The sequence below is a fragment of the Streptomyces sp. NPDC006235 genome (genome assembly GCF_040613735.1).
Classification (GTDB): domain Bacteria; phylum Actinomycetota; class Actinomycetes; order Streptomycetales; family Streptomycetaceae; genus Streptomyces.
Genome location: NZ_JBEXSR010000002.1, coordinates 1 through 57190 on the forward strand (window position 1 = coordinate 1; position 57190 = coordinate 57190).

51 protein-coding genes and 1 pseudogene (1 of these 52 cut by a window edge) are annotated in these 57190 nt (G+C 71.7%); 21 read left to right on the top strand and 31 right to left on the bottom strand.

Annotated elements, in window-relative coordinates; all coding sequences use genetic code 11:
• From opcA to tkt, 4 genes are all read right to left on the bottom strand, one after another.
• Positions 1-916 (bottom strand): glucose-6-phosphate dehydrogenase assembly protein OpcA (gene opcA / locus ABZ192_RS02185; protein ID WP_356922618.1); only part of this gene is annotated, 916 nt, incomplete at its 3' end.
• Positions 913-2580: a glucose-6-phosphate dehydrogenase gene (gene zwf / locus ABZ192_RS02190; protein ID WP_356922619.1), complete on the bottom strand. Its 1668-nt coding sequence runs from the start codon at positions 2578-2580 to the stop codon at positions 913-915. The genes zwf and opcA, both read right to left, overlap by 4 nt.
• Entirely contained in the window at positions 2577-3722 is a 1146-nt protein-coding gene (gene tal, locus ABZ192_RS02195; RefSeq protein WP_356922620.1) for a transaldolase, read from the bottom strand. Before tal ends, zwf begins: the two co-directional genes overlap by 4 nt.
• A 19-nt stretch (positions 3723-3741) precedes the next feature.
• Positions 3742-5817 (bottom strand): transketolase, encoded by a 2076-nt coding sequence (gene tkt / locus ABZ192_RS02200; RefSeq protein ID WP_356922621.1) that lies wholly within the window; start codon positions 5815-5817, stop codon positions 3742-3744.
• Positions 5818-5992: 175 nt separating this feature from the next.
• On the opposite strand from tkt, the gene ABZ192_RS02205 reads away from it, so the two are divergent.
• A complete protein-coding gene (locus ABZ192_RS02205; protein WP_356922622.1) occupies positions 5993-6880 on the top strand; it encodes an AraC family transcriptional regulator in 888 nt (295 codons plus the stop codon).
• Positions 6881-6958: 78 nt separating this feature from the next.
• On the opposite strand, the gene ABZ192_RS02210 is transcribed toward ABZ192_RS02205, so the two are convergent.
• Entirely contained in the window at positions 6959-8353 is a 1395-nt protein-coding gene (locus ABZ192_RS02210) for a glycoside hydrolase family 16 protein (RefSeq protein ID WP_356922623.1), read from the bottom strand.
• A gap of 198 nt (positions 8354-8551) precedes the next feature.
• Between ABZ192_RS02210 and ABZ192_RS02215 the strand changes: the two genes are divergently transcribed.
• A complete protein-coding gene (locus ABZ192_RS02215; RefSeq protein ID WP_356922624.1) occupies positions 8552-9007 on the top strand; it encodes a VOC family protein in 456 nt (151 codons plus the stop codon).
• Positions 9008-9037: 30 nt separating this feature from the next.
• Here the strand turns inward: ABZ192_RS02215 and ABZ192_RS02220 are convergent, their stop codons facing one another.
• The 4 genes from ABZ192_RS02220 to ABZ192_RS02235 form a co-directional block, all read right to left on the bottom strand.
• Complete coding sequence (locus ABZ192_RS02220; RefSeq protein WP_356922625.1) at positions 9038-9829, bottom strand: IclR family transcriptional regulator; 792 nt, start codon at positions 9827-9829, stop codon at positions 9038-9040.
• A complete protein-coding gene (locus ABZ192_RS02225; RefSeq protein WP_356922626.1) occupies positions 9826-11196 on the bottom strand; it encodes a DUF6351 family protein in 1371 nt (456 codons plus the stop codon). Before ABZ192_RS02225 ends, ABZ192_RS02220 begins: the two co-directional genes overlap by 4 nt.
• Positions 11193-12542 (bottom strand): MFS transporter, encoded by a 1350-nt coding sequence (locus ABZ192_RS02230; RefSeq protein WP_356922627.1) that lies wholly within the window; start codon positions 12540-12542, stop codon positions 11193-11195. Before ABZ192_RS02230 ends, ABZ192_RS02225 begins: the two co-directional genes overlap by 4 nt.
• A gap of 79 nt (positions 12543-12621) precedes the next feature.
• Positions 12622-13047 (bottom strand): MarR family transcriptional regulator, encoded by a 426-nt coding sequence (locus ABZ192_RS02235; protein WP_356922947.1) that lies wholly within the window; start codon positions 13045-13047, stop codon positions 12622-12624.
• Positions 13048-13260: 213 nt separating this feature from the next.
• On the opposite strand from ABZ192_RS02235, the gene ABZ192_RS02240 reads away from it, so the two are divergent.
• From ABZ192_RS02240 to ABZ192_RS02255, 4 genes are read left to right on the top strand one after another with little or no spacing between them, the layout of a single operon-like run.
• Complete coding sequence (locus tag ABZ192_RS02240) at positions 13261-14178, top strand: SDR family oxidoreductase (protein ID WP_356922628.1); 918 nt, start codon at positions 13261-13263, stop codon at positions 14176-14178.
• Positions 14178-15053 carry an amidohydrolase family protein gene (locus ABZ192_RS02245; protein ID WP_086601287.1) on the top strand — a complete coding sequence of 292 codons (876 nt, stop codon included), beginning with the start codon at positions 14178-14180 and terminating at the stop codon, positions 15051-15053. Before ABZ192_RS02240 ends, ABZ192_RS02245 begins: the two co-directional genes overlap by 1 nt.
• Before the next feature lie 10 nt (positions 15054-15063).
• Positions 15064-16572 (top strand): o-succinylbenzoate--CoA ligase, encoded by a 1509-nt coding sequence (gene menE / locus ABZ192_RS02250; RefSeq protein WP_356922629.1) that lies wholly within the window; start codon positions 15064-15066, stop codon positions 16570-16572.
• 11 nt (positions 16573-16583) lie between these two features.
• Positions 16584-17039 (top strand): MaoC family dehydratase, encoded by a 456-nt coding sequence (locus ABZ192_RS02255; protein WP_086854653.1) that lies wholly within the window; start codon positions 16584-16586, stop codon positions 17037-17039.
• 6 nt (positions 17040-17045) lie between these two features.
• Here ABZ192_RS02255 and ABZ192_RS02260 read toward each other — a convergent pair whose 3' ends face one another.
• The 10 genes from ABZ192_RS02260 to ABZ192_RS02305 form a co-directional block, all read right to left on the bottom strand.
• Positions 17046-17879: a PaaX family transcriptional regulator C-terminal domain-containing protein gene (locus ABZ192_RS02260; protein WP_356922630.1), complete on the bottom strand. Its 834-nt coding sequence runs from the start codon at positions 17877-17879 to the stop codon at positions 17046-17048.
• Positions 17880-17903: 24 nt separating this feature from the next.
• Positions 17904-18752, bottom strand: a complete 849-nt coding sequence (locus ABZ192_RS02265) for a hypothetical protein (RefSeq protein ID WP_356922631.1) — start codon at positions 18750-18752, stop codon at positions 17904-17906.
• A 4-nt stretch (positions 18753-18756) separates the two neighbouring features.
• Positions 18757-20433, bottom strand: coding sequence for a PHP domain-containing protein (locus ABZ192_RS02270; RefSeq protein WP_356922632.1), 1677 nt, complete (start codon positions 20431-20433; stop codon positions 18757-18759).
• Between the two features lie 17 nt (positions 20434-20450).
• Positions 20451-22286, bottom strand: coding sequence for a LamG-like jellyroll fold domain-containing protein (locus tag ABZ192_RS02275; RefSeq protein ID WP_356922633.1), 1836 nt, complete (start codon positions 22284-22286; stop codon positions 20451-20453).
• Between the two features lie 34 nt (positions 22287-22320).
• Positions 22321-25254 carry a glycoside hydrolase family 2 TIM barrel-domain containing protein gene (locus ABZ192_RS02280; protein ID WP_356922634.1) on the bottom strand — a complete coding sequence of 978 codons (2934 nt, stop codon included), beginning with the start codon at positions 25252-25254 and terminating at the stop codon, positions 22321-22323.
• The gene (locus ABZ192_RS02285) at positions 25251-26147 is read right to left on the bottom strand and encodes an ectonucleotide pyrophosphatase/phosphodiesterase (protein ID WP_356922635.1); all 897 of its coding nucleotides are present in this window, start codon (positions 26145-26147) and stop codon (positions 25251-25253) included. Before ABZ192_RS02285 ends, ABZ192_RS02280 begins: the two co-directional genes overlap by 4 nt.
• Positions 26148-26285: 138 nt before the next feature.
• Positions 26286-27155: a carbohydrate ABC transporter permease gene (locus tag ABZ192_RS02290; protein WP_356922636.1), complete on the bottom strand. Its 870-nt coding sequence runs from the start codon at positions 27153-27155 to the stop codon at positions 26286-26288.
• Positions 27152-28036, bottom strand: a complete 885-nt coding sequence (locus ABZ192_RS02295) for a sugar ABC transporter permease (RefSeq protein ID WP_356922948.1) — start codon at positions 28034-28036, stop codon at positions 27152-27154. The genes ABZ192_RS02290 and ABZ192_RS02295 overlap by 4 nt, the downstream gene beginning before the upstream one ends.
• A 124-nt stretch (positions 28037-28160) precedes the next feature.
• Positions 28161-29438 carry an extracellular solute-binding protein gene (locus ABZ192_RS02300; RefSeq protein ID WP_356922637.1) on the bottom strand — a complete coding sequence of 426 codons (1278 nt, stop codon included), beginning with the start codon at positions 29436-29438 and terminating at the stop codon, positions 28161-28163.
• 48 nt (positions 29439-29486) lie between these two features.
• A complete protein-coding gene (locus ABZ192_RS02305; RefSeq protein WP_356922638.1) occupies positions 29487-30506 on the bottom strand; it encodes a carbohydrate kinase family protein in 1020 nt (339 codons plus the stop codon).
• 163 nt (positions 30507-30669) lie between these two features.
• Between ABZ192_RS02305 and ABZ192_RS02310 the strand changes: the two genes are divergently transcribed.
• The 5 genes from ABZ192_RS02310 (at position 30670) to ABZ192_RS02330 (ending at position 38150) form a co-directional block, all read left to right on the top strand.
• Positions 30670-31434 carry a DeoR/GlpR family DNA-binding transcription regulator gene (locus tag ABZ192_RS02310; RefSeq protein WP_356922949.1) on the top strand — a complete coding sequence of 255 codons (765 nt, stop codon included), beginning with the start codon at positions 30670-30672 and terminating at the stop codon, positions 31432-31434.
• The gene (locus tag ABZ192_RS02315; protein WP_356922639.1) at positions 31431-32768 is read left to right on the top strand and encodes a 6-phospho-beta-glucosidase; all 1338 of its coding nucleotides are present in this window, start codon (positions 31431-31433) and stop codon (positions 32766-32768) included. Before ABZ192_RS02310 ends, ABZ192_RS02315 begins: the two co-directional genes overlap by 4 nt.
• 70 nt (positions 32769-32838) lie before the next feature.
• The gene (locus tag ABZ192_RS02320) at positions 32839-35883 is read left to right on the top strand and encodes a glycoside hydrolase family 38 C-terminal domain-containing protein (protein WP_356922640.1); all 3045 of its coding nucleotides are present in this window, start codon (positions 32839-32841) and stop codon (positions 35881-35883) included.
• A 3-nt stretch (positions 35884-35886) separates the two neighbouring features.
• Entirely contained in the window at positions 35887-37137 is a 1251-nt protein-coding gene (locus tag ABZ192_RS02325) for an alpha-L-fucosidase (RefSeq protein WP_356922641.1), read from the top strand.
• Positions 37138-37280: 143 nt separating this feature from the next.
• Positions 37281-38150, top strand: coding sequence for a sulfotransferase (locus tag ABZ192_RS02330; protein WP_356922642.1), 870 nt, complete (start codon positions 37281-37283; stop codon positions 38148-38150).
• Between the two features lie 13 nt (positions 38151-38163).
• On the opposite strand, the gene ABZ192_RS02335 is transcribed toward ABZ192_RS02330, so the two are convergent.
• Positions 38164-39300 (bottom strand): ATP-grasp domain-containing protein, encoded by a 1137-nt coding sequence (locus ABZ192_RS02335; protein ID WP_356922643.1) that lies wholly within the window; start codon positions 39298-39300, stop codon positions 38164-38166.
• A 261-nt stretch (positions 39301-39561) separates the two neighbouring features.
• On the opposite strand from ABZ192_RS02335, the gene ABZ192_RS02340 reads away from it, so the two are divergent.
• Together ABZ192_RS02340 and ABZ192_RS02345 are read left to right on the top strand one after the other, a co-directional pair.
• Positions 39562-40422: a metallophosphoesterase gene (locus tag ABZ192_RS02340; RefSeq protein WP_356922644.1), complete on the top strand. Its 861-nt coding sequence runs from the start codon at positions 39562-39564 to the stop codon at positions 40420-40422.
• The gene (locus ABZ192_RS02345; protein ID WP_356922645.1) at positions 40419-41096 is read left to right on the top strand and encodes a 4'-phosphopantetheinyl transferase superfamily protein; all 678 of its coding nucleotides are present in this window, start codon (positions 40419-40421) and stop codon (positions 41094-41096) included. The genes ABZ192_RS02340 and ABZ192_RS02345 overlap by 4 nt, the downstream gene beginning before the upstream one ends.
• Before the next feature lie 60 nt (positions 41097-41156).
• Here the strand turns inward: ABZ192_RS02345 and ABZ192_RS02350 are convergent, their stop codons facing one another.
• From ABZ192_RS02350 to ABZ192_RS02360, 3 genes are all read right to left on the bottom strand, one after another.
• A complete protein-coding gene (locus ABZ192_RS02350; RefSeq protein WP_356922646.1) occupies positions 41157-41399 on the bottom strand; it encodes a hypothetical protein in 243 nt (80 codons plus the stop codon).
• 136 nt (positions 41400-41535) lie between these two features.
• Positions 41536-42066, bottom strand: a complete 531-nt coding sequence (locus ABZ192_RS02355) for a toxin-antitoxin system, toxin component (protein WP_306970486.1) — start codon at positions 42064-42066, stop codon at positions 41536-41538.
• Between the two features lie 32 nt (positions 42067-42098).
• Positions 42099-42758 (bottom strand): helix-turn-helix transcriptional regulator, encoded by a 660-nt coding sequence (locus ABZ192_RS02360; RefSeq protein ID WP_356922647.1) that lies wholly within the window; start codon positions 42756-42758, stop codon positions 42099-42101.
• Positions 42759-42996: 238 nt separating this feature from the next.
• Between ABZ192_RS02360 and ABZ192_RS02365 the strand changes: the two genes are divergently transcribed.
• The 7 genes and pseudogenes from ABZ192_RS02365 to ABZ192_RS02395 all read left to right on the top strand — a co-directional run bounded on the left by ABZ192_RS02365 (position 42997) and on the right by ABZ192_RS02395 (position 49341).
• A complete protein-coding gene (locus ABZ192_RS02365) occupies positions 42997-43659 on the top strand; it encodes a hypothetical protein (protein ID WP_356922648.1) in 663 nt (220 codons plus the stop codon).
• 72 nt (positions 43660-43731) lie between these two features.
• On the top strand, positions 43732-44886 hold the full coding sequence (locus ABZ192_RS02370; protein WP_356922649.1) for an FAD-binding oxidoreductase: 1155 nt from the start codon (positions 43732-43734) through the stop codon (positions 44884-44886).
• Positions 44883-45179, top strand: a pseudogene (locus ABZ192_RS02375) ((2Fe-2S)-binding protein); the annotation flags it as partial. The gene ABZ192_RS02370 and the pseudogene ABZ192_RS02375, both read left to right, overlap by 4 nt.
• A gap of 157 nt (positions 45180-45336) precedes the next feature.
• Positions 45337-46701 (top strand): NAD(P)/FAD-dependent oxidoreductase, encoded by a 1365-nt coding sequence (locus ABZ192_RS02380; RefSeq protein ID WP_356922650.1) that lies wholly within the window; start codon positions 45337-45339, stop codon positions 46699-46701.
• Complete coding sequence (locus tag ABZ192_RS02385) at positions 46698-47588, top strand: dihydrodipicolinate synthase family protein (protein WP_356922651.1); 891 nt, start codon at positions 46698-46700, stop codon at positions 47586-47588. Before ABZ192_RS02380 ends, ABZ192_RS02385 begins: the two co-directional genes overlap by 4 nt.
• A 14-nt stretch (positions 47589-47602) precedes the next feature.
• Complete coding sequence (locus ABZ192_RS02390) at positions 47603-48604, top strand: proline racemase family protein (RefSeq protein WP_356922652.1); 1002 nt, start codon at positions 47603-47605, stop codon at positions 48602-48604.
• On the top strand, positions 48601-49341 hold the full coding sequence (locus ABZ192_RS02395) for a GntR family transcriptional regulator (protein WP_356922653.1): 741 nt from the start codon (positions 48601-48603) through the stop codon (positions 49339-49341). Before ABZ192_RS02390 ends, ABZ192_RS02395 begins: the two co-directional genes overlap by 4 nt.
• Here ABZ192_RS02395 and ABZ192_RS02400 read toward each other — a convergent pair.
• The 4 genes from ABZ192_RS02400 to ABZ192_RS02415 are packed head-to-tail and all read right to left on the bottom strand — an operon-like array spanning position 49338 to position 52692.
• A complete protein-coding gene (locus ABZ192_RS02400) occupies positions 49338-50117 on the bottom strand; it encodes an ABC transporter ATP-binding protein (RefSeq protein WP_356922654.1) in 780 nt (259 codons plus the stop codon). The genes ABZ192_RS02395 and ABZ192_RS02400 overlap by 4 nt on opposite strands.
• Before the next feature lie 20 nt (positions 50118-50137).
• The gene (locus ABZ192_RS02405; RefSeq protein ID WP_356922655.1) at positions 50138-50917 is read right to left on the bottom strand and encodes an ABC transporter permease subunit; all 780 of its coding nucleotides are present in this window, start codon (positions 50915-50917) and stop codon (positions 50138-50140) included.
• Positions 50914-51687 (bottom strand): ABC transporter permease, encoded by a 774-nt coding sequence (locus tag ABZ192_RS02410; protein WP_356922656.1) that lies wholly within the window; start codon positions 51685-51687, stop codon positions 50914-50916. Before ABZ192_RS02410 ends, ABZ192_RS02405 begins: the two co-directional genes overlap by 4 nt.
• 30 nt (positions 51688-51717) lie before the next feature.
• Positions 51718-52692: an ABC transporter substrate-binding protein gene (locus ABZ192_RS02415; RefSeq protein ID WP_356922657.1), complete on the bottom strand. Its 975-nt coding sequence runs from the start codon at positions 52690-52692 to the stop codon at positions 51718-51720.
• Positions 52693-52884: 192 nt separating this feature from the next.
• On the opposite strand from ABZ192_RS02415, the gene ABZ192_RS02420 reads away from it, so the two are divergent.
• Complete coding sequence (locus ABZ192_RS02420; RefSeq protein ID WP_356922658.1) at positions 52885-53736, top strand: IclR family transcriptional regulator C-terminal domain-containing protein; 852 nt, start codon at positions 52885-52887, stop codon at positions 53734-53736.
• Here the strand turns inward: ABZ192_RS02420 and ABZ192_RS02425 are convergent.
• The 4 genes from ABZ192_RS02425 to ABZ192_RS02440 form a co-directional block, all read right to left on the bottom strand.
• A complete protein-coding gene (locus ABZ192_RS02425) occupies positions 53651-54586 on the bottom strand; it encodes a PDR/VanB family oxidoreductase (protein WP_356922659.1) in 936 nt (311 codons plus the stop codon). The two genes, ABZ192_RS02420 and ABZ192_RS02425, sit on opposite strands and share 86 nt — an antisense overlap.
• Positions 54583-54762, bottom strand: a complete 180-nt coding sequence (locus ABZ192_RS02430) for a hypothetical protein (RefSeq protein ID WP_059416872.1) — start codon at positions 54760-54762, stop codon at positions 54583-54585. The genes ABZ192_RS02425 and ABZ192_RS02430 overlap by 4 nt, the downstream gene beginning before the upstream one ends.
• Positions 54759-55829 (bottom strand): aromatic ring-hydroxylating dioxygenase subunit alpha, encoded by a 1071-nt coding sequence (locus ABZ192_RS02435; RefSeq protein WP_356922660.1) that lies wholly within the window; start codon positions 55827-55829, stop codon positions 54759-54761. Before ABZ192_RS02435 ends, ABZ192_RS02430 begins: the two co-directional genes overlap by 4 nt.
• A 146-nt stretch (positions 55830-55975) precedes the next feature.
• A protein-coding gene (locus ABZ192_RS02440; RefSeq protein WP_356922661.1) for a glycoside hydrolase family 2 TIM barrel-domain containing protein crosses the window boundary here: on the bottom strand, positions 55976-57190 show its end. The gene runs 1707 nt beyond the window's last position; 1215 of the gene's 2922 nt are visible here — the last part of the coding sequence; the start codon falls outside the window, past its right edge — the gene reads right to left on this strand; the stop codon is at positions 55976-55978.

A 57190-nucleotide genomic window follows, 5' to 3' on the forward strand; every position in this document is an offset into this window, starting at 1 on the left:
CCTCGGTTGCCTCGCCGTTCAGGGCGATGGCGTACATCTCGTCCGCGTCGAGGCGCCGCAGCTCCTCGGCGATGAGCTCGGAGGTGGCACGGACCTTCAGGGCGAGGGTGCGCGACGGCTGGCCCGGCAGGGTCAGCGTGGCCAGCGGTCCCTCGGGGCGGTCGATGACGATCTCGCCGTTCTCCGTGCCCAGCCGTACCGCCGTCACGACCGGCCCGGCGGTGACCACCCGGTCGACCCGGACGTGCAGCCGCGCCTCCAGCCAGCGGGCCAGCAGCTCGGCGGCCGGGTTCTCGGCCTCGGCCTCCACGGCCGCCGAGATCACCTTCGCCCGGGCCTGGTCCAGCGCCGCCGCCAGCATCGAACGCCAGGGGGTCAGCCGGGTCCAGGCGAGGTCGGTGTCACCCGGCGCGTAGGAGCGGACCCGGGTCTCCAGCATCTCCAGGGGGTTCTCCACCGCGTACAGGTCGGTGATGCGCCGCTGGGCCAGCGCCCCGAGCGGGTCCTTCGAGGGCACCTCCGGCGCCTCCATCGGCCACCACACCACCACCGGGGCGTCCGGCAGCAGCAGCGGCAGCACCACCGAGTCGGCGTGGTCGGACACCTCGCCGTAGGTCCGCAGGATCACCGTCTCGCCGGTGCCGGCGTCGGCGCCGACCCGGACCTCGGCGTCCAGCCGGGACTGGGTGCGGTCGCGCGGGGTGCGGGCGTGCCGCTTGATGACGACCAGGGTGCGCGAGGGGTGCTCGTGCGAGGCCTCCTCGGCCGCCCTGATCGCGTCGTAGGCGTTCTCCTCGTCCGTGACGATCACCATCGTCAGGACCATGCCCACGGCGGGCGTGCCGATGGCGCGGCGGCCCTGCACCAGCGCCTTGTTGATCTTGCTTGCCGTGGTGTCGGTCAGGTCGATCTTCATGGCCTGCGCCAGCTCCGTCCGTCTCGTGCGAGCATCTCGTCGGCTTCCGCGGGTCCCCAACTGCCCGAGGTGTACTGCGCGGGCCGGCCGTGCGTGGCCCAGTACTGCTCGATCGGGTCGAGGATCTTCCAGGACTCTTCCACTTCCTGGTGACGGGGGAACAGGTTCGCGTCGCCCAGGAGGACGTCCAGGATCAGCCGTTCGTACGCCTCGGGGCTCGATTCGGTGAACGACTCGCCGTAGGCGAAGTCCATCGTCACGTCGCGGATCTCCATCGACGTACCCGGCACCTTGGAGCCGAACCGCACCGTCATGCCCTCGTCCGGCTGGACGCGGATGACGATCGCGTTCTGGCCCAGCTCCTCGGTCGCCGTGGAGTCGAAGGGGGAGTGCGGGGCCCGCTGGAACACCACCGCGATCTCCGTCACCCGGCGGCCCAGCCGCTTGCCGGTGCGCAGGTAGAACGGCACGCCCGCCCAGCGGCGGTTGTCCACCTGGAGCTTGATCGCGGCGTAGGTGTCGGTCGTGGAGGCCTGGTCGATGCCCTCCTCCTCCAGATAGCCGCGGACCTTCGTGCCGCCCTGCCAGGCCGCCGCGTACTGCCCGCGCACGGTGTGCCGGCCCAGGTCCTCCGGCAGCCGCACGGCCCGCAGCACCTTCAGCTTCTCGGTGAGCAGCGACGCCGCGTCGAAGGCGGCGGGCTCCTCCATCGCGGTGAGGGCCATCAGCTGCAGGAGGTGGTTCTGGATGACGTCACGTGCGGCGCCGATGCCGTCGTAGTACCCCGCGCGACCGCCGATGCCGATGTCCTCGGCCATGGTGATCTGCACGTGGTCGACGTACGACCGGTTCCAGATCGGTTCGAACATCTGGTTGGCGAAGCGCAGCGCCAGGATGTTCTGGACGGTCTCCTTGCCGAGGTAGTGGTCGATACGGAAGACCTGCTCCGGGTCGAACACGTCGTGCACGATCGCGTTCAGCTCGCAGGCGCTGTCGAGGTCGTGTCCGAACGGCTTTTCGATGACCGCGCGGCGCCAGGAGCCCTCCTGGGCGTCGGCCAGCTTGTGCTTCTTCAGCTGCTGGACGACCTTGGGGAAGAACTTCGGCGGCACGGAGAGGTAGAAGGCGTAGTTGCCGCTGGTGCCCCGGGAGGCGTCCAGCTCCTCGACGGCGGAGCGCAGCTGCTTGAACGCCGTGTCGTCGTCGAAGTCGCCCGGGATGAACCGCATGCCCTCGGCGAGCTGCTGCCAGACCTCCTCGCGGAACGGGGTCCGCGCGTGCTCCCGGACCGCGTCGTGCACGACCTGCGCGAAGTCCTGGTCCTCCCAGTCCCGGCGGGCGAAACCCACCAGCGAGAAGCCCGGCGGCAGCAGGCCGCGGTTGGCCAGGTCGTACACCGCCGGCATCAGCTTCTTGCGGGACAGGTCACCGGTCACACCGAAGATGACGAGCCCGGACGGGCCCGCGATCCTGGGCAGACGGCGGTCGCGCGGGTCGCGCAGGGGATTGTCGAAGTCGGTGCCGGTGTACTGCGGGCGCGATGTGGCCCGGCCGCTCACCCCGGTCTGCTCGACCCCGGCGGCCTCCTGCGCCGCCCGGGCCTCCTTGTCCTCCTTGGTTGCGATGGTCTCCTGCTCGGCCGTCTGGGGGATGCCCTCAGTCATTCCGCGTCAACTCCCTTGCTGTTCAAGGACTTGGTGACCGCGTCCAGCAGGTCCTGCCAGGCCACCTCGAACTTGGCGACGCCTTCGTCCTCCAGTTGCCGCACCACCTCGTCGTAGGAAATGCCGAGCCGCTCGACGGCCGCCAGGTCGGCACGCGCCTGGGCGTAACCGCCGGTGACGGTGTCGCCCTGGACGTCACCGTGGTCGGCGACGGCGTTCAGCGTGGCCTCCGGCATGGTGTTGACCGTGCCGGGGGCGACCAGTTCGTCCACGTACAGGGTGTCCTTGTAAGCGGGGTCCTTCACACCGGTGGAGGCCCAAAGGGGGCGCTGCCGGTTCGCCCGGGCACCGCCCAGGGCCTGCCAGCGCGGCCCGGCGAAGACCTGTTCGTACGCCTCGTAGGCCAGTCGCGCGTTGGCCAGGGCCGCCCTGCCCTTCAGGGCGAGGGCCTCGTCCGTGCCCAGCAGCGTCAGCCGCTTGTCGATCTCGGAGTCGACCCGGGAGACGAAGAAGGACGCGACCGAGTGGATGGCCGACAGGTCGAGACCGGCCGCCTGCGCCTGCTCCAGACCGGCGATGTAGGCGTCCATCACCTCGCGGTAGCGCTCCAGCGAGAAGATCAGCGTCACGTTCACGCTGATGCCCGCGCCGATCACCTCGGTGATCGCCGGCAGGCCGGCCTTCGTCGCCGGGATCTTGATCATCACGTTGGGGCGGTCCACCAGCCAGGCGAGCTGCCGGGCCTCGGCGACGGTCGCCGCCGTGTCGTGGGCCAGCCGCGGGTCGACCTCGATGGACACCCGGCCGTCCCGCCCGCCGGTGGCGTCGTACACCGGCCGCAGGACGTCGGCCGCGGCGCGGACGTCGGCCGTCGTCATCATCCGGACGGCCTCGTCGACGGTGACGCCCCGCACCGCCAGGTCGGCGAGCTGCTCCTCGTAGCCCTCGCCGGAGCCGATGGCGGCCTGGAAGATGGACGGGTTGGTGGTGACGCCGACGACGTTCCCCGTCGCCACGAGCCCGGCCAGGCCGCCGGACTCGATCCGCCGGCGGGACAGGTCGTCCAGCCAGATCGACACGCCCTCGTCGGACAGGCGCTTGAGTGCTCCCGCGCTCGCGGTCGCTTCGGTCACAGTGATCATCTTCTTTCGGGCGGTCGGATCAGCCACGAGCCGCGGTCAGGGACTCGCGGGCGGCGGCGACGACGTTCTCGGGGGTGAAGCCGTACTCGGCGAACAGGGTCTTGGCGTCGGCGGAGGCGCCGAAGTGCTCCAGGGACACGATGCGTCCCGCGTCCCCCACGAACCGGTGCCAGGTCAGGCCGATACCGGCCTCGACCGCGACCCGGGCCCTCACCGACGGCGGCAGGACGCTCTCGCGGTACGCCCGGGGCTGCTCCTCGAACCACTCCACGGACGGCATGGACACCACCCGCGTGGGCACGCCCGCCGCCTGGAGCTGCTCACGGGCCTCGACGGCGAGCTGCAGCTCGGAACCGGTGGCGATCAGGATCACCTGCGGCTCGCCGCCTTCCGCCTCGGCCCGCACATAACCGCCGCGGACCACGTCCGGGTCCGGCTCGTACGTGGGCACGCCCTGACGGGTGAGCGCGAGACCGTGCGGGGCCGGGTCGGTGGTGTGCCGCCGGAGGATCTCGGCCCAGGCGAGCGCGGTCTCGTTGGCGTCGGCCGGGCGTACGACGTTCAGGCCCGGGATGGCCCGCAGCGCGGCCAGGTGCTCCACCGGCTGGTGGGTCGGGCCGTCCTCGCCCAGGCCGATGGAGTCGTGCGTCCACACGTACGTCACGGGCAGCTGCATCAGGGCCGACATCCGGACGGCGTTGCGCATGTAGTCCGAGAACACAAGGAACGTGCCGCCGTAGATGCGCGTGTTGCCGTGCAGGGCGATGCCGTTCATCTCCGCGGCCATGGAGAACTCACGGATGCCGAAGTGGATCGTCCGCCCGTACGGGTCGGCCTCCGGCAGCGGGTTGCCCTTCGGCAGGAAGGACGACGTCTTGTCGATGGTGGTGTTGTTCGAACCGGCCAGGTCGGCCGACCCGCCCCACAGCTCGGGGACGACCGCGCCGAGGGCCTGGAGCACCTTGCCGGACGCGGCACGGGTGGCGACCGCCTTGCCCGGCTCGAACACCGGCAGGGCGTCCTCCCAGCCGACGGGCAGCTCGCCCTTGCTGACCCGGTCGAACGTGGCGGCCCGCTCCGGGTTCTCGCCGCGCCAGACGGCGATCCGCTTGTCCCAGGCGGCGTGCGCCTCGGCACCCCGGTCCAGGGCCCCGCGCGTGTGCGCCATCACCTCGTCGGCGACCTCGAAGGTCTTCTCCGGGTCGAAGCCGAGGAGGCGCTTGGTGGCGGCGACCTCGTCCTCCCCGAGCGCCGAGCCGTGGGAGGCCTCGGTGTTGCGCGCGTTCGGGGCCGGCCAGGCGATGATCGTGCGCATCGCGATGATCGAGGGGCGCCCGGTCTCGGCCTGAGCCTCCTTCAGCGCCGCGTACAGCGCGTGCACGTCGACGTCGCCGTCCTCTAGCGGCTCGATCCGCTGGACGTGCCAGCCGTACGCCTCGTACCGCTTCAGCACGTCCTCGGAGAACGCGGTCGCGGTGTCGCCCTCGATGGAGATGTGGTTGTCGTCGTAGAGGAAGACCAGGTTGCCGAGCTTTTGGTGGCCGGCCATCGAGGAGGCCTCGGCGGAGACGCCCTCCTGGAGGTCGCCGTCGGAGACGATGGCCCAGACGGTGTGGTCGAAGGGGGACTCGCCCTCGGGGGCCTCGGGGTCGAACAGGCCGCGCTCGTAGCGGGCGGCCATCGCCATGCCGACCGCGTTGGCGACGCCCTGGCCGAGCGGGCCGGTGGTGGTCTCCACACCGGCGGTGTGCCCGTACTCGGGGTGGCCGGGCGTTTTCGAGCCGTGCGTGCGGAACGCCTTCAGGTCGTCCAGCTCCAGCTCGTAGCCCGCGAGGTACAGCTGCGTGTAGAGGGTCAGCGACGTGTGACCGGGGGAGAGGACGAAGCGGTCACGGCCGGTCCATTCCGGATCGGCCGGGTCGTGCCGCATCACCTTCTGAAAGATCGTGTAGGCGGCCGGCGCCAGGCTCATCGCGGTGCCGGGATGGCCGTTTCCGACCCGCTGGACGGCATCGGCCGCCAGCAGGCGGGCGGTGTCGACGGCACGCCGGTCGAGTTCGGTCCATTCGAAGCGGTCCGCTGTCTGCGTGCTCATCTTCAAGAAGTCCTCGATAGGAACGAAGTGGCTGGTCTGACGTCTTCAAATCTAAAAGTCTGACTTTTTCGAGGGAAGGTCGCCGTGTGCCAGCCTGTGGTGAAAGTGGGACACCCGCGGGCGGCGCGGCGCGCGAACGGGGCGGCATGAGGTGGACATGGTGGATATGACAGATATGGCAGACAGAGGCATCCAAGGCGGCGACGGGATCAGAACGTTCCCCTTCCCGGTCGAGCTGAGCGTCGGCGGCGTCGGCATGCAGGTCGGCCCGATGGGCACCGGCCGGACCTGGCACGCCGACGCGCCCCTGGAGCGCGTGCACCGCATCGACTTCCACGTCGTGCTGCTGTTCGGCGAGGGCCCGGTCCGGCACATGGTCGACTTCACCGAGTACGAGGCCACGGCCGGGGACCTGCTGTGGATCCGCCCGGGGCAGGTCCACCGCTTCTCCCGCACGAGCGAGTACCGCGGAACCGTGCTGACCATGCAGCCGGGCTTCCTGCCCCGCGCGACCGTGGAGGCCACCGGCCTGTACCGCTACGACCTGCCGCCGCTGCTGCGCCCCGACGCGGCCCAACTCGCCGGTCTGCGCGACTCGCTCGGTCAGCTCCGCCGGGAGTACGAGGACACGGACACGCTGCCGCTGAGCCTGCACACCGCCGTCCTGCGCCACTCGCTGACGGCGTTCCTGCTGCGGCTCTCCCATCTCGCCGCCAGTACGGCGGAGTCGGTGCGGCAGACGTCCGACTCCACCTTCACGCTCTTCCGGGACGCCGTGGAGAAGGACTTCGCCTCCAACCACAGCGTCAGCGCCTACGCCGACGCGCTCGGGTACTCCCGCCGCACCCTGGTCCGCGCGGTCCGCGGCGCGACCGGGGACACGCCGAAGGCCTTCATCGACAAGCGCGTGGTCCTGGAGGCCAAACGCCTCCTCGCCCACACCGACCTGCCGATCGGCCGGGTCGGCGCGGCGGTCGGCTTCCCCGACGCCGCGAACTTCTCCAAGTTCTTCCACCAGCACACGGACCAGACGCCGGCGGCGTTCCGGGCGGAACTGCGCTGAGGCGACGGAAGCTGAGGCCACGGAATCCGGGCAGCGAAAAGGGGCTCCACGCGCGCGTGGAGCCCCGTGCCGGGATCGTCAGTGCCCGAAGGTGAACCAGTTGACGTTCACGAAGTCCGCCGGCTGCCCGCTGGTGAAGGTCAGATACACGTCGTGCGTACCGGTCACGGCGCTGATGTTCGCCGGGATCGTCCGCCACGACTGCCAGCCGCCGGTGCTGCCCACCGAGAAGCTCCCGACGGGTGCGTTGCTGCGGCTGTCCAGCCGCACCTCGACCAGTCCGCTGACGCCGCCCGCCGCGCCGCTCGCGACCCGGGCGCCGAACTGCCGGGCAGCGGTGGAGCCGAAGTTCACGCCCTTGAAGTGCAGCCAGTCACCGTTGGCCAGCGAGCCGACGTTCTGGCCGCCGCCGGAGTCCGACGTCGTCTCCGTCATCACGCCGGACTGGCCGTCATAGGACTCGGCCTGGATGGGGGAGTAGGCGTCCCGGTTGCCGGTCGGGGGAGGCGTGGTGCCGCCACCGGACGACAGCACCTGGACGTAGTCGACGACCATCGCGTGGCCGGGCTGCGTCCCGGCGTCCGGCCCGCCGCCGAACGCGTCCGGGAAGCCGCCGCCCATCGCGACGTTCAGGATGATGAAGAAACCGTGGTCCGTGGCGTTGCGCCAGGTCGTCGCGTCGACCTGGTTGGCGCGCACGGTGTGGAAGTTGACGCCGTCGAGGTAGAAGCGGATCTCCTCGACGCTCGTCGAGCGGTCCCACTCCATCCGGTAGGTGTGGAAGCCGGCCTGGCAGGTGGTGCCCTGGCAGGTGGTCGAACTGCCGATGCCGCTCGTCTCGTTGCAGGGGCCGCCCGGCGAGGTGCCGCAGTGCATCGTCGCGAACACCGTGTTCTGGCCCTGGGTGTTCTCCATGATGTCCAGCTCGCCGACCGCCGGCCAGTTCCAGTAATTGCCTCGGTAGGGGGCGCCGAGCATCCAGAAGGCGGGCCAGTACCCCTTGGCCGCGGCCCCGGTGACGTTCGGCACCTGGATGCGCGACTCCACGCGGAGCTTGCCGCCGGCGGGGGGTTGGAAGTCGGTGCGGTTGGTCTCGATGCGGCCGGAGGTCCAGTTGCCGGCGCCGTCCCGCCGTGGGGTGATGCGGAGGTTGCCGTTGCCGTCGAGCGAGACGTTGTCCGGGCTGCTCGTCATCGTCTCGATCTCGCCGGTGCCCCAGTTGGCGGGGCCGCCCGGGTAGCCCTTGCCGGTCGCGTACTGCCAGTTGGAGGTGTTGACGCCGCTGCCGGCCGGGCCGTTGAAGTCGTCGAGGAAGACCTGGTTCCAGCCCGACGGGGGCGGCGGCGCGGAGGCGCTCGCGGAGTCAGTCGCGGCGGTGGCGGCGACCGCGGCGAGGCCGAGTGTGCTGACGACGGCGACGAGCGCCCGCCACAAGGGCCGCCGTGCACGGGGTCTGCCGGAGGTTTCACTCATGTGGGGATGCCTCTCGGGTACGGGTGCGGGGAGGTTGAGAGCGCTCTCAGAGTGCCGTCAATGTGCTCCACGCCACGCGGGTCGTCAAGAGGTAAAGCCGGGAAAAGTACGGGGCGGTTGATGAGTCCATGTTCTGAACGGGCTCTGCTGACCGGGTCGTTGGAGCCCGTTGTCAGACCCTCCTGCGATGCTCAGGGCATGGACGTCACCTTGCAGCTGACCATCGACTGCGCCGACCCGGCGAGACTCGTGACCTTCTGGACCGAGGCCCTCGGATACGTGCCCGAACCGGCCCCCGGCGGGCACCCCACCTGGCGGGCCTACTGGGCTGACCTGGGGGTGCCCGAGGAGGAACTGACCGAGGGGGTGGGGGAGACCCCCGAGTCGATCGTCGACCCGGACGGGCAGGGGCCCCGCATCTGGTTCCAGCGGGTGCCGGAGGGCAAGACCGTCAAGAACCGGGTGCATCTCGACCTGAAGGTCGGCGGCGGGAGAGGTGTTCCCCTGCCGGAGCGCACCCGGAGAGTCAGGGCGAAGGTGGACCGGCTGACCGCGGCCGGCGCGACGGTGCTGCGGGTCATGGACGAGCCGGACATGGACTACTACGGCGTCGTGCTGCGGGACCCGGAGGGCAATGAGTTCTGCGTGGCCTAGGGGAACACTCCTCGCCCCGGATTCGCCGCCTCAGGGCCGTTCCGGCCGCCACCCCAGAGCCCGGGAGATGCCGCGTGCCGCCACCCGTACCGCCGGGACCAGTACCGGCACCTGGGCGTCGGCCTGTGGCACCACGATGGACACGGCGGCGGTCACCGAGCCGTCCGCCGTGCGTACCGGCGCGGCCACCGACAGGGCGTCCTCCGTGACCTGGCGGTCGCTCACCGCCACGCCGGTCCGGCGCACTCCGGCGAGCTCCCGCCGCAGCCGCGCCGGGTCGGTGATCGTGTACGGCGTGAAGGACGCGAGGGTGCCCGCGCAGTACTCCTCCTGGAACTCCGGATCGCCGTGGGCCAGCAGGGCGAGCCCGACCCCGGTGGCGTGCAGCGGCCACCGCGCGCCGACGCGGATGTGCACGCCGACCGCGGAGCGCCCCGACAGCCACTCGATGTAGACGACGTCCGAGCCGTCCCGCACCGCCAGTTGCACGTTCTCGTGCGTCGCCTCGTACAGGTCCTCCAGGTACGGCAGCGCGATCTGCCGCAGGGCGAGGCCGCGCGGCGCCAGTGCGGCGATCTCCCACAGCCGGAGCCCGACGTGGTAGACGCCGGACTCGTCCCGTTCCAGGGCGCCCCACTCGGTGAGCGCGCCCACCAGCCGGTGTGCGGTGGTCAGGCTCAGCCCGGCCCGCCGGCTGATGTCCGTCAGGCACAGCGCCGGATGCTGGTGGTCGAAGGCCGCGAGGACGGACAGCAGCCGGTCGGTCGCGGTGGGGGCACCCCCGGTGCGAGCGGGGTCGAGGTCTCGGGGCAGAGCGGTCATGGCCGGCTGTCTTCCGGGTGGGCGAGGTCGTAGGGGCGGGGGTAGGCGGCCGGGCGGTACGGGACGTAGCGGGGGTCCGCCGTCGGATCCGCCGCCGTGGCACGGGAGTTGAGGGCGGCGGGCGAGGTGTCCCAGCGGCCCGTGTCCAGGCGGTGCTCCAGGGTGTGCAGGGCGGCCAGGGTCTCGCCGGGGGTGAACGTGCAGTGGCCGGGGGCGTCGACGTAGGCCTGGCGGAACAGCGGTGCGGAGCCGGCCGCGGTCGCCGCCCGCCGGTAGGCGCTCTCCGCCTGCACCGGTATCAGCGCGTCACCGGTCGTGTGGATGTTCAGCTGGGGGTCGGCCAGCCGGCCGGAGAGCACGCTGGTGTTCCGCATCCACCGCACGGCCGGCGGATCGGCGGAGATCCGCGGTGCCCGGCCCAGGGCCGAGAGGTCGGTACGCAAGGACAGCCCCGCCTCCTTGTAGAGCTCCTTCACTTCTTTGTACAGCGGGGAGCGGCCGAGCATGGCGGTGTAGTCGACACCGGTGTTCCACGACGGGTTGCCGCCCGCCCGGGTCTCGGCCTCCTGCCGCCAGCTGAACGCGGGCATCTGGAGCAGGCCCCGGACGGCGGTGTACTGGTTGGCCTGCTGGGTTTCCCAGTCCGAGGGGCCCGGTTCGGTCTGTGAGGCGTCGTTGTAGCCGGGGATGTTGTGCAGGGCCGCGGCCAGGGCGATACGAGCCCGGCCCTCCGGAGTGCGCTGGGCGGCGTCGACCTTCGAGGTGAGCGCCTTCCCGGCGGCGACCGCCTCCGGCTGGCCGGCGAAGCCCGCGAGCCGGATCCCGGAGTCCGGCGCGAGGAGCGTGCGCAGCGCGAACACCGGGTCCAGGGTGCTGTTCCAGTTGGCGACGCCGCCCTGCACCAGCCCGCACATCGACAGCGAACCGTCGAACCGGCCGGCGTGCCGCTCGGCGAGCATCGTGGTGACGAAGCCGCCGTACGAGGTGCCCCAGGCGAGGGTCCGCCGGGCCGCCCCGAACTTCTCGGTGAACAGGTCCAGCGTGGCGAGCTGGTCGGGCACCGCCTCGGTGACGGCCCAGCCGTTCGTCGCGTACGAGGAGCCGATCAGGGCGTAGCCCTCGGCCAGCAGCCTGTCCCGGGCGGCCGCACTCGGGGTGTTCTCGGCCCGCTTGGGGGATCCGGCGGGGGCGTAGCCGTGGCTGTACAGCAGCACCGTGCCGTTCCAGGACACCGGGACGTCCATCACGTACGCGGCGCCGGAGGAAAGCTCGCCCTCCAGGTGGGTGCCGGTGGCGCCGGCGGCCTGCGCCGGCAGTGCGGTCGCCACGGACAGGCAGGCCGTCAGCAGAGCGAGGCGGATCCTCAACGCGGGGTCCCTTCCAGGGTGGGGGCGGTGGCGGCGGGGGAGTCCAGGGCGTCGGTGTGTGTCTCGCGCAGTCGCCACACGGTGACGGCGGTGATCGCCGCGCCCGCGCACAGCAGCAGCGAGACGGGCGTGCTCCCGCCCCCGTACGAGGCGAGGAGGCTGCCGGCGATGAGCGGGGAGAAGCCGGCGCCGATCAGGGTGGCCGCCTGGTAGCCGAGGGAGGCGCCGGTGTAGCGGACGCGGGTGCCGAACATCTCGGTGAGCAGGGCGCCGAGCGGCCCGTACATCGTGGACTGGGCGACGCCGTGACCGAGGGCGAGGGCGAGGATCAGCAGTCCGGGCGAGCCGGAGTCGACCAGCGCCAGCACGGGGAAGGCGAGCGCGGCGGAGGCGACCGCTCCGGCGAGCACGACGGGCCGGCGGCCGACCCGGTCCGACAGCGCGGACGCGGCGGGCAGGACGACGAGGGCCACGCAGGAGGCGAGGGTCACCGCGGTCAGCACCTGCGGGCGGGTGTACCCCTCGTCGACGGCGTAGGAGATCATGAAGCTGGTCAGCAGTGACTGCGTGGTGAACGCGCCGATGCCGACGCAGGCGGCCAGCAGCACGGGCTTCGGGCGGCGCAGCACCTCCAGGATCGGCGGCTTGTCCATCGGTTGCCGCTTGACCTGGGCGAACAGCGGGCTCTCGGCGACCTTGAGGCGCACGAACAGCCCGACGGCCAGCAGCACGATGCTCAGCAGGAACGGCACCCGCCAGCCCCAGGAGCGGAACTCGTCGTCGGGCAGACCGGCGACGAGGGTGACCACACCGGCCGACAGCACGGAACCGAGCGGGGCACCGAGCTGGGTGAAGCTGGACCACAGGCCGCGCCGGGAACCCTGCGTGTGCTCGGCGTGCTCGACGACCATGAGCATCGCGCCGCCCCACTCGCCGCCGATCGCGATGCCCTGCACCACGCGCAGGGCGACCAGCAGAATCGGGGCCCAGACGCCGATCGCGTCGTAGGTGGGCAGCAGGCCGATGAGGAAGCTGCCCGAGCCCATCAGGACCATGGTCAGCAGCATCATCGACTTGCGGCCGATCCGGTCGCCGAAGTGGCCGAAGACGATGCCGCCGAGCGGGCGGGCGAGATAGCCCGCGGCGAAGGTGCCGAACGCCGCGATGGTGCCGACCGCCGGGTCGGCCCGGGGGAAGAACAGCTCGCCGAAGACGAGCGCGGCGACCGTGCCGTAGACGAGGAAGTCGTAGAACTCGACGGCCGTGCCGAGCAGGCCGGAGACGGCCACGCGGCGCAACTGCCGTGAATCGGGGGCGGGTTGAGCGGCAGAAGGGGATGGCTGCACGGGAGCTCCCTGGGGACGGGTCTCGGTTGGCCGATGAAGCTATGCATCTCCCGTGCGGCCGTCAATCATTTGCACAACATCAGTTCAGTCCGTCCTCGGCGATCCGCAGCAGCAGCGCGTGCAGCGCGTCCCGCTCGGCCGGGTCCAGCGGGCCCAGAAGCTCGTTCGTCACCCGCTGGCCGGCCTCGTCGGTGTCGCGCAGGAACACGCGGCCCTTCTCGGTCAGCACGACGATCCGGCTGCGGCGGTCGTCGGGGGAGGGGCGGCGCTCGGCGAAGCCCTGCTTCTCCAGGTCGTCGACCAGGCCGACGATCGCGCTCGGGTCGTAGCCGAGCCGGGTGCTCAGCTCGCGCTGGAGGACGCCCTCGGAGGTGGCGAGGAAGCGCAGCACCGCGTAATGGCGCAGACGCAGGCCCGACTCCTGGAGGCAGGCGTTGAAGAGCTGTCCCGAGCGCAGGCCCAGGCGGTACAGGAGGTAGCCCGTGTCGGCGTGCAGCCCGCGCATCCACGGCTCGTGGGCGTCGATGGGGGCCGGGTTGGTGGCGTGCTGGCGGCTGATGGCGGGCTCCCTGGTCGCGGCGATTTCCGGTGCTGGACACAGTCTGGCGCACCCCACGGTCGGCAACAACTATTGACGTCAACAATTATTGCTCTTAGCTTCGATCTCGTAGCCGCCCCATGCGACTCGTAGCCGCACCCCATGCGAAGGGACTCACCCGTGCCCACCATCGATCTCACCGGCAAGGCCGCCGTCGTCACCGGAAGCGGCCGGGGCCTCGGCCTCGCCTACGCCCACGCCCTGGCCGCCCACGGCGCCTCCGTGGTCGTCAACGACGTCGACGAGGCGGTGGCCGAGGCGGCCGTGAAGTCCATCACCGAGGCGGGCGGCAAGGCCGTGGCGGAGGTCGTCCCGGTCGGTACGGCCGAGGCGGCGGACCGGCTGGTCGCCCGCGCGGTCGAGGAGTTCGGCCGGCTGGACGTCCTCGTCACCAACGCCGGCATCCTCCGCGACAAGGTGCTGTGGAAGATGACCGACGAGGACTTCGACGCGGTGATCACCACCCATCTCAAGGGCACCTTCACCTGCGCCCGCGCCGCGGCCGTCCGGATGCGCGAGCAGGGCGAGGGCGGCTCGCTGATCCTGGTCGGCTCCCCGGCCGGCCAGCGCGGCAACTTCGGCCAGACGAACTACGCCGCCGCCAAGGCCGGCATCGCGGCGATGGCCCGCACCTGGTCCATGGAGCTGGGCCGCGCGAACATCACCGTCAACGCGATCGTGCCGGTCGCCGCGACCGCGATGACCGAGACGATCCCGGCCTTCGCCCCGTACATCGACGCCATGAGGAACGGCGAGCCGCTGCCGGACTTCCTGCGCAAGGGCGAGGGCTTCGGCACCCCCGAGGACTGCGCCGCCCTGGTCCCGTTCCTGGCCTCCGAGGCCGCGCGCGGCGTGACGGGCCAGTGCATCGGCATCGGCGGCGACAAGGTGGCACTCTGGTCGCATCCGCAGGAGATCAGCGCGGCCTACGCCGACGGCGGCTGGACCCCCGGCACCCTCGCGGACGCCTGGCCCACCTCGGTCGGTGCCGAACTCCAGTCGGTCGGCATCCCGGCGCCGAAGTTCCCGGAGGCGTGATGGACCTGAACGACCTCGTCGCGATCGACGTCCACACGCACGCGGAGGTGTCCTCCAAGGGCCACTCCTCCCTGGACGACGACCTGCACGACGCCTCCTCCGCCTACTTCAAGGTCGAGGGCAAGCGGAAGCCGACCCTGGAGGAGACCGCCGCCTACTACCGCGAGCGGAAGATGGCCGCCGTGATCTTCACGGTCGACGCCGAGTCCGCCACCGGCACGGCGCCCGTCCCCAACGAGGAGGTCGCCGAGGCCGCCGCCGCCAACGCCGACGTCCTCATCCCCTTCGCCTCCATCGACCCCTTCCGCGGGAAGGCGGGGGTGAAGCAGGCCCGGCGCCTGGTCGAGGAGTACGGGGTGAAGGGCTTCAAGTTCCACCCCAGCATCCAGGGCTTCTTCCCCAACGACCGGTCGGTGGCGTACGACCTCTACGAGGTGATCGAGGAGACCGGCACCATCGCCCTGTTCCACACCGGCCAGACCGGCATCGGCGCCGGCGTGCCCGGCGGGGGCGGGATCAGGCTCAAGTACTCCAACCCGCTGCACGTGGACGACGTCGCCGCCGACTTCCCGCACCTGAAGATCATCCTGGCGCACCCGTCGTTCCCCTGGCAGGACGAGGCCCTGGCCGTCGCCACGCACAAGCCGGGCGTGCACATCGACCTGTCCGGCTGGTCGCCGAAGTACTTCCCGCCGCAGCTCGTGCAGTACGCGAACACGCTGCTGAAGGACAAGGTGCTCTTCGGCTCCGACTTCCCCGTCCTCACCCCCGACCGCTGGCTCGCCGACTTCGACAAGCTGACGATCAAGGAAGAGGTCCGGCCGAAGATCCTCAAGGAGAACGCCGCCCGTCTGCTCGGGCTGACGAAACCGTAAGGGGCGTGACATGCGCAACGAGGGACTGGGGTCATGGCCCGCACGCCGGGCCCGCAAGACCCCGCACCGCACCGCCCTGATCCACGGCGACACCACCCACACCTACGCCGGCCTGTACGACCGCACCACCCGCCTCGCCCACGCCCTGCGCGACAGGGGCGTGCGCCGTGGCGACCGCGTCGCCTACCTCGGCCCGAACCACCCCTCCTACCTGGAGACCCTGTTCGCGGCCGGCACGCTCGGCGCGGTCTTCGTCCCCCTCAACACCCGTCTGGCCGGCCCCGAGATCGCCTACCAGCTCGCCGACTCCGGCGCCAAGGCCCTCCTCTACGGCCCCTCGCACGCCGGTCTCGTCGCGGGACTGCCGGGCAGTGCGGACGTGCGCATCTATGTCGAAACGGGAGCCGAGTACGAGGAGGCGCTGGCCACCGCCTCCCGGGAGCCCATCGACACGCCGGTCGCCCCGGACGACACCTGCATCATCATGTACACCTCGGGCACGACCGGCCGCCCCAAGGGCGCGATGCTCACCCACGGCAACCTCACCTGGAACGCGATCAACGTCCTCATCGACCACGACCTGGTCGCCGACGAACGCGCCCTGGTCTCCGCCCCGCTGTTCCACACCGCGGGCCTGAACATGCTGACCCTCCCGGTCCTGCTGAAGGGCGGCACCTGCGTCCTGGTCGAGGCCTTCGACCCGGACGCCACCTTCGACCTGATCGAACGGCACCGGATCACCTTCATGTTCGGCGTGCCCACGATGTTCGACCAGGTGGCCCGGCACCCGCGCTGGCCGGACGCCGACCTGTCGTCGCTGCGCATCCTGACCTGCGGCGGCTCCCCGGTCCCGACCCCGCTGATCGCGGCGTACCAGAGGCGCGGCCTGACCTTCCTCCAGGGCTACGGCATGACCGAGGCCGCCCCCGGCACGCTCTTCCTGGACGCCGAGCACGCCGTCGGCAAGGCGGGATCGGCGGGCGTGCCGCACTTCTTCAGCGACGTACGCGTCGTACGTCCGGACCTCGCGCCGGTCGACGTCGGCGAGGTCGGGGAGATCGTGGTGCGCGGGCCGCACGTCATGCCCGGCTACTGGGGGCTGCCCGAGGAGACGGCCGCGTCCTTCGCGGACGGCTGGTTCCGCAGCGGCGACGCCGCCCAGGTCGACGAGGACGGCTACGTCTACATCGTCGACCGCATCAAGGACATGATCATCTCCGGTGGCGAGAACATCTACCCGGCCGAGATCGAGGACCAGCTCCTCGCCCACCCGGACATCGTCGAATGCGCGGTGATCGGGGTGCCCGACGACAAGTGGGGCGAGGTGCCCCGCGCGGTCGTCGTACCCCGCGAGGGCGCCGCACTCGACCCCGACGAGGTGCTCGCGTCGCTCGCCGGCCGCCTCGCCAAGTACAAGATCCCGAAGTCGGTCGTGGTGGCGGACGAACTGCCCCGCACCGCCTCCGGGAAGCTCCTGAAATCCCGTGTGCGCAAGCGCTACGGCACCGACTCCCAGTGAAGGACGGCTCCATGAGCATCACCGTCAACGGCCTCGACGAACTGAAGAAGCTCGCGGGCAGCGACCTCGGCACCAGCGAGTGGATCGAGGTCACGCAGGAGCGGATCGACACCTTCGCCGACGCGACCGGGGACCACCAGTGGATCCACGTGGACCCCGAGAAGGCCAAGGAGGGCCCCTTCGGCGCCCCCATCGCGCACGGCTACCTCACGCTCTCCCTGTTCATCCCGCTGTTCACCGAACTGCTGGACGTCCAGGGCGTGACGACGAAGGTCAACTACGGCCTCAACAAGGTGCGTTTCCCCTCCCCGGTGAAGGTCGGCTCCCGCATCCGGCTGACGGCGAAGCTCGCCGAGGTCGAGGAGGTGCCGGGCGGCGTGCAGATCACCGTCGACGGCGCCATCGAGATCGAGGGCGGCGCCAAGCCGGCCGCGGTGCTCCAGAGCCTGTCGCGGTTCTACGCCTGAGGCCACCTACCCCTGGGGCTGCGGCCGCGCGGGCACCAGGTCGAGCAGGCGTTCCGAGGCGTCACGCGCGAGCGGTGAGAGCCGGTCGTGCACCGTCCGGAACGTCTTCTCGGCCTGTTCCGCCGGCCAGTCGTCCGGCAGGTGCTTGACGGGCAGGCGCGGATCGCGCCGGACGATCCGCAGCCACTCGGTCTGCAGCCGCAGCCGCAGCACGAGCGCGTCGTCGGCCTCCGGCAGCCGGTCCTCCCAGGACTGCCAGCGCCGTACGAACGCCTCGTAACGCCCGGCCAGGTCGGACAGCTCCCACGTCTCCTCGATCATCTGCCCGATGTCCATCCCGGCGTCGGCGTGCGCGCGGAAGACCTTCACATGGGCGGACAGACCGAGCTCGGCGACCAGCGCCGACACGTCGACCTCGCCCGGCGCGATCCACAGGCCGTTGAACAGCGGGCCGAAGCCGCTCCAGGTCAGCTGGGAGCGCAGGTCGTGGCGCTGGCGCTGCCAGGACTCGGGCAGGGAGAAGCCGAGCAGGGTCCAGGTGCCGTCCCAGTGCCGGTTGACGGCGCCGGTCTGCCAGATGCGCCGCTCGCCGTCGCGCAGCACGGCCTCCGAGCGCCCGGTCAGCCCGAAGTACATCCGGCGGCCCTCGCGCTGGCGGCGCAGCAGGTCACGGTTGACCATGCGGGTCAACGTCGAACGGGTCGCCTGCTCGCCGATCCCGGCGCGGGCGAACACGTCGATGACGCTGCCCGAGTACACGCACACGTCGCGTCCGAGCACCTGGTCGCCCAGGAACGTCAGCATGAGGGACTGGGGCCGCAGCGACTCTTCACCGGTCACGCGGCCCACCGTACCTCCGCCCGATCAGTCCGTGACCTGCCGGTACGCGTGCACGGCCGTCGTCACCGCGCACACGCCCGGCGGGATCATCTGCGTCCTCAGGGTGCCGCTGTTCGTGTCGTGGTCGACGCCCTCCGTCTCGAAGGCGCCCGTGCACACGCTGCGCTGCGGCAGTGCGAACAGGCTCGTCACCGTGCCGGTGACCGGCTGCCCGTCCGGCTTGCGGGGCAGGTCGACCTGGAGCAGCGGCCGGATCTGAGGGAAGAGGGCGCCCGAGGCGTCGTTCGAGGCGCACAGCAGGCGGGTGTCGGCGACGAAGTCGCAGCCCTGGATGTCACGCACCGGCTTGTCCAGGGTGATCTGCCCGGCCTCCTTCAGCTCACCGCCGGTGGGCGGCGTGGAGGGGTTCAGCAGGGGCGCCGGGAAGACCTGGAGCCGGTTCTGCGTGCCCCACTCGCCCGAGACCAGCCACTGACCGTCGGGCGAGACGGCGGCGAAAGAGTTGTTCAGCTTCTCGCCCGGGTTCAGCGGGTGGACGTACTCGTAGCGCTTCCCGGCCGGGGTGGTGACCGCGAACATCTTGGACGTGGCCGTGTCCGATCCCTGGTAGGCGTCGAAGACATGGCCGCGCGCGATGTCCGGGTCGCCTATGTGGTTCCAGCCCTTGACCCGCAGGTCCAACGGGATGGAGGCCAGCCCGCGGTACAGCAGGGAGCCGTCCGCGCGGCTGGCCAGGCCCTGCCCGCCGCCGAGGGTGTCGGTGTACGCCGCGCCGGTCTCGGCCCACTGCGGGGCACCGGCGGCCGAGGCCGTGCCGGCACCCAGCGTGAAGGCACCTAATAACGCGGTGGCGGTGAGCAGTTGGCGTCTCATCAGGTCAGGTACCTTCCACGTCGACGAATACCGGGTTCGCATAGAACCACGTATCCGCCCACGGGTCACCGTCCCCGGGTGCGTGCGGAACCGGCCCGTGCGGGTCGACCGAGGCGCCGAGGTAGCCGGTGCCGTTCCGGTTGCCGTCGCTGCCGCGCAGCCGGACGTAGAAGGACTCCTCGCCCGCGGTCAGCGGGATGCGCAGCGTGTAGGTGCCCGTGCGGCCGGAGACGTCCTGCGAGCGGACGACCCGGGTGTCGGGGGCCTTCCAGGTGTCGCGGTCGGCGACCGGGCCGCGCACCGCGCCGCGGATGACGTCCACGTGCGCCAACTCGGGAAGGATGCCCTGGGGGTTGGGCCGGGAGGCGGTCGTCACGGTGACGTTCAGGGTGAGCCTCTCGCCCTTGCGGACCCGCAGCCGGCCGCCCAGCGTCACGCCCCTGCCCCGGTCGCCGTCCCGCTTCAGCCGGACGTCGAGTCCGTCGAGCAGATGCCCGTGGTCGAGCCAGACCCGGCCCGCCCGCAAACCCGCCATGACCGCGCGGTAGCCGTAGCGGGTCACGCCCACGTGCGTACGGCTGAACTGCCCGGGCCAGAAGTCACTGCCCGGCTGCGGGGTGTCCGTGTTCACCGGGTCGGGCAGCTTCCCGGTGCTGTCGAAGGTCTGGCCGGGCTGCCAGTCGCCGTTCTTCCAGGTGTCGAAGACGATCCGGTGGGCGTCGGAGTTGGTGGTGACCGAGAACAGCCGCCCCTCGGCGAGCATCGAGTCCCACAGGCCGCCGACGGTGGCGGTCGCCCAGTCGAAGCCGCCGTACGTGAGGTAGGCGTCCGCCGGGTAGCCGGGCCAGGACTGCGCGGACGGCTTGTTCTCGTACTCGCCGCGGATCGAGGTGGCGCCGCGCCAGCCGGGTATGGCGGCGCCCTGGGCGCCCGGCGCGCCCTCCATGCCGATCATGATCCCGGGCGCCGCGTCCCGCCAGTCGCGCATCTCGTGCGGTGAGTCGATGCCCAGGCGCATGGGGTGGTTGGCGAGGACCAGCACGTCGTCGACGTAGCCCGAACGGCGCTGCTCCGCCAGCCACTTGAGCGCCTTGACGGCGTGTGCCTCGTTGCGGGCGGTGTCCGCGTCGGCGGGGCCGCCCTTGTCATAGCCGAGCAGTTTGCCGTCGTAGGCGCGCTCGAACCGGGTCAGCAGGTCGACCTCGTGCGGGCCGGGAGCGGTGAACACCGTGCAGTGCTCGGCCGCCGGGATGTACCACTCCAGGCCCTGGAAGATCAGCTGACGCGGGTTCTCGGCTCGGGCGTCCAGGATCTCCCGGTGCTCCAGCGCGGCCCCGAAGTCGGCGTGCCCGAAGTTGGAGTGCTCGGTGAACACCATCCAGTCCAGGCCGTACTTCGCGCCCGCGGCGGCCAGTTGGGAGAAGGTGTACTTGGCGTCGTGGCTGTAGACGGAGTGGATGTGGTGGTCGCCGACGAGGTAGGCGAGGCGGGGGTCCTCGCCGCCCGGCCGTCTGTCGCCGCCGTCGGCGGCCAGGGCCGGGGTCGCCGAAGAGCCCAGGGCGAACGCGGCGCCGAACAGGCCCGCGCGGCGCAGGAGCCCGCGGCGGGAGACACCCTGGGGATCGAGGGCGGCGGGGGAGACGGACGGGTCGGCCCAGGCGGGCAGCTGCTGCTCTGTCATGAGGGTTCCCCGGGAGGTCAGTGGTTCATGAAGGAGGTGACGGGCAGCGCCCGGGCGACGATCCGGACGTCGCCGAGCCGGCCGTGGAAGATCTGGTCGATCTTTCCGCCGTACTCGTAGCCGCCGAGCAGCCACGGCAGGCCGACGGAGGTGATGCCGACGGAGGGCGCCTTGGGGTTGCGGAGCACCGGGCAGCCCTCGACGTACAGCGTGGTGTGCCGGCCGTCGTTGACGACCGCGAGGTGCCACCAGGTCTCCAGCGGGGTCTCCTGGCCCCAGTTGGTCGCGATGCCCTGCTGGTTGAGCGGTCGCATCGCCCACTGCGGTTCGCGGTCGTTGGACAACGACAGCGTGGCCAGCGGCTCGTCGGGGTCGTCGGCGCTCTTGCCGGCGGCGCCGCCCGTGCCCGTGCGGCCGACCAGGCCCGACCAGGCGTGGTGGTCCGGGTCCCAGTCGGCGGGCAGCCGGTAGAACGCCTCGATGGTGTAGCCGTCCCGGAACGTGGCCGAGTTGAGCGGGGCCCCGTCGACCGTGCGCAGGTAGGCGCCCTTCAGCGGGGACTTGAAGCCCTGGAACTCCAGGCTGCCGTGGCCCGGCTGGTCGGGGTGGTGGTCCGCCGACCAGCCCAGCGCGCCGCCGCCCACCGTGACGAGCGAGAGGTCGTTGCCCCGCCCGGACAGGTCCCGGACCGTGCCGGCCGTGCCGTCGACGGGTTTGTCGAAACGCCAGTACGCCGCGGTGCCCGGGACCAGCAGCTTCGAGGCGGGCCGCGCCGGACGGGCGGGCACGGGCGCGAAGCCGGAGAAGCGCTCCTCGAAGTCGATCTCGACGGAGAACCGGTCGGCGTCGCCGCTCAGCTCCATCTCCTGCCGCTCCAGCTCGTTGAGCCCCTTCCCGGCCCGGCCCAGGATCCAGGGGGAGACCGTCTCCACGTCGATGACGTTGCGGTCCAGGTCGAACCGGTAGAGGCGGATCATCGCCGCGCCGCCGAAATAACGGTTCTGGTAGTTCGTCAGATGCAGATGGACGTCATGTCCGGCCGCGTTCTTGCGCGTCGCGCGGGCGGCGGGCCAGTAGTGCCCGTTGAGGGTGAGGAAGATCTGGTCGTGGTCCTCGATCAGCTGGTCCCACAGCTGCTGCCCGTAGGCCGACAACGAGTCGTCCTCGACGACCAGTTCGTGCGTCGTGAGGATCACGGGCGTCTTGGGGTGCCGCGCCAGGACGTCCTTCGCCCACGCGTACCCCTGCGGCGACAGCCGCCAGTCCAGCGCGAGCACCATCCACTGCCGGGCGCCCGCGGTGAACAGGTGGAAGGTGTTGTAGCCGTCCGGGGAGGCACCGCCGAACGTCCGCTGCCCCGTGAACCGCTCCGGCCCGAAGGCGTCCAGATACGGTGTCGCACCTCGCTGGTCGGTCGTCGACGACTTCACGTCGTGGTTCCCGGCCAGGACGCTGTAGCCGACGCCCCGCCGGTCCAGCAGCCCGAACGCCTCGCCGATCGCCGCGAACTCCTCCTTCGCGCCGTTCTGCGTGAGGTCCCCGAGGTGGGACAGGAAGACGAGGTTCTCCTCCTTGCCGTGCTCCAGCAGATAGCGCAGCGACGCCTCGACCGGTGCCCTGTCGATGCTCGGCCCGTCGAAGAGGTACTGCGTGTCCGGCATCACGGCGAGCGTGAAGCGGCGGCTGCGCGGGTCGGGGCGCGGGCTCGCCGGAGCCGCCCGGGCGGTGACGGCCGGCAGCGCGGCCACGGCCGTGGCGGTCGCGCCGAGCAGGGCGGTGGCGCGCAGGAAACCGCGTCTTCCGGCGCCGGCCTGGGGGGCTTCGCCCAGGTCGTGATCACGCGAAGTGCACACAGGTGCTCCAGAGGTGACTCGAGAGGGGGAGAACTCAGAGAACGCGCAGCGTCCAGCTCCAGCGGTGGACGCCGACCGGGACGAGATAGGTGGCGAAGGTGTCGGGCCCGCAGGAGGCCGTGCCGAGACCGCGGTGCGCCGCGTCGATGTGCACCACGCACCCCGCCCGCGGCACCAGTTCGTCGTGATGCGCGGCCGAGGCGAGGTCGGCCGCGCGATGGCGGGTCACGCAGACCTGGCGGGGCCGGTCCAGCCGCACCGCGAGCCCGGTCGCGTCGGGCGCGGACAGCGTGAACCGCCGCACGCCGTGCCGCCCGCCGCTCTCCTGGGGCCGCAGGTACGGCGTGAACAGCTCGTCCACCGGCAGCGAGTGGTGGCCGACGGGCGCTCCCGCGCCCCGGTCCGGGTACGACTCCCAGGGGCCCTTCCCGAACCACTCCAGCAGGTTCAGCCCGGCGGCCGTCTCGAAGACCGAACCCAGCCGGGCCACGTCGTCCAGCGCCTCGGGCAGCTCGGCGCACTCCTCCACGAGCAGTCCGCCCTCGACCGCCGTGAACACCTGCTCGTGCCGGACGGTGCCGCCCGGGCCGACGTGGTCGGTGACCACGGACACCCGCCCCGGGTCACGCCGTACGGCGACGACCTTGCGGGTGAGCGCGTCCAGACCCCAGTCACGCCAGCGCGCCGCCATGCCGCCCAGTTCGTCGTTGTCGGTGGGCGCCCGCCACAGCGACAGCGTGGGCCCGGCCGTGAGCAGCGGATGGACGAGCAGCCCGTCCTCGTCGACCTCGACTTGGCGGTTCCTGACCGGCGTGTGCCGCACCGGCTCCGCCGCCCGCAGCCGCACCTGCGGCAGGCAGACGACCGTGCCGCGCGGCGCCCACGGCTCGTCCCGGGCCGTCGTCACCCGCAGCGTCAGCCATGCCTCGCCGCCGTCCTCCGGCAGCTCGAACGGCAGCGGTACGGCGGCCGTCCGGCCCGGCCGCAGCTCGGGCAGCTCGGCGGGGGCGGTCCTGGTGCCGCCGTCGGCGAGGGACAGCTCCCACTCGCCGGACAGCCAGTCCAGGCCCCGGAAGTGCTGGTGGTTGACCAGGACGACGCCCTCGTGCCGGAAGCACTCGATGCGCAGCGGCGCGGCGATCTCCCGGTGCTCGGACATCACGGGCTTGGGGGTGCGGTCGGGGAAGACGACCCCGTCGGCGATGAAGGCGCCGTCGTGGTCGGTCTCCCCGAAGTCGCCGCCGTACGCCCAACGATGGCCGGGCGCGGCGACACCGTTGTCATAGAGCCCGGCGCCCCCGCGCCCGGCCGGTCTGCCGTCGTTCACACGCTGGAGGATGCCGTGGTCCCAGAACTCCCAGATGAACCCGCCCTGAAGACCCGGGGTGGCCTCGATGGCCTCCCAATGGTCGGCGAGCGTGCCGTTGCTGTTGCCCATGGCGTGCGAGTACTCGCACTGGATGAGCGGCTTGGTCTGCGTCCCGGACATGGCGTGCGCCAGACACTCCTGGAGCGGGGCGTACATCGGGCAGGCGATGTCGGAGGCCAGGTCCGGGTCGGCCCAGCCGCGCTTGGCCGCGCCCTCGTACTGCACCGGCCGGGTCGGATCGTGCCGGCGCACCCAGCCCGCCGCCGCGTCGTGGTTCGCGCCGTAGTCGGACTCGTTGCCCAGCGACCAGATGATCACGGACGGGTGGTTCTTGTCCCGCAGCACCATCCGCGCGACCCGGTCCACGAAGGCCCCCAGATAGCGCGGGTCGTCGGCGATCTCGTGCGCGTGGTCGTGGGACTCGATGTCGGCCTCGTCGACGACGTAGAAGCCGAGCTCGTCGGCCAGGTCGTACAGGGCCGGGTCGTTCGGGTAGTGCGCGGTGCGGATCGCGTTGAAGCCGAACCGCTTCAGCAGGACGAGGTCCGCGCGCATGTCGTCGTACGAGACGGTCCGGCCGGTCAGCGGGTGGAAGTCGTGCCGGTTGACGCCCCGGACGAACACGCGCTCGCCGTTGACCAGAAGGTCCCGGCCGGTGATCTCGACGTCACGGAAGCCGACCCGGTGGTGCGAGCTGTCGGCGACCGTGCCGTCGGCGCGGTGCAGCCGGACGGCCAGGCCGTACAGCTCGGGCGTCTCGGCGGTCCAGGCGCGCACGTCCGCCACGGCGGCCCGCAGCCGGGCCTCGCCGAGGAAGGCGGAGACGCGCTCGTCCTCGGCGCCCGCCCGGTCGAACTCCGCGTCCTGCGTGAGCAGCAACCCGTCCAGCTCCCCGCTGACGTACCAGCCCTCGGGCAGGGCGCCGCCCGCGTTCCGCACCAGGCAGTCCACCCGCAGGTCACCGTCCCACCGGGCCCGCACGGTCACGTCCGCGAGATGCAGTGGGTCGGTGGCGTACAGCAGCACCGAACGCGTGATGCCGCCGTGCCACCACTGGTCCTGGTCCTCGATGTGCGAAGCGTCGGACCACTTCACGACGGTGAGGCGCAGCGTGGCCCGATCCCCGGGGCGCACCACGTCCGTCAGATCGAATTCGGCGGCGAGGTGGGAGTCCTTGGAGATCCCGACGGGCCGCCCGTCCACGTGCACCAGCAGCACGCTCTCCGCCGCCCCGACCTGGAGCACGATCCGCCGCCCGGCCCACTCGGCCGGCACGTCGACCGCACGCTCGTACACCCCCGTCGGGTTGGCGGCGGGCACGTCCGGCGGGAACTCGGCGAACGGCATCCGGACGTTGAGGTACCGCGGCAGATCGTCCGTGCCCTGCATGGTCCAGACACCGGGCACGTACGCCGACGACCAGTCCTCGCCCACCGGAGCGTCCGGCGCGGGCAGCAGCTGGAAACGCCAGTCGCCGTCCAGGGAGACGGCCCCGGGCCGCCGGTCGACGGCGTTCATGGGGAGCCGCCGCCAGGAGGTCACCTCGGGGGCTTCCCAGGGGCGCAGGGCGATCAGGGGATCGGGGAGTGCGTCGGTCATGGCCATTCCGAAGTCGGTGGGGTGGGCGGGGCAAGGGCACGGCCCGGCAGGCCCCAGGCGGGGTCGACGGGGATGCCGAGACGGTCCAGGACGGTGGGGGCGATGTCGACGAGGCGGGGCGTGTCGAGGCTGGTGCCTCCGGGCATGCCGGGCTCGGCGAGGATGACGAAGACCTCCCGTTCGGCACGCGTGTCGCCACCGTGGCCGCCGGTGTCGAGGTGACCGTGGTCCGTGGTGACCAGCACGGTCCAGTGCTCGTGGGCGCGCCGCGCGTCGATCGCCTCCAGGAGCCGCCCGAGGTGGGCGTCCTGGGCGAGCAGGGCCCGGTCGTAGGCGGGGCTGAGGGGACCCGTGGCGTGACCGGCCTCGTCGGTGGCGCCGAAGTACACGAACACGACGTCCGGGTCGTCCTCGGTGAGCCAGCGCGCCGCGGTGTCGGCGACGAGGCGGTCGGCGGGTTCGTAGCCGCCGGACTCGCCGTCGTAGCGCACCCGCCGCCCGACGGCGGGGCCGAGGACGCCGCGGTCGACCAGTTCCGGCCAGGACACCGCGGCCGCGGTGCGCAGACCGGGCCGGGCGGTGGCGGCGCGGCTGAGGAAATCGGGGTAGCGGGTGTAGTCGGCACCGAGGAAGTCGTTGCCGGTCACTCCGTGCCGGTCGGGCCACACCCCGGTGAGCACGCTCGACCAGCCGGGCCCGGAGTCCGTGTAGGCCGTGCCGGCCGACGGCCCGTCATCGGCCCGGCCGTAGGGCAGCATGCTGGTGCCGTGGGCGCCGCCGGTCATCAGGCCGTGCAGTACGGGTGCGGTGGCCGGGGAGCGGGTCAGTCGGTCGTAGCGCAGACCGTCCATGCCGACGACGAGCACCTTGGCGCGTGCGCTGCTGTCCGTCACTGCTTGCCTCCCTCGTCGCTCGCCCTTGCGGCCCGACGACCACGAGCTCGGGGCCTTCTGCCAGTTGTCGACCGCGCGTCCGTCGTGGCTTGTCGCGCAGTTCCCCGCGCCGCTTTGTGGCGCCCCCTTCGGGGCGCGTCAGCTGCCCTGGACCGCTCCCTCCGTCGCGCCCGCGATGAAGCCGCGCGCGAAGATGGCGAAGACCGCGACCAGCGGCAGGGCCGCCATGACGACACCGGCCATGACCATGCTGTAGTCGGTGGTGTGGCCGACATGGAGCTGGGCGAGCTCCACCTGGAGCGTGACGTGGCTGGGGTCGGTGAGCACGATGAGCGGCCAGACGTAGTCGTTCCAGGCGTTGACGAAGGCGTAGATGGCGAGGAAGGACAGCGCGGGCTTGATCATCGGCAGCGCGATGTTCCAGTACTGGCGGAAGAACCCGGCGCCGTCGATGCGCGCGGCGTCGAGCAGCTCGTCGGGCACGCCGTTCTGTATGTACTGGTTCAGCCAGAAGATGCCGAAGGCGTTGGCCAGGGCGGGCAGGGCCAGCGCCTTGAGCATGCCGACCCAGCCGATCTCCGACATGAGGATGAACTGCGGCAGGACGGCCAGCTGGAGCGGCAGCATCATGAACACGAGCAGCGTGCCGAAGAGCACCTTGCGCCCGGGGAAGTCGAACTTGGCGAAGGCGAAGGCGGCCAGCGAGTCGATGAACAGCACCAGGGCGGTGGTGACGCTCGCGACGAGGATCGTGTTGAGCATCGACCCGAAGAAGTCGATGGTGTTCAGCACATGCCGGATGTTCTCCAGCAGGTGGGAGCCGAAGGTCAGCTTCGGCGGGCTCTTGTAGATGTCCTCGGTGGTGTTGGTCGCCATGACGATCGTCCACACGAACGGGAAGACCGAGATCAGGACGGCCAGAACGAGGAGGATGTGCGCGGTCAGGCCCTTGGGGCGGCGCAGCCGCCGCGTGCCCGTGGCCGGCCGTGTCGTGTCCGCTGTCGTCATGCTTTCCTCCCCCGCTGCACGAGGCGCCAGTTGATGACGACGAGCACCATGATCAGGACGAAGAAGGCCCACACGATGGCCGCTCCGTAGCCGTAGTCGTTGTTGAGGAAGGCCGACTGGTAGAAGTACAGCAGCGTGGTCAGGCCCGCCTGGCCCGGGCCGCCGAGGTTCTGGTTGGCGGCGTTGCTGGCGAAGAGGACCTGGGGTTCGCTGAAGCTCTGCAGTCCGTTGATGGTCGAGATGATGACGGTGAACAGGATGATCGGCCGCATGATCGGGATGGTGATCTGGAAGAACGTGCGGACGGGACCGGCACCGTCCATCTTCGCCGCCTCGTAGATCGAGGTCGGGATCGCCTGGAGACCGGCCAGATAGATGATCATGTTGTAGCCGGTCCACATCCAGGTCATCAGCAGCGCGATGACCAGCTTGATCAGCCACGGGTTGCTCAGCCACGGGACGGGCGAGATGCCGACCGTGCCCAGGATCGCGTTGACCAGGCCGAAGTTGTTGCTGAACACCGCGCCGAAGAAGATCGCCACGGCGACGATCGAGGTGACGTTCGGTACATAGAGGGCGATGCGGTAGAAGCCTTTGAAGCGGCGCACCGAATGCAGCAGCGTCGCCAGGACCAGGGCCCCGAGGAGCGTGGGCACGGTGGACAGCACCCAGATCACCAGGGTGTTGCGGATCGACAGCCAGAAGACCGGATCGTTCCAGAGGAACTCGAACTGCTGGAGGCCCACGAACTGCTTGGTGCCGAGACCGTCGTAGCGCTGGAAGGCCAGATACAGCGAGTAGAAGACGGGGAAGAAGGAGAAGGCGATGAAGATCAGGTAGAACGGCGAGATCGCCAGGTACTGCCGCCAGTGCGACAGCACCCCGCGCCGGCTCGGCCGGACGGCGCCCGCGGGCGGGGTGCGCCGCGGGCGGAACCGGGCCGGGCCCGGCCCGCCGCGGTGCTCGGGCACCGTGGCGGGACCGGTGACCGGAGGTGATGACACCTCAGTTCACCCCCTGTCGCCGGGCGATCTGCTTGGCCTGGCTGACGGCGTCCTTCCAGGCGGCGTCGGGCTTCTTGCCCTTGGCCTCGATGCTGGTCAGCTCGGTGAAGTAGGGAGCCATGACCGCGGCGTCGGCGGGTGCCTCGTAGCTGACCGGGATGGCCTTGGCGGCCGGGCCGAAGACCTCGATGATCTTCTGCCCGCCGAAGAAGGCGTCGGCGCCCGTCATGGCGGGCATGGCGTAGGAGGCGGGGGAGGCGGGGAAGATGGCGGCGTCGGTGAAGCCGCGGGCGTTGTTGGCCGGGCTGAGGATCCAGCTGATGATCTTGAATGCCTCTTCGGGGTTACGGCACTGCTTGGGCAGCGCCAGGTAGGAGCCGCCCTGGTTGGCCGGGCCGCCGGGCGTGGCACAGACCCGCCACTTGCCCTTGGTGCCCGGGGCGGCCTGCTCGATGTCCAGGGCGTGCCAGGCCGCGCCGAGTTCGGTGCCCAGGTTCTTGCCGATGGCGGCGTTCCAGGTCTGGTCGTTGATCTTGGCGTCGATGCCCAGCGTGTAGGGGCGGATCGCCGTGGTCCACGCTTCGCGGATGTGGTCCTGGTCGCCGATGAAGTGGTTGTTCTCGTCGATGAACCGCTTCGTGCCCTGGCCGACCGCGATGTTGAACACCGAGCCCATGTTGTTGATCAGGTAGGTGCCGGGCACGGCCTTCTTCAGCTCGGAGCCGAGCGCGAAGTAGTCGTCCCAGGTCCCGGCCTCGGCGGCGACCTTGTCAGGGTCGGTGGGCAGCCCGGCCTTGCGGAACAGGTCCGCGCGGTAGAAGAGCGCGGTGGGGCCGATGTCGATCGGGAACCCGATCTGCTTGCCGTCCTCGGTCTGGGCGAGCTTGGTCTTCCAGTCCAGGTACTTGGACGAGACCTCCTTGAAGCCCAGGTCGTTCAGGTCGAGGAAGCGGCCGGCGTTGGGCAGGAAGGACGCGATGTCCTCGCCCTTGATGCCGGTGATGTCGGGCACGGAGCTGCCCGCCGCGAGCGTGGTGGTGAGCTTCTGCTTGAAGTCGCCGCCGATGGAGGCGGCGGTCAGCTTGATCTGGTTGCCGAAGTGCGCCTTGGCCTCCGCGACCACCTTGTCGCTCAGCGCGCCACCCCAGTACCACATGGTGAGGCTCTTGCCGTTCTTGGTACCGCCCGATCCCGAGCCGCCGCCGCATGCGACGGTCAGGCCGGAGGCGGCCGCGGTGAGCGCGGCGGCCTGGAGGAAGCCTCTACGAGAAAGGTCCACGGGTCACTCCTGTTTTTCCTGTTCGTGGTGCCGAGGTGTGGGTGAAGGTCAGTGCTGCCGTGCGGGAGGGGTGACGGGGGCGTACGCGACCGGCGGCCCGGGGTTCTCCGGGAGCCGGTCCGCCAGGAAGCCGTAGGCCCGCTTCAGATCGGGGTCGGTCAGGGAGCGCCACCAGCGGTCGACGCCGTACCAGCCGGGGGCGGCCAGCGCCCCGCCGTGGTGCCGGACCGACAGCCCGGCGGCGAGCACCGCGAACCGCAGCCGCTCCGCGAGCGGCCAGCCGCCGAGCGAGGCGGTGACGAACGCGGCGCCGAAGACGTCCCCGGCGCCCGTCGCGTCCAGCACCTCGACGTCGAGGGCGGGCACGTCGGCGTACTCGCCGGTCGTCTGGTCGACGGCCATCGCCCCGTCCCCGCCCCGGGTGACGACCGCGACCGGCACCAGTTCGGACAGCGTGCCGAGCGCGGCCACCGCGCTGTCCGTGCGGGTGTAGGCCATGGCCTCCGTCTCGTTCGGGAGGAAGGCGTGGCAGAGCGCGAGCTGGTCCAGGAGGGCCGTCGACCACTCCTGGCTGGGGTCCCAGCCGACGTCCGCGTAGATCTGCGTGCCGCCCGCGGCGGCCTTGGCGAGCCAGTCGCGCGGCTGCGCCTCGATGTGCACCAGGGCGGTACGCGCCGCGGGCGGGTCGCCCACCAGCACGTCCTGCGAGTACGGCGGCTCCTGCCCGTGGGTGACCAGGGCACGGTCCGTGCCGTGCGCCAGGGCCACGGTGACCGGGGTGGGCCAGCCGTCGGCCGTACGGGAGAGGGAGAGGTCGACGTCCTCCTGGTCGCACAGGATGTCCCGGCAGCACTCGCCGTAGAGGTCGTCGCCGAACACGGTGGCCAGCGAGGTGCGCAGGCCGAAGCGGCTGGCCGCCACCGCCAGGTTGGCGATGCCGCCCGGGCCGCAGCCCATGCCCGTCGTCCAGATCTCCTCGCCCGGGGTCGGGGCCTTGCCGAGCCCCGTGAGGACGAGGTCGTAGAAGAGCAGCCCGGTCAGCAGCACATCGGGCCGGTCGTCGTCCACGGAGGGGTCCTCTCGTTCGGAAGCGTTCGAGGAGCCCACCCCGCGAGCTCGTCAAAACTCTTCATTTCGGTGACCGGAATCGTGCGCCGATCGGAGAGATTGGTCAATACCCGAGCAGAAGCGAGCATGGAAATGATTGGAGATGACGAGTACTGTTCACGCCGTGCTGGCAGAACGACGACACCAACTCATCCTGCGGGCCCTGCGCTCCGGCGGGCCCGCCTCCGTGACCGACCTCTCGGAGCAACTCGGCGTGAGTCCCGCCACAATCAGGCGTGACCTGGTCAAACTGGAAGAAGACGGGCTGCTCACCCGCGTCCACGGCGGCGCCGTGGTCGAGGAGGGCGACCAGCCCTTCGCCGAGGTCGCCGAGGTGCGCGTCGCCGAGAAGGACGCCATAGCCGAGCACGCGGCGGCCATGGTCAGGGACGGCCAGTCGGTGCTGCTGGACATCGGGACGACGGCCTACCGTCTGGCCCGGCAGCTGCACGGCCGCCGGCTCACCGTGATCACCAGCAACCTGGTGGTCTACGAGGAGCTCGCCGACGACGAGGGCATCGAGCTGGTCCTGCTCGGCGGCATGGTCCGCCGCGAGTACCGCTCCCTGGTCGGCTTTCTCACCGAGGACAACCTGCGCCAGCTGCACGCCGACTGGCTCTTCCTCGGCACCAGCGGCGTGCGGCCCGGTGGTCAGGTCATGGATACGACGGTGGTGGAGGTGCCGGTCAAGCGCGCCATGATCAAGGCCGGCGAGAAGGTCGTGCTGCTGGCCGACGCGGCGAAGTTCCCCGGTCACGGGATGGCGAAGGTCTGCGGTCCCGAGGAGCTGGACGTGGTGGTGACGAACGAGCCGGTCGACACGGCGACGCGGTCCTCCCTTCAGGAGGCAGGAGTCGAGGTCGTCGTGACGGGAAGGGTGCAGACGTGAAGCTGACGATTCTGGGCGGCGGAGGATTCCGCGTGCCGCTGGTGTACGGGGCGCTCCTCCAGGACCACGCCGAGGGCCGGGTGACGCACGTCGTCCTGCACGATCTGGATTCCGCGAGACTGTCCGCGGTGACGCGCGTCCTCGCCGAGCAGGCGGCCGGAGTCCCCGACGCGCCCGAGGTGAGTGCCACCACCGATCTGGACGAGGCCCTGCGCGGCGCCGACTTCGTGTTCTCCGCGATCCGCGTCGGCGGCCTGGAGGGCAGGGCGAACGACGAGCGCGTGGCCCTGGACCAGGGTGTCCTCGGCCAGGAGACGGTCGGCGCGGGCGGCATCGCCTACGGCCTGCGCACCGTCCCGGTCGCCGTCGACATCGCCCGGCGCGTCGCCCGCCTGGCGCCGGACGCCTGGGTCATCAACTTCACCAACCCGGCCGGCCTGGTCACCGAGGCCATGTCCCGCCACCTCGGCGACCGCGTCATCGGCATCTGCGACTCCCCGGTCGGCCTCGGCCGCCGCATCGCCCGGGTGCTCGGCGCGAACCCGAAGGAGGCCTGGATCGACTACGTGGGCCTCAACCACCTCGGCTGGGTGCGCGGCCTGCGCGTCGCCGGCCGCGACGAGCTCCCGCGCCTGCTCGCCGACCCGGACCTGCTCGGCTCCTTCGAGGAGGGCAAGCTCTTCGGCGTCGACTGGCTGCGGTCCCTGGGTGCGATCCCCAACGAATACCTGCACTACTACTACTTCAACCGGGAAGCCGTCCGCGCCTACCAGCAGGCCGAGAAGACCCGCGGCGCCTTCCTGCACGACCAGCAGGCCCGCTTCTACGCCGAGATGCGCAACCCGGACGCCCCCGCGTGGAAGGTCTGGGACCGCACCCGCGCCGAGCGCGAGGCCACCTACATGGCCGAGAACCGGGAGACCGCCGGCGCCGGCGAACGCGACGAGGACGACCTGTCCGGCGGCTACGAGAAGGTGGCCCTCGCCCTGATGCGGGCGATCGCCCGGGACGAGCGCACGACCCTGATCCTCAACGTCCGCAACCAGCGCACCCTGTCGGTCCTGGACGCGGACGCCGTCATCGAGGTCCCCTGCCTCGTCGACGCCAACGGCGCCCACCCCGTCACCGTCGACCCGCTGCCCGACCACGCCACCGGCCTGGTCTGCGCGGTCAAGGCGGTCGAGCGCGAGGTGCTCGCCGCGGCCGACTCCGGGTCCCGCGAGACGGCCGTGAAGGCCTTCGCGCTGCACCCGCTCGTCGACTCCGTCAATGTGGCCCGCAGGCTGGTCGAGGGCTACACCGAGGTCCACCCCGGGCTGGCGTACCTTAGGTGAACCCCGCTCGGTAAGCGCTTTCCCCACCGCTTCCCGCCTGCTCGCTCTTCCCGCTTCCTGGAGACATCTCATGCATGACGAAAGCCGCCGGATCGAGGAGCGCGTGCAGCGCCTTCACGACCAGCGCATCAAGTCCGCGATCTACGCGGCCACCGTCCCCTTCGAGGTGGAGGCCTGGCAGGCTCCCGGGGAGCCGGTCCCCTTCGAGGAGGCCGCCGCCGCCTCGTACGCGCCCTTCGCGATGGGCACCCCCTGGGGCCCGCCCTGGGGCACCACCTGGTTCCGCATGCGCGGGCAGGTGCCCGAGGCGTGGGCGGGCAAGCGCGTCGAGGCCGTCATCGACCTCGGCTTCGTGGGCGACTGGCCCGGCAACCAGGCCGAGGCCCTCGTCCACCTCACGGACGGCACCCCGCTGAAGGCCGTCAACCCGCTCAACCAGTACGTGGCGATCGCCAACCCGGCGACGGGCGGCGAGACGGTCGAGTACCTGGTCGAGGCCGCCTCCAACCCGGACATCCTCGCCGACAACTTCTCCAAGACCACCCCGCTCGGCGACATCCTCACCGCCGGCGACAAGCCGCTCTACACCTTCCGCAGCGCCGACATCGCCATCCTCGACGAGGAGGTCTGGCACCTCGACCTCGACGTCCAGGTGCTGCGCGAGCTGATGCTGGAGCTGGGTGAGCACGACCCTCGCCGGCACGAGATCGCGCACGCGCTCGACCGGGCGATGGACCTGCTCGACCTGGACGACGTCTCCGGCTCCGCTCCGGCCGTGCGCGAGGCGCTGAAGCCGGTGCTGTCCAAGCCCGCGCACGCCAGCGCGCACACCGTCTCCGGCGTCGGCCACGCCCACATCGACTCGGCCTGGCTCTGGCCGATCCGCGAGACCAAGCGCAAGACGTCCCGCACCTTCTCGAACGTCACGTCCCTGGCCGACGAGTACGACGACTTCATCTTCGCCTGCTCGCAGGCGCAGCAGTACGAGTGGGTGCGCGACAACTACCCCAAGGTCTGGGCCCGCATCCAGGAGTCGGTCAAGAACGGCCAGTGGGCGCCGGTCGGCGGCATGTGGGTCGAGTCCGACGGCAACCTGCCCGGCGGCGAGGCCGTCGCCCGCCAGTTCATCCATGGCAAGCGGTTCTTCATGGAGCACTTCGGCATCGAGACCAAGGGCGTGTGGCTGCCGGACTCCTTCGGCTACAACGCGGCCTACCCGCAGATCGCCAAGCTCGCCGGGAACGAGTGGTTCCTCACCCAGAAGATCTCCTGGAATCAGACCAACAGGTTCCCCCACCACACCTTCTGGTGGGAGGGCATCGACGGCACCCGCATCTTCACGCACTTCCCGCCGGTCGACACCTACAACGCCCGCTTCAGCGGCGAGGAGATGTCCCGCGCGGTCCGCAACTACCAGGAGAAGGGCGGCGCCAGCCGCTCCCTGGCCCCCTTCGGCTGGGGCGACGGCGGTGGCGGGCCCACCCGCGAGATCATGGAACGCGCCCGCCGGCTGGCGGACCTGGAGGGCTCCGCGAAGGTCATCGTCGAACACCCCGACGAGTTCTTCGCCAAGGCCCGCGAGGAGTACCCGGACGCGCCCGTGTGGGTCGGCGAGCTCTACCTGGAGCTGCACCGCGCCACCTACACCTCCCAGGCCCGCACCAAGCAGGGCAACCGCCGCTCCGAGCACCTCCTGCGCGAGGCCGAGCTGTGGGCGACGACGGCCGCGCTGCACGCGCCGGGCTACTCCTACCCGCACGAGAAGCTGGACCGGCTCTGGAAGACGGTGCTGCTGCACCAGTTCCACGACATCCTGCCCGGTTCCTCCATCGCCTGGGTGCACCGGGAGGCCGAGGCCGAGTACGCCCGCGTGGCCCGCGAGCTCCAGGCCCTGACCGCCGAGGCGCTGGCCGCGCTCGGCTCCGGCACCACCCGCGTCTTCAACACCAGCCCCTACGACCGCGCCGAGGTGGTCCACACCGCCGACGGCGCACCGGTGTACGTGGAGGTACCCGCGAGCGGCTCCGCGCCCCTCGTCGACGCCGAGCCCCCGCAGCCGGTGACGGTGAGCGGCCGGGTGCTCGACAACGGGCTGGTCCGCGTGGAGGTGGCCGAGGACGGCACCCTGTCGTCCGTCCGCGACCTGCGCGCGAACCGCGAGGTCCTGGCCGACCCGGGCAACCTGCTGCGCCTGCACACCGACCTGCCCAACTACTGGGACGCCTGGGACATCGACAAGCACTACAAGAACCGCTACACGGACCTCCTCGACGCCTCGTCCGTCACGGTCGTCGAGCAGGACCCGCTGGTCGGCGCGATCCGCGTCGAGCGGGACTTCGGCAAGGGCTCGAAGATCACCCAGACGATCACCGTCCGCGCCGGCAGCCCCCGGATCGACATCGAGACGGACATCGACTGGCACGAGACCGAGAAGATCCTCAAGGCGGCCTTCCCGGTCGACATCCGTGCCCCGCACTCCTCCGCCGAGATCCAGTTCGGCCACATCCAGCGGCCCACGCACACCAACACCAGCTGGGAGGCGGCCCGCTTCGAGGTCTCCGGCCACCGCTGGGTGCACATCGGCGAACCCGGCTACGGCGTCGCGGTCATCAACGACTCGACGTACGGCCACGACGTCTCCCGCACGGTCCGCGAGGACGGTGGCACCACGACCACCGTCCGCCTCAGCCTGGTCCGCGCCCCGCGCATCCCGGACCCCGAGGCCGACCAGGGCCGCCACCGCTTCACCTACGCGCTGCTGCCCGGCGCGACCATCGAGGACGCCGTCGCCGAGGGCTACGCCCTCAACCTCCCGCTCCGGGTGGCCGACGCGGCCGGCGCCCCCGCACCGGTCGTCTCCACCGAGGGCGAGGGCGTGACCGTGGAGGCGGTCAAGCTCGCCGACGACGCCTCCGGCGACGTCGTCGTACGGCTCTACGAGTCCCGAGGCGGCCGGGCCCGGGGCGTCCTGCGCACCGGCTTCCCGCTCGCGGGCGCGCAGATCACCGACCTGCTGGAGCGACCGCTGGAGGAGGCGCCCGTGGACGGAGACGGCGCTGTCCCCGTCGAACTGCGGCCCTTCCAGATCCTGACCCTGCGTCTGCGCAGGAGCTGACGCATGGCCATGCAACCCTGGTTCACCGACGCCAAGCTCGGGATCTTCATCCACTGGGGCATCTACGCCGTCGACGGCGTCCAGGAGTCCTGGTCGTTCTACGACGACATCGTCCCCTACGACCAGTACATGTCCCAGTTCGACCGGTTCACGGCGTCCCGCTACGACCCGAGGGACTGGGCGAGGCTCTTCGCGCGGGCCGGCGCGAAGTACGCCGTGCTGACCAGCCGCCATCACGACGGCGTCGCCCTGTGGGACACGGCGTACGGCGACCTGAACGTGGGCCGCGACCTGATCGGCGGCTACGCCGACGCCCTGCGCGAGCAGGGCCTCAAGGTGGGGCTGTACTACTCGCACTCGGACTGGAGCCACCCCGACTACGCCTCCACCCGCAAGCCGGGCCGACCGCCGGAGCTGGAGGACAACCGCTACTCGGAGGTCGCCGCCGAGGACGAGGACCTTCAGGCCTGGGAGAGGTTCCTCGCCTACCGGGACGGCCAGATCCGCGAACTGACCTCCCGCTACAAGCCGGACCTGCTGTGGTTCGACGGCGAGTGGGACCGCAGCGAGGAGCAGTGGCGCATCCCCGAACTCGCCGCCCTCATCCGCTCCGAGGTACCGGACGTCGTGTTCAACGCCCGCATGCTCTCCGAGGGCGACTACGCGACGCCGGAACAGGGCGCCCCGGTCGTGCCGCCCGAGGGCCCCTGGGAGCTGTGCCTGACGATCAACGACTCCTGGGGCCACCAGCACCACGACCACAACCACAAGTCGGTCGACCAGCTCATCCGCTATTTCACCGAGACGATCGGCGGCGGAGACAACCTGCTGCTCAGCGTCGGACCGCGCGAGGACGGCACGATCCCGGCCGAACAGGCGGAGCGGCTCGAAGGGCTGGGCGACTGGATCGCTCGGCACGCGGAGGCGGTGTACGGCACCGAACGAGGACTTCCGCCGGGTCACCACTACGGCCCGAGCACTCTCTCCAAGGACCGCCGCACCCTCTATCTCACCCTCTTCGACGCCCCGCGCGCCGAGATCAACGTGCGCGGCCTGCTCAGCGAGGTCCGCAGGGTCTCGGTGCTCGGCAGCGGCACGGAACTGGCCCACCGGGTCACCGGCGGCCTCCACGAGACACCGGGTGTCCTGTGGATCGAGCCTCCCGCCACGCCGGACCTCGACCCGCACGCCACGGTGCTGGCCGTCGAACTGGAAGGGGAACTGGAGCTGTACCGCGGAGCCGGCCGATTCTGACGAAAGTTTAAGAAGCCGGTGAACGGCCTGCTCACGGGCGGTATGTGGACGCCCGTGAGCACGCCGGTTCGCCTTCCGGACACCTGACGTTCGCCCGTTCCCCCTGGGATGCGGAACGCACAACGCGAACGAAAGGTGTCACCGTGCGAGACCCGCGTATGGCCGCGATCGGCAAGGGCCTGAAGCGTCGCGGAAGGCTGGTGATGGAGGCGGTCAGTCCACCGCGCCGGAACCTCGACGCCATCCCCGCCCCCCGCCCGGCGGCCGACACCTACACCGCTCCGACCGCCCCCCGGCTGGTGGACTCGCCGGTCTTCGTCCTGTCGTCGGTGCGCTCCGGTTCTACCTTGCTGCGCGTCCTGCTCAACAGCCACAGCCGTATCCGCGCCCCGCACGAGATGCACCTGCGCACGGTGCACGTCAACCTGTCCCGCGACTTCACCGCGGACGCCATGCGGGCGCTCCACCTCGACAAGGACGAGCTGGAACACGTGCTCTGGGACCGGGTGCTGCACCTGGAGCTCATCCGCAGCGGCAAGGACGTCATCGTCGACAAGACCCCGCCGAACACCCTCATCTGGCCCCGCCTGCGGCGATGTTGGCCCAACGCCCGCTACATCCTGCTGCTGCGCCACCCCGGCGCGGTCGTCACGTCCCTCACCGACCGGCGTGCCGACCCCGATCACGAAGCCGTCCGCGCCGAGGTCCTCGACTACAGCGAGAAGCTGGAGGAGGCCCGCCTGAACCTCGACCCCCACGTGATCACCTACGAGGAGCTCACCGCGCAGCCGGGGAAGGTCACCCGGGGCATCTGCGACCACCTCGGCGTCCCGTGGGAGCCCGGCATGCTCGACTACGGCAGCAAGGACCACGGCACCTTCCGTCCCCAGCTCGGTGACTGGTCCAGCACCATCAAGTCCGGCCGCATCCAGTCGGCCCGCTCCGCCGCCCCGGACGTCGAACTGCCCCCACGCCTGAGCGAACTGGCCCAGGCATGGGGGTACGAGGACTGAAGGGAATCGGGGGCTAGAGAGGCAGGGCCCCGACCGTGGCCTGCGGGGCCGGCGCCTCGACGGAGTCGGCCGGCACCGCGGGCAGTGGCTGCTGCTCCGTCGTCTCCGGCCGCTGCTGCGGCAGCTGCACCGGCCGCAGCGGACGCGGCCCCGACACCACCGTGTAGTCCTGGCCCAGGAACGGCGGGACCACCTCGCCCGGGTCCTCGCCGAGCGCCAGCTGGACGGCGGCCCAGGGGGCGTTGACACCGCACAGCGACAGCTGGTGCAGGCCGCCGGCCGGGCGGGTGTTGACGTCCATCAGGACCGGCCGGTCGCCGAACATCCGGAACTGGATGTTGGACAGGTAGTGCAGCCCGAAGCCCTCCGCGATCCGCCGGGCCGGGTCCAGCCACTGCTCGTGCAGCGTGAAGCCCCGGCGGCGGCCGTTCTTGGTGCGGCCGATGGCCAGCCGGACCCGGTTGTCCGGACCCGTCAGGCAGTCCACCGACACCTCGGGCTGCTCCAGGCGCGGCATCACCAGCCAGTCGACCGGCTCCTCGGCCCGCTCCAGCGCCTCCAGCACCAGGTCGAGCGGCACGTACGGGCTCGGAAAGCCGTTCAGGTGCACCATCGAGAAGGGCGAGCGCGTGATCACGCGGAAGCCCACCCCGCCCGCCCCGGACGCCGGCTTGAAGCACGCCTTGTGGCCGGCGGCCTCCAACTCCTCGACCGCCGCGACGAGTTCATCGGCCGACCGCACCCGCCACCACGGCGGCACCGGCACACCGATCGCCTGGACCGCCTCGTAGGCGATCACCTTGTCGTGGAAGACCGCCACCGCCTCGGGCGGCGGTGCCAGCACCGCCGTACCGGCCGCCTCGAACTCGGCGCGGTGCGCCACGATCGCCGACTGGTGCAGCCGGGGCACGAACACGTCGATACCGCGCCGCCCGCACTGGTCCAGCGCGTACTCGACGTACCCGGCGGGGGAGAGGCTCTCGGGTTCCAGCTCGGCGGTGTCGGCGGCGGCCAGCACGGGGGAGTCCGGGTCGCCGTGCGTGGCATGGATCTCGACGGCCCGGTCGCTGGGATTTCTCCGCAGCTGATCCATGAAGAACACGTTCTCCGCGTACGTGCGGTTGAGCCAGACGCGTACGCGAGAGACCATGCAGGCCGCCTTTCACGGTTCGCGGGCAGGGCTCAGCAGCCCGTGCCCGGGCAGGAGGAATGGAGGGACACCAAACCGCCCCTGCGAGAGGGAAGTTTTCAGCGGTGGTGTTGGGGCAGATCATACGGCCTCGGCGGGCCGTGTCGTGCAACGCGCGTGTTACGGATCGCGATTCCCGTCCGGCCCGCCGCCCTTGTCCCCGGGCGCGGTGATGTGATCTCGTGGTGGCGTTCGCGTCGGGTGCGCGGAGGGGGACGAGGGGTGACGTCGACGGCCGGTGGCGCCGGACAACTGCTGGCCATCAGCGATCTGCACATCGGCTATCCGGAGAACCGCGCCCTGGTCGAACGGATGCGGCCCGGGTCGGACGACGACTGGCTGCTCGTGGCCGGGGACGTCGCCGAGACCGTGGCCGACGTGCGCTGGACTCTCGAGACGCTCGCCGGCCGCTTCCGCAAGGTCGTCTGGGTGCCCGGGAACCACGAGCTGTGGACCCATCCGAGCGACCCCGTCACCCTGCGCGGTGTCGCCCGGTACGACCATCTGGTCGAGCTGTGCCGGGACCTCGGCGTGACGACGCCGGAGGACCCCTACCCCGTCTGGGACGGCCCCGGCGGCCCCGTCGCCGTCGCGCCGCTCTTCCTCCTGTACGACTACTCGTTCCTGCCGGCCGGCTGCGCGACCAAGGAGCAGGGCCTGGAGTACGCCCGGGGCACGGGCATCGTGTGCACCGACGAGCACCTGCTGCACCCCGACCCGTACCCGAGCCGGGAGGCCTGGTGCCGGGCCCGGGTCGCCGAGACCGAACGCCGGCTCGCCGACCTGCCCGGCGACCTGCCCGTGATCCCCGTCAACCACTATCCGCTGCACCGGCACCCGATGGACGTCCTGTGGCACCCCGAGTTCGCCATGTGGTGCGGCACCGGCCTGACCGCCGACTGGCACCGCAGGTTCCGCGTCCACACGATGGTCTACGGCCACCTGCACATCCCCCGCACCACGTGGCACGAGGGCGTGCGCTTCGAGGAGGTGTCGGTGGGCTACCCCCGGGAGTGGCGCAAGCGGGCCGGGGAGCCGGGGCGGCTGCGGCGCATCCTGCCGGCGGAGGGTGAGGAGCGGTGATCGGGGAACTGCTGCCACAGACCGTCGTCACCGTGGAGGCGTACGGCGGCGAGGGCGCGGACGCCCCGCTGTTCCCCGAGGAGGCGGCGCTCGTGACCCGGGCGGTCGCCAAGCGGCGCCGGGAGTTCGCCGCCGTCCGCTCCTGTGCCCGCCGGGCCATGGAGAAGCTCGGCGTGCCGCCGCAGCCGGTCCTGCCCGGGGAGCGCGGCGCCCCGCGCTGGCCCGCCGGCCTGGCCGGCAGCATGACCCACTGCGACGGCTACTGCGCCGCCGCCCTGGTCCGCGCCACCGACCTCGCCTCCCTCGGTATCGACGCCGAGACCCACGGGCCGCTGCCCGAGGGCGTCCTGCCCGCCGTGGCCCTGCCGACCGAGACCGAGCGCCTGCGGCACCTGGCCGCACAGCGCCCCGACGTCCACTGGGACCGGCTGCTGTTCAGCGCGAAGGAGGCCGTCTACAAGGCGTGGTTCCCCCTCACCGGCAAGTGGCTGGACTTCACGGAGGCCGACATCGAGATCTCCGCCGACCCCGGCGATCGACCACGCGGCACCTTCCGCGCCACGCTCCTCGTCCCCGGCCCCCGCCTCGGCGACCGCCGCCTCGGCCATTTCGACGGCCGGTGGACCACTGACCGGGGCCTGGTCGCGACGGCGGTGGCAGTACCGCACGGCTGAGCCGGCCGTGCGGGTGCGGGCCTGCGGACGTCGGCTCAGGGCGCCGCTGCCGCCGTCGGCTCAGGGGCCCGGCTCCGGGCACCAGTTCTGGAGCAGTTGGAAGAACGCCTCCTCGTTGCCCGTGAGGCCCGCTCGGTCGAGGGCCTCTTCCGCCTCCGCGAGGACGGCGGGCGGGACGACCGGGGGCCGGGGGCCGCCGGGCGGACCCGGCTCCAGGTCGAAGGCGGCGCGGACGGTGTGCAGCAGGCGCAGGTAGGCCTGGACGGCGGTGCGTTCGCGGTCGGTCAGTACGGCGGTGGGCATCGGTCGGCTCTCCCCGTGTCGGAGTCGTCGGTCACGCCCCGCACACGAGGGGCGCACCTCCAGCTTGCCGCCCACCACTGACAATCCGGCCCCACAGTCCGACGGTTCGCCCGCTCGGCGGAGGCGGAAGCCCAGCTCAGCCCTGGGACCCCGGATACCCCAGCGACGCCTCGATCCGCCCCGCCAGATGGTCCCGCTGCACCGGCCCCCGCGACGACGAACCCGCCAGCCACGCCCTGCACTTGCTGGCCAGCAGCAGGCCGAAGCTCTCGGCCTCCTTCTCGTCGTCGAGGTCGAAGCGGGTGCGCGCGGCGACCTTCAGCACCGTCTCCTGGAGGTCCGCGCCGTCGTGGAGCAGCCGGGCCGCGACGGCGGCGCCCTCGACGTGGTGGGAGCAGTGCCCCGCCTTCATGTGCCACAGCTCGTGCCCCAGGATCACCAACTGGTGGTCGGGAGCCGTGCGTTCCTCGATCACGACGAGATCCTGCTCGGCCATGTCGAGCCACAGTCCGCTCGCGGTACCGGGCGGGAAGGCGGCCGTACGGAAGTGGACGGGGCGGCCCCGGCGTCTGCTCATGGCGTCGCACAGCGCGGCGTACAGCTCCTCGGGCCGCGCCGGCGCGGGGAGGGTCAGCTCCGCGACCAGTTCGCCGCACAGGCGGCGCATTTCCTTACCGATGCCCACAGTTCTCCCCACGGTCACGACTCGGGCCGCTTGACGCTCTCCAGGAGCATGTCCAGCCATTCCGCCACCTTGTCGCGGTGCTGGTCGGTGGGCAGTTGCGCGGCCCGCCAGGCGATGCCGCGCACGCCGTGGTCCTGCAGCAGCCGCTCCAGCGGGTCGTCGGCCGCCGCGGCCGCCCGCCGCTCCCGGTCGGCGAGCTTCTGGAGCAGGTCCTGCTCGGTGTGCTGGAGGGCGCTCACCAGCGCCTCGGGGTCCTCGGCCGTGAGGAACCCGGCATGCACCCGGAAGAACCGCTGAAGCGCGTCGCAGTGCTCCATGGTCGGCCGCCGGTCGCCGTTGATCAGGGCACCGGCCTGCTGCCGGGACATGCCCGCGCCGTCGGCGATCTCCTGCTGGGTGTACTTTCGGCCGTTGGGCTTGAGCCGGGTCCGGCGCAGCAGGTCCAGGCGCTGGAGGAACCGGGCCTGCACATCGGGTTCGCCCGCCGGCCGGCCGCCGAGCAGGGCCTTGACCACGGGCTCCGGGACGCCGGAGGCGACGGACAGCCGGCCGATGTCGAAGACCTCGGCGTGCGGCACGCCGAGCCGGTCGGCGAGCGCGGTGACACGGGAGACGACGGCCGCCAGCACGGCCGTCGGCGTGGCGCCCGGACCTTCGACGAAGCCACCCGTCACCGACAGATCTCCTACGTCTCTCACAGGCTTCTCACAAGTGGATGCCGTGACCTACCCCGGCGTGAACTTCCCGGAGCGTAGCCGGTGATTCGAACTCACATCCAGGTCTCGCCACAACTGTGGCCAATTTCAGCCGTCAACCAGCATGAAATGCCACGATAGTTGACACGCCTCAGCTCCGGGCACCAGGATCGGGGCGCCGCGTCAGGGCCGCACAGGCAAGAGGGGTGACCTCCCGATGGCATATCAGGCAGGAGGGCAGCGGCCGGCACCGCGGCCCGTCCCCGAGACTTCCGACGTCCAGGCCTACCTGGAGGACTACGCGGGGCTCCTGGAGGCCGTCTCCTTCCCCTCGCTCGTCGTCGACCACTGCTGGGACGTGGTGCTGGCCAACAGCGCCTTCCGGTCACTTTTCGGTGGCGTCGGCCCGCACCCGACGGCCATGCCGGGCGACAACTTCCTCAGGTTCGTGCTGTTCCACCCCGACGCTCCCACGGTGCTCGGCGAGCACGAGGCGAGCTGGTGCCTGCCGATGCTCGCGCACTTCGCGCGGACCGTGGACAGCCACGGCCCCGACCACGGCCTTCAGGCCATCCGCCGCGACATCGCCCAGGACCCGATCATGGAGGCCGCCTACCGGCACGGCCTGCCGCACTGGATCCGCTCGGTCGGCGAGCGCGCCGTCGAGCAGGACGGCGCCGTACGGCCGCTGCTGCACCCGGATCCCCGCTGGGGCGCCACCGACTGCCGCATCGTCGTCGAGACGTCCAGGACGCTCGAGGAACTGGGCTGCACCCGGCTCACGTTCGTGCTGCGCGAGGCCCGCCGCACCCCGTCCCGGGAGCGCCGGACGCGCCGTACCGCCTCTTCCCATCTGAGGGTCGTCCCGGCGGCCGACTGAGCCTTTCCCGGTCCCGGTACCACCGGCGTCCGCCCCATTCCCAGGCCATGTGGTGTGTGACATAGTACTGGCGTGAGCGAGCCGCTGACCTGCGATGTCGTGGTGGTCGGAGCCGGAGTGGTGGGCGCCGCCTGCGCCCTGTACGCGGCCCGCGCGGGCCTGGACACCGTCGTGCTGGACCGCGGCCCGGTGGCCGGCGGCACGACCGGCGCGGGGGAGGGCAACCTCCTCGTCTCCGACAAGGAACCCGGACCCGAGCTCGACCTGGCCCTGCTGTCCGCCCGGCTGTGGGCCGAACTGGCCGAGGAGGGGCTGGGAAAGGCGGTCGAGTACGAGGCCAAGGGCGGGGTCGTCGTCGCCGGCACCGGCGAGGCCCTGGCCGGGCTGGAGAAGCTCGCCGCCGGGCAGCGCGCGGCCGGGGTCGAGGCGGTCCCGGTGCCGCCCGACCGGTTCCCCGACCTGGAGCCGTACCTGGCCCCCGGCCTCGCGGGCGGCGTGCACTACCCGCAGGACGCCCAGGTGATGCCCGCCCTGGCGGCGGCCCACCTCCTGCGCGCCTCGAACGCCCGGCTGCTCACCGGCCGGGAGATGACCGGGGTGCTGCGAGGCCCCGGCGGTGCGCTACGCGGCGTACGGACCGACCGGGGCGACATCCACGCCCCGGCGATCGTCAACGCGGCCGGCACCTGGGGCGGCGAGGTGGCGGCCCGCGCCGGGGTGTCGCTGCCGGTGCTACCCCGGCGAGGCTTCGTCCTGGTCACCGAGCCACTGCCGCCCCGCGTCCGGCACAAGGTCTACGCCGCCGACTACGTGGCCGACGTCGCCAGCGACTCGGCGGCCCTCCAGACCTCCCCGGTGGTCGAGGGCACGCCCGCCGGCCCGGTCCTCATCGGCGCCAGCCGCGAACGGGTCGGCTTCGACCGGTCGTTGTCGCTCCCGGCACTGCGGGCGCTGGCGGCGGGTGCGACGCGGCTCTTCCCGTTCCTCGCCGGAGTCCGGGCCATGCGGACGTACGCGGGCTTCCGGCCGTATCTGCCGGACCACCTGCCCGCGATCGGCCCCGACCCCCGCGCGCCCGGACTGCTGCACGCCTGCGGGCACGAGGGCGCGGGCATCGGTCTCGCCACCGGCACCGGGCAGCTGATCGCCCAGGCCCTGACCGGGCGGACGCCCGATCTCGATCTCGTCCCGTTCCGGCCCGACCGCTTTCCCGAGGAGGCCGAGTGAATCCACTGGAGCTGGCGGGCGCCCGGCCCGGCCCCGCCTTCACGGTCACCTTCGACGGGCGTCCGGTCGAGGCGCTGCCCGGCCAGACGGTCGCCGCCGTGCTGTGGGCGGCGGGCGTCACCTCCTGGCGCAGCACCCGGGGTGAGGGCCGTCCGCGCGGTGTGTTCTGCGGGATCGGCGTCTGCTTCGACTGCCTGGTGACCGTCAACGGCAGCCCCAACCAACGCGCTTGTCTCCTCCCGGTGCGGCCGGGAGACGTGATCGGCACGCAGGAGGGGACGGGCCATGCGGAGGCGGACCACGCGGAGGCGGTCCATGACGGGCCGGTCCGCGGCAAAGCGGTCGACGCGGGCAGCCGCCATGGCCGGCCGGGTGATGACCGGGGCGGCCCCGACGGGGCGGCCGGCCTCCGGCCCGGCCATGCGGGCGCGGGCGACGAGGGAGACGGCCATGCACACTGAACTCGCCGTGATCGGCGCCGGGCCGGCCGGGCTGGCCGCGTCCCTCGCGGCGGCCGCGCGCGGCATCCGGGTCGCTCTCGTCGACGCGGCGACGCAGACCGGCGGGCAGTTCTACCGGCAGCCCGCCGCCGGGCTGGTAGCCGGGCGGCCCGAGGCGCTGCACCACCGGTGGCGCACCTGGGAGCGGCTGCGGGACGGCCTCGCCGCCAGTTCCGTGCGCGTGCTGACGGATCATCATGTGTGGTGCGTGGAGCGGACGTCCGGCGGCTTCACCGTGCACGCGCTGCTCGGCCCGGAGCAGGAGGAGCCGGTCGAGGTGCACGCCCGCGCCGTGCTCCTGGCCACCGGCGGATACGAGCACGTGCTGCCCTTCCCCGGCTGGACCCTCCCGGGTGTCGTCACCGCCGGAGGCGCCCAGGCCATGCTCAAGGGCGGGCTCGTGGTGCCGGGACGGCGGGCCGTCGTGGCCGGGACCGGGCCGCTGCTGCTGCCCGTGGCGACCGGGCTCGCGGCGGCCGGCGTCGACGTCGCCGCGCTCGTCGAGTCCACCGATCCACGGCGCCTGGCCCGCCACGGCCGGGCCCTGACCGGCAAGCTGCCCGAGGGCGCCGGATACGCCGCCCGGCTGCTGCGCCACCGCGTGCCGGTCCTGGCCCGGCACACCGTCGTCCGCGCCCACGGCGACGACCGGCTGACCGGCGTCACGGTCGCCGCACTCGACACCGCCGGACGCGTCCGGCCCTGCACCGAGCGGCGGTTGCCCTGCGACACCCTGGCCGTCGGCCACGGCATGCTCCCGCACACCGACCTGGCGGAGGGCCTCGGCTGCGGCCTGGACGGGCTCGCGGTGGCCGTCGACGCCGAGCAGCGCACGGACGTCCCCGGCGTGTGGGCGGCCGGCGAGTCCACCGGTATCGGCGGCGCGGCCCTCGCCCTCGCCGAGGGCCACATCGCCGGGTGCTCCGCCGCCGCCCGCCTGCGCGGCACCGGCCCGGACCCGGCTCCCGCCGCCCTCAAGGCCCGTTCGAAGCTCAGGAGTTCAGCGGCCGCCCTCGACGCCGCCTACGCGCCGCCCGCGCACTGGCCCGAGCAGGTCACCGACGACACCGTGGTCTGCCGCTGCGAGGAGGTCACCGCCGGTGCCGTGCGCGAGGCCCTGGACCTCGGCGCGGGCGACGAGCGCACCGTGAAGCTGCTGACCCGGGCCGGAATGGGCTGGTGCCAGGGCCGGATGTGCGCCGTCGCGGTCGCGGGTCTCGCCGGCTGCCCGCCCTCCCCGTCCAGAAGGCCGTTCGCCCGTCCCGTACCGCTCGGCGTCCTCGCACGGCAACACACCCAGGAGGAACTGTCATGACCGACCACCGCCCCTGGCGCGGCGTCCTTGTCGCCACCGCGCTCCCGCTGGACGACGACCTCTCCGTGAACTACGACAAGTACGCCGAGCACTGCGCCTGGCTGGTCGAGCACGGCTGCGACGGCGTCGTGCCGAACGGCTCCCTCGGCGAGTACCAGGTGCTCACCCCCGAGGAGCGCGCCCGGGTCGTCGAGACGGCCGTCGCCGCGATCGGCGGGCAGCGCGTCATGCCCGGTGTCGCCGCGTACGGGTCCGCCGAGTCCCGGCGCTGGGCCGAGCAGGCGGGCGAGGCGGGCTGCCGGGCGGTGATGCTGCTGCCGCCGAACGCCTACCGCGCCGACGAGCGTTCCGTCCTCGCCCACTACGCCGAGGTCGCGAAGACGGGCCTGCCGGTCGTCGCGTACAACAACCCCATCGACACCAAGGTCGACCTCGTGCCGGAACTGCTCGCCCGGCTGCACGGCGAGGGACACATCCGGGCGGTGAAGGAGTTCTCCGGAGACGTCCGCCGGGCCTACCGCATCGCCGAACTCGCCCCCGAACTCGACCTGCTGATCGGCGCGGACGACGTGCTCCTGGAGCTGGCCGTCGCGGGCGCGAAGGGCTGGGTCGCCGGGTATCCGAACGCGCTGCCGCAGGCGTCGGTCGAGCTGTACCACGCGGCCGTCGACGGCGACCTCGACACCGCGCGGTCCCTGTACCGGCAGCTGCATCCGCTGCTGCGGTGGGACTCGCGGGTGGAGTTCGTCCAGGCCATCAAACTCTCCATGGACCTGGTCGGCCGCCACGGCGGCCCCTGCCGGCCGCCGCGCATGCCGCTGCTGCCCGAGCAGGAGGCCGCCGTCCGGTCCGCCACCGAGAAGGCCGTCGCGGCCGGACTGGCGTGAGGGGAGCTGGGATCATGCGCAGCAGACTCGTCCTGCACGCCGTCGACTCGCACACCGAGGGCATGCCGACCCGCGTGATCACCGGTGGCATCGGCACCATCCCCGGTGCCACCATGAACGAACGGCGGCTGCGCTTCCGCGAACACCGCGACGACATCAAGCAGTTGCTGATGAACGAGCCGCGCGGCCACGCTGCCATGAGCGGCGCGATCCTCCAGCCGCCGACCCGGCCCGACTGCGACTGGGGCGTCGTCTACATCGAGGTCTCCGGCTATCTGCCGATGTGCGGGCACGGCACGATCGGCGTGGCGACCGTGCTCGTCGAGACCGGCATGGTCGAGGTCACCGAGCCGGTCACCACCATCCGGCTCGACACCCCGGCGGGCCCGGTCGTCGCCGAGGTGGCCGTGGCGGACGGGGCCGCCACGTCGGTCACCCTCCGGAACGTGCCCTCCTTCGCCGTCGGCCTCGACCGCAAGGCCACCCTCGCCGACGGCCGGACGGTGACGTACGACCTCGCCTTCGGCGGCAACTTCTACGCCATCCTGCCGCTGGAGCAGTTCGGCCTGCCCTTCGACCGCTCCCGCAAGGACGACATCCTCGGGGCCGGCCTGTCCCTCATGGCCGCCGTCAACGCCGAGGACCCGCCCGTCCACCCGGAGGACCCGTCGATCCACGGCCTCCACCACGTCTACCTGGCCGCCCCCGGCTCGACCGCCCGCCACTCCCGGCACGCCATGGCCATCCACCCCGGCTGGTTCGACCGCTCGCCCTGCGGCACGGGCACCAGCGCCCGCATGGCCCAACTGCACGCGCGCGGCGAACTCCCGCTGCACACCGAGTTCGTGAACGAGTCCTTTATCGGCACCCGGTTCACCGGCAGACTGCTCGGCACCACCGAGGTCGCCGGCCACCCGGCCGTGCTGCCCAGCTTCACCGGACGCGCCTGGATCACCGGCACCGCCCAGTACCTGCTGGACCCCGAAGACCCGTTCCCGGCGGGGTTCGTCCTGTGAGCCGCACACCCGCGCTGCCCGTGCTGGGCAGCAGGAAACCCAGCCACCGCGAGCGGGTCGCGGACGCCCTGCGGGCCGCCCTGATCGCCGGGGAACTGCTCCCCGGCGAGGTCTACTCGGCCCCCGGTCTCGCCGCCCGCTTCGGCGTCTCCGCCACCCCCGTGCGCGAGGCCATGCTCGACCTCGCCAAGGAAGGCCTCGTCGACACCGTGCCCAACAAGGGCTTCCGGGTCACCGCCGTCTCCGAGAAGCAGCTCGACGAGTACACCCACATCCGCGCGCTGATCGAGATCCCCACCACGGCGGGCCTCGCCGCCTCGGCCGACCCGGTGGCGCTGGAGGCGCTCCGCCCGGTCGCCCAGGAGATCGTCACCTCCGCCGCGGCCGGCGACCTCATCGCCTACGTCGAGGCCGACCTGCGCTTCCACCTCGGCCTGCTGGCCCTCGCCGGCAACGACCACCTCGTCGACGTCGTACGGGACCTCAGACGCCGCTCCCGCCTGTACGGCCTGACCGCGCTCGCCGAGCAGGGCCGGCTGGAGGCGTCGGGGGAGGAGCACCTGGAGATCCTGGACGCGCTGCTCACCCGGGACGAAGCGGCCGTACAGGCGGTGATGACCCGGCACCTCGGCCACGTCAGGGGCCTGTGGGCAAGCGCCCCTCAGGGGCGCGAGGAACTGCGCGACAAGCCCCCACGGCCCGCAGCTTCCAGACGCCAGACCGGACCGAGCCATTAGGACAAGGCGGCCCCCTTCTTCGCAGCCTGGATCTGCTCGTACACATGCGTACGAAGCTCGGCGAACCGCGGATCCACCCTCGTGTGCAACTGATCCCGCTCGACCGGCAGATCGACCTTCAACTGCTCCCGGACAACGGTGGGGGAGGCGGACAGTACGATCACCCGCTCCCCGAGGTAGACCGCCTCGTCGATGTCGTGCGTGACGAACAGGATCGTGATGCCGCGCTCCCGCCACAGCCCCCGGACCAGGTCCTCCAGATCGGCCCGGGTCTGCGCGTCCACCGCCGCGAACGGCTCGTCCATCAGCAGCACACGGGGCTCGTACGCCAGCGCCCGGGCGATGGCGACCCGCTGCTGCATTCCGCCGGACAGCTGCCAGGGGTACGCCCCCACGGCGTCCGCCAGCCCCACCGACTCCAGCGCGTCGCGGACCAGTTCCCGGCGTCGGGCTTTACTCAAGTCCTTCTGCCTCAGCGGAAGTTCGACGTTCTCGCCGACCCGCATCCAAGGGAAGAGGCTGCGCCCGTACTCCTGGAACACGAACGCCATCCCGGGCGGCGGACCGCTCACCTTCCGCCCCTCCAGGAGCACTTCACCGCCGGTCGGGGCGAGCAGCCCTCCCACGCACTTCAGCAGCGTCGTCTTGCCGCAGCCCGACGGCCCGACGAGACAGACGAGTTCCCCGGCGCCGACGGTGAAGGTGAGGTCGCGGACCGCCTCCACACGCCGCCCCGACCCCTCGTAGACCTTCTTCAGACCCCGTACGTCGAGCATGGACCGCCCTTTCAAGAGGTTCACGGCGACCGGCGGGCCGAGGCGCGCAGACCGTGGTACCAGCCGAGCACGCGCCGCTCGACCCACTGGAAGACGACCGACAGCAGGAAGCCGAGCAGGCCGAGCACGAGGATGCCGGTCCACATGTCGGGGATCGCGAAGCCGCGCTGGAACTGGACGATGGTGAAGCCGAGCCCGTTGCTCGCGGCGAACATCTCGCTGATCACCATGAGGATGATGCCGATGGACAGGGCCTGGCGCAGACCCGCGAAGATCTGCGGGCTCGCCGACCGCAGCACCAGGTTCCTGATCCGCGCCGCACCCGTGATGCCGTACGAGCGCGCCGTCTCGGCCATCACAGGGTCCACCGCCCGCACGCCCTCGACCGTGTTGAGCAGGACGGGCCACACGCAGCCGGCCGCGATCACCGTGACCTTCATCGTGTCGCCGATCCCCGCGAACAGCATGATGACCGGCACCAGCACCGGCGGCGGCACCGCCCGCAGGAACTCCAGGACCGGCTCGCACACCGCCCGCACCCGCCGGTACGACCCGATGACCGTACCGAGCGCCACGCCCGCGACCGCCGCCAGCGCGTAACCGCCGGCCAGCCGCAGCACGCTCGGCAGTACGTCGCCCCGCAGGCGCTGCGCCGTCCACACGTCCGGGAAGGCCTCCAGGATCGTCCGCAGGGGCGGCCAGTACACGTCCGTACTGCCGGCGGACGCCACCCACCAGACCGTCACCAGCAGCGCCGGCAGGGCGACGGCGACCACCAGCCGCAGCAGCGCACGCCTCACGCCGCCACCTCCCCGCGCACCGACTGGTGCCAGGCCAGCGCCCGCCGCTCCACCGTGCGCGCGCCGACGTTGATCAGCAGCCCCAGCAGGCCGGTCACCACGATCAGCGCGTACATCTCGGGCACGGCCTGCGAGGCCTGCGCCACCCCGATCCGCTTGCCCAACCCCGGTGCTCCGACGACGAGTTCGGACGTGATGGCCAGGATCAGCGCGACCGCCGCCGCCAGCCGGACGCCGGTCATCACGTACGGCAGCGCGGTCGGCCACAGCACATGCCGGATCCGCGCCCAGGTTCCGAGGCCGTACGACCGCGCCGTCTCGTCGGCGACGGGGTCCACGTCCTGGACGCCGTACAGAACCTGGATCAGGACCTGCCAGAACGACGCGTAGACGACGAGGAGGAGCACCGAGCGCAGTTCGGTGCCGTACAACAGCACCGCCAGCGGGATCAGAGCGACCGAGGGGATCGGGCGCAGGAACTCGATCGTGGAGGCCGTCGCCTCGCGCAGATGCGGCACGACCGAGATCAGCACGCCCACCACGATCCCCGCGCAGGACGCGATCGCCAGGCCCAGCGCCCAGCCGGTGAGCGTGTCGCCGAGCGCCGTCCAGAAGGCCGCGTCGGACACCTCGTCCGCGAGCGCTCCCGCGATACGGCTGGTGGGCGGGAAGTACGCCTCCTCGACCAGACCGAGCCGCGGCACCACCTCACCCAGGGCGAGAAAGGCGGCGAGTCCGGCCGCACCGAGTGCGGCGTTCGCGCCCCTCATGCGTTCACGCCCCTCATGCCTCCGCGCCCCTCACGGCAGCAGCTTGTCCAGATCCGGCGTCGACCTGAACAGGCCGTCGTCCTCGCCGAGCTTCATCAGCGCCTCGATGGAGGCGCGGTTCGGCTCCGCCGGCCACTTCGGCAGGGTCACCTTCGCCAGCACCGCCTCCGGGATCTTCGTGTACGTGGTGACGATCCGGCGGGCCTCGTCCGGGTGGGCGTCGGCGTAGGCGAGGGACTCGGCGACGGCCTTCCGGAACTTCTCGACCACCTCCGGGTTCTGCTGGGCGTACCGGGTCGAGGTGAAGTACAGCGCGACGGTGAGGTCGGGTGCCACGTCCACCAGGTTCGAGGCGATCTCGCGGCCCCCCTGGTTCTTGACGGTGGCGAGGGCGGGCTCGACGACCTGGGCGGCGTCGATCTGCCCGCTGTCGAGGGCGGCCGGCATCTGGTCGAAGGCGAGCTCGACGAACTTGACCTTGTCCGGGTCGCCGCCCGCCTTGCGCACCGAGGCGCGCACGGACGTCTCGTTGATGTTCTTCAGGGTGTTGATGGCGACCCGCTTGCCCTCCAGGTCCTTCGGCGACCTGATCGGACTGTCCTTGCCCACGGTGATGGCGCTGAAGTCCTTGCCCTCGACACCGGTCGAGGCGATCGCGTTCGCCACGCCCTTGACCGGCACGTTGTTGGACTGGGCGATCATCAGTGACGTCACGTTGGAGAACCCGAACTGGAACTGACCGCTGGCCACACCCGGCACGATCGCGGCGCCGCCCTGCGCGGTGGTGAACCGCAGCTTCAGGCCCTGCTTCTCGAAGAAGCCCTTCTGCTGGCCCAGATAGAGCGGAGCCACATCGACGATGGGAATGAGCCCGACCTCGACGGTGGTCACCCCGCCGGACGAGGCGCCCGCGTCCGAGGCGCCACCGCCGTCGGACGAGCCACAGGCCGCCGCGGTGAGCAGGACGGACACGGCCGCGAGACGGGTGAAGAGACGACGACGCAAGACTCCTCCTGTGGGACCGGCTGTGGTTCTCCGACAGGTTGTGCGCAGACAGCACGCTTGTGCTCAGCGAGAACGTATGGCCGTGTCCGCTCCATGGTCAATGCCCTTGCCGGCACAGCTCGTTGACATCACGAGATCCCCACTCCTAGCGTGCGCACAGCGCACGGTCGTACATCACGCCGGAGGCCCAGGATGTCCGCTGAAGCCCGCGCACCGCACTTCGTCCGGTCCTTCGAGCGCGGCCTCGCCGTGATCCGCGCCTTCGACGCCGAGCACCCGGCGCTGACCCTGAGCGAGGTCGCGCGGGCCTGCGAACTGACGCGCGCGGCGGCGCGCCGCTTCCTGCTCACCCTCGCCGACCTCGGCTACGTGCACACCGACGGCCGCCGCTTCCGCCTCACCCCGCGGGTGCTGGAACTGGGCTACTCCTACCTCGCCGGCTACACGCTGCCCCAGCTCGCCGAGCCCCATCTGGAGCAACTCGTCGCGCGGGTGAGGGAATCGTCCTCGCTCTGCGTCCTCGACGGCGACGACATCGTGTACGTCGCCCGGGTCCCGACCCGCCGCATCATGACCGCGTCCATCACGGTCGGCACCCGGTTCCCGGCGTACGTGACCTCGGTGGGCCGGGTGATCCTCGCCCACCTGCCCGACGAGGACGTCGAAGCCAGGCTCGCCCGGGTGGAGTTGAAGCCCCTCACCCCACGCACGATCGGCACGCCGGATGCCCTGCGGGCGGAGCTGCGCCGCGTCCGCCGGCAGGGCTACGCCGTCGTCGACCAGGAGCTGGAGGAGGGGCTGAGGTCGGTCGCCGCCCCGGTGCGGGACCGGGACGGCGAGGTGGTCGCGGCCGTCAACATCGCCGTGCACGCAGGGCGCAACTCCGTCGACTCCGTACGCCGCGACCTGTTGCCGCACCTGCTGGCGACGGTCGCCGGGATCGAGGCCGACCTGCGGATCACAAGTCCAGCACCAGCCGCCGCCCCCGGCACCGGGACACGCAGATCATCATCGTCTCCCCGCTCTCCCGCTCCTGAGGGGTGAGCACGGAGTCCCGGTGTTCCGGGGTGCCGTCGAGGACGTCGGTCTCACAGGTGCCGCAGGTGCCCTCGGTGCAGGAGAAGAGCACCTCGACCCCGGCGTCGCGCACGGCGTCCAGCACGGACACGTCCGGCGCCACGGTGAGTGTCCTGCCGCTGCGCGCCAGCTCCACCTCGAACCCGGTGTCGCCGTCCGTCTCCTGTTCCTTGGGCTGGAACCGCTCGACGCGCAGCACCGCGGACGGGCAGCGCTCCTCGACCGCGTCCAGCAGCGGGCCGGGGCCGCAGCAGTAGACGAGCGTGCCCTCGGGTACGTCGTCGAGCACCGAGGGCAGGTCCAGCAGCCCCGTCTCGTCCTCGGGTGCGATCGTCACCCGGTCGCCGTACCGGGCGAGTTCCTCGCCGAACGCCATCGACCGGCGGGTGCGCCCGCCGTACAGCAGCGTCCACTCGGCGCCCGCCGCCTCGGCCGCCGCCAGCATCGGCAGGATCGGGGTGATGCCGATGCCGCCCGCGACGAACCGGTAGCGGGGGGCGGGCTCCAGGCCGAAGTTGTTCCGGGGCCCGCGCACCCGGACCTTGTCGCCCTGCCCCACCTGCTCGTGCACATGGGCCGAGCCGCCCCGGCCGTCCGGCTCGCGCAGCACCGCGATCCGCCAGGCGGACCGGTCGGCCGGATCGCCGCACAGCGAGTACTGCCGTTCAAGCCCGGGGCCGAGCACGACGTCGATGTGGGCGCCCGGCTCCCACGCCGGGAGCGGCTCGCCGAGCGGGTGGCGCAGGGTGACAGTGAGCACGCCGTCGGCGGCCGACTCACGCCGCTCGACGACGAGTTCGTCTTCGTACACGCTCATGAACTGTTCCCTCGCGGCTCGTCGACGTCATGCCCCTGGGGGTGGGCGAGCATCCACTCCCACATCTCCACCGGGTCCTGCGCGGTGTGCTCCCGGCCGCAGTGGCAGGTGCCGTGCAGGACGTCGGTGCCGGGCAGCCAGTCGATGCGGTAGATCTCTCCGGTCGGGCTCGTCACTGGACCTTCTCCACGGGCTTCTCGCCTTCCTCGACCAGCCGGGCGAGGATACGGCGGGCGGCCAGACCACCGGTGTCGATGTTGATGCTCAGCTCCTGGTAGCCGGTGCGCTCGGTGCCGAGGGTCTTCTGCAGCAGGTTGAGGGCGGTGACGTCCTGCATCACGACCGTGTGGTTGTTGCCGCGCAGGAACTCGGTGACCTCGGCGTCGTCGGTCGCCCAGTCGCGGGAGACGGCCCAGAAGTCGTACACCTTGCCGTCGCCGGACGGGGTGATCGCGTACGTGATCTCGGTGTGGAAGCCGTTCGGGTCGCTGCCGTCCGCCTCGGGCACCACACCGACCGGGGCGATGCGGCTGTGCAGCAGGTACAGGCAGGGCGCGTGGTACTCGATGTCCTGCCAGCGGGTGATCCGGCCCTCTATGCCGGTGGACTTGGCGTAGAAGGGCGGGCACGCGGCGTCGTCCATGTGCCGGCTGACCCGGACGATGCCGGCGCCCTCGTCGACCTCCGTCGTGATCGGCGTCTCGGCGACCTCGGGGGTGCCGATGTACCCGCCGTGCAGATACGTCTCGTGGGACAGGTCCAGGAGGTTGTCGACGAGGAGTCCGTAGTCGCAGTCGATGGGCTCCATGCCGCGCACGGTGACCCAGCCGGGGGAGTCGAGGTGCCTGGCCCGCGGGATGCCCTGCGGATCGGCGAGCGCGGGGTCGCCGATCCACACCCAGATCAGCGAGTCCTGCTCGACGACCGGGTAGGAGGCGACCCGGGCCGTGCGCGGCACCCGTTTCTGCCCCGGCACGTACACGCACGTACCGGTCGTGTCGTACGTGAACCCGTGGTACCCGCACACGATCCGGTCGCCGTCGAGCCGCGTCGGGGCCTCGGACAGCGGGTACCGGCGGTGCACGCACCGGTCGTGCAGCACGACCGGGGTGCCCTCCTCCTCGGTCCGGTAGAGCACGAGCGTCTCACCGAGGATCGTCCGTCCGAGCAACTCCCGTCCGACCTCGTGACTGTAGGCGGCGACGTACCACTGGTTCCTGGCGAAGGCGGTCATGTGGGGCATGGCGTTCCCGTCCCTGTCGGCGGGGCTCCGTCGCCCCGCGTGCCGTGGTTGGAATCAGGGTCGTGACGGCTGCGGTCGCCGCGCAAGACGGCTTCCGTCAGACGGAAGGCCTTCCGCGAAAGGGCTGGTCAGGGTGGTGCCGTCCCTCAAGCCGGGGTGAACGTGAAGGTGAACTCGGCCGGGCCGGCGTCGAGGTGGTGCCGCGGCAGCACACCCGGGCCGCAGGACTGACTGCCGATACCGTGCTGGGCGTGGTCGAGGTTGACCCACACGGTGTCGCCGGGCCGCAGGTCCGGGAGGTGACCGGCGGCGTCGAGCTGCTCGGTGGTCCAGCGGCGCGCGGTGAACCAGAAGACGGGCTCGCCGTCGATCCGCAGGCTTGAGCCGTGCTCGTCACTCAGCCGGGCCCAGCGGACGTCGGCCCGCGCGCCGTTCTCCTGCGGCCGTACATACGGGGTCTGCAAGGCGTTCACCGTGGACGACCAGAGCCCGGTGCGGGAGGCGGCCCGGGTGTCGGGGTACGCCTCGCCCGGCCCGCCGCCGTACCACTCGGCCCGGCCGTACGCCGCCGGCAGCCCGAGGCGTACGCCCAGCCGGGGCAGCGGGCAGCTCCACTCGCCCTCCGGGGTGACCGAGACCGCGAGGTGCAGCCGGTCGCCGTCCGCCGTCCAGCGGTACTCGGCGCGCAGGCCGAGGTCGGTGGCGGCGGGCGCCACGCGGGTCCGTACGGTCAGTGCCTCGTCGGCAGGCTCCACCCCGTCGAGGCGGTGGCGCATCCGGTGCAGGCCCACCTCGCGCCAGATCAGGCCGTGGCGGCAATCCGGCTGCCAGGGCGCGCCGTTGTCGTTGTCGGTCGGCGCCCGCCACACATCGAGGCGCGGGCCGGTGACCGGGATGCCGCCGATGTGCGTGAGCGCTCCGCTCGCGGCGTCGAAGGTACCGGGGCCGAGAGCGAGGGTGCCGCTGCCGGCCGGGCCCCGCCGGCAACCGGCCGCCGGGGCGGTCCGCGGGCGCCTCGCCCGACCCTGCGTACCCGCCGGCAGCTGTGCCCAGGCGATCTCGTGCCCGGCCTTCCCCCACGGGGTCTCCTGGGCGAGGACGGCACGCACGGTCCACAGCGCCTCGCCGGCGCGGTCGCGTGCGGGCGGCTCGGGGAGCTTCAGCTCCGCGGTGCCACCGGGTGCGACCGGCGGCACGGACAGCGCGCCGTCGGCGACGCTCTCGCCCTCGACCTCGTACGACCAGACGAAGGCGAGACGGGACAGGTCGGCGAAGTCATGGGTGTTGGTGATCCGGAGCGTACCGGCGGGGCCGTCGCCCTCGATGCGGACCGGTTCGACGACCTTCTTGTACTCGGTCAG

What these genes read in the sequence shown, in the direction of transcription:
- tal (WP_356922620.1), bottom strand. Translation starts at nt 3,722, where the DNA reads ATGATCACTGTGACCGAAGCGACCGCGAGCGCGGGAGCACTCAAGCGC.
- ABZ192_RS02320 (WP_356922640.1), top strand. Translation starts at nt 32,839, where the DNA reads ATGCATGACGAAAGCCGCCGGATCGAGGAGCGCGTGCAGCGCCTTCAC.
- ABZ192_RS02390 (WP_356922652.1), top strand. Translation starts at nt 47,603, where the DNA reads ATGCGCAGCAGACTCGTCCTGCACGCCGTCGACTCGCACACCGAGGGC.
- ABZ192_RS02205 (WP_356922622.1), top strand. Translation starts at nt 5,993, where the DNA reads ATGGCAGACAGAGGCATCCAAGGCGGCGACGGGATCAGAACGTTCCCC.
- ABZ192_RS02435 (WP_356922660.1), bottom strand. Translation starts at nt 55,829, where the DNA reads ATGCCCCACATGACCGCCTTCGCCAGGAACCAGTGGTACGTCGCCGCC.
- tkt (WP_356922621.1), bottom strand. Translation starts at nt 5,817, where the DNA reads ATGAGCACGCAGACAGCGGACCGCTTCGAATGGACCGAACTCGACCGG.
- ABZ192_RS02210 (WP_356922623.1), bottom strand. Translation starts at nt 8,353, where the DNA reads ATGAGTGAAACCTCCGGCAGACCCCGTGCACGGCGGCCCTTGTGGCGG.
- ABZ192_RS02215 (WP_356922624.1), top strand. Translation starts at nt 8,552, where the DNA reads ATGGACGTCACCTTGCAGCTGACCATCGACTGCGCCGACCCGGCGAGA.
- ABZ192_RS02400 (WP_356922654.1), bottom strand. Translation starts at nt 50,117, where the DNA reads ATGCTCGACGTACGGGGTCTGAAGAAGGTCTACGAGGGGTCGGGGCGG.
- ABZ192_RS02265 (WP_356922631.1), bottom strand. Translation starts at nt 18,752, where the DNA reads ATGAGACGCCAACTGCTCACCGCCACCGCGTTATTAGGTGCCTTCACG.
- ABZ192_RS02335 (WP_356922643.1), bottom strand. Translation starts at nt 39,300, where the DNA reads ATGGTCTCTCGCGTACGCGTCTGGCTCAACCGCACGTACGCGGAGAAC.
- ABZ192_RS02410 (WP_356922656.1), bottom strand. Translation starts at nt 51,687, where the DNA reads ATGAGGGGCGCGAACGCCGCACTCGGTGCGGCCGGACTCGCCGCCTTT.
- ABZ192_RS02270 (WP_356922632.1), bottom strand. Translation starts at nt 20,433, where the DNA reads ATGACAGAGCAGCAGCTGCCCGCCTGGGCCGACCCGTCCGTCTCCCCC.
- ABZ192_RS02385 (WP_356922651.1), top strand. Translation starts at nt 46,698, where the DNA reads ATGACCGACCACCGCCCCTGGCGCGGCGTCCTTGTCGCCACCGCGCTC.
- ABZ192_RS02350 (WP_356922646.1), bottom strand. Translation starts at nt 41,399, where the DNA reads ATGCCCACCGCCGTACTGACCGACCGCGAACGCACCGCCGTCCAGGCC.
- ABZ192_RS02380 (WP_356922650.1), top strand. Translation starts at nt 45,337, where the DNA reads ATGCACACTGAACTCGCCGTGATCGGCGCCGGGCCGGCCGGGCTGGCC.
- menE (WP_356922629.1), top strand. Translation starts at nt 15,064, where the DNA reads ATGCGCAACGAGGGACTGGGGTCATGGCCCGCACGCCGGGCCCGCAAG.
- ABZ192_RS02290 (WP_356922636.1), bottom strand. Translation starts at nt 27,155, where the DNA reads ATGACGACAGCGGACACGACACGGCCGGCCACGGGCACGCGGCGGCTG.
- ABZ192_RS02280 (WP_356922634.1), bottom strand. Translation starts at nt 25,254, where the DNA reads ATGACCGACGCACTCCCCGATCCCCTGATCGCCCTGCGCCCCTGGGAA.
- ABZ192_RS02420 (WP_356922658.1), top strand. Translation starts at nt 52,885, where the DNA reads ATGTCCGCTGAAGCCCGCGCACCGCACTTCGTCCGGTCCTTCGAGCGC.
- ABZ192_RS02425 (WP_356922659.1), bottom strand. Translation starts at nt 54,586, where the DNA reads ATGAGCGTGTACGAAGACGAACTCGTCGTCGAGCGGCGTGAGTCGGCC.
- ABZ192_RS02245 (WP_086601287.1), top strand. Translation starts at nt 14,178, where the DNA reads ATGGACCTGAACGACCTCGTCGCGATCGACGTCCACACGCACGCGGAG.
- ABZ192_RS02365 (WP_356922648.1), top strand. Translation starts at nt 42,997, where the DNA reads ATGGCATATCAGGCAGGAGGGCAGCGGCCGGCACCGCGGCCCGTCCCC.
- ABZ192_RS02235 (WP_356922947.1), bottom strand. Translation starts at nt 13,047, where the DNA reads ATGCGCGGGCTGCACGCCGACACGGGCTACCTCCTGTACCGCCTGGGC.
- ABZ192_RS02255 (WP_086854653.1), top strand. Translation starts at nt 16,584, where the DNA reads ATGAGCATCACCGTCAACGGCCTCGACGAACTGAAGAAGCTCGCGGGC.
- zwf (WP_356922619.1), bottom strand. Translation starts at nt 2,580, where the DNA reads ATGACTGAGGGCATCCCCCAGACGGCCGAGCAGGAGACCATCGCAACC.
- ABZ192_RS02355 (WP_306970486.1), bottom strand. Translation starts at nt 42,066, where the DNA reads ATGCGCCGCCTGTGCGGCGAACTGGTCGCGGAGCTGACCCTCCCCGCG.
- ABZ192_RS02220 (WP_356922625.1), bottom strand. Translation starts at nt 9,829, where the DNA reads ATGACCGCTCTGCCCCGAGACCTCGACCCCGCTCGCACCGGGGGTGCC.
- ABZ192_RS02325 (WP_356922641.1), top strand. Translation starts at nt 35,887, where the DNA reads ATGGCCATGCAACCCTGGTTCACCGACGCCAAGCTCGGGATCTTCATC.